The 50,373-nt window shown below is 51.6% G+C and carries 58 protein-coding genes, 5 tRNA genes and 1 pseudogene; 56 read left to right on the top strand and 8 right to left on the bottom strand.

Features of this window, described 5'->3' with window-relative positions; translation table 11 throughout:
• Positions 1–188, top strand: a 188-nt coding sequence (locus MO867_RS08185; RefSeq protein WP_252465845.1) for a hypothetical protein, incomplete at its 5' end; no start/stop codon positions are given.
• A gap of 609 nt (positions 189–797) precedes the next feature.
• On the opposite strand, the gene MO867_RS08180 is transcribed toward MO867_RS08185, so the two are convergent.
• The gene (locus tag MO867_RS08180) at positions 798–1,754 is read right to left on the bottom strand and encodes a hypothetical protein (protein ID WP_252465844.1); all 957 of its coding nucleotides are present in this window, start codon (positions 1,752–1,754) and stop codon (positions 798–800) included.
• A gap of 154 nt (positions 1,755–1,908) precedes the next feature.
• Here MO867_RS08180 and MO867_RS08175 point away from each other — a divergent pair, with 154 nt between their 5' ends.
• The 25 genes from MO867_RS08175 to tuf (MO867_RS08055) all read left to right on the top strand — a co-directional run bounded on the left by MO867_RS08175 (position 1,909) and on the right by tuf (MO867_RS08055) (position 28,022).
• A complete protein-coding gene (locus tag MO867_RS08175) occupies positions 1,909–3,357 on the top strand; it encodes an alpha/beta hydrolase (RefSeq protein WP_252465843.1) in 1,449 nt (482 codons plus the stop codon).
• Positions 3,354–4,097, top strand: a complete 744-nt coding sequence (locus tag MO867_RS08170) for an ABC transporter ATP-binding protein (RefSeq protein ID WP_252465842.1) — start codon at positions 3,354–3,356, stop codon at positions 4,095–4,097. Before MO867_RS08175 ends, MO867_RS08170 begins: the two co-directional genes overlap by 4 nt.
• Positions 4,094–5,284: an ABC transporter permease gene (locus MO867_RS08165; protein ID WP_252465841.1), complete on the top strand. Its 1,191-nt coding sequence runs from the start codon at positions 4,094–4,096 to the stop codon at positions 5,282–5,284. The genes MO867_RS08170 and MO867_RS08165 overlap by 4 nt, the downstream gene beginning before the upstream one ends.
• A 25-nt stretch (positions 5,285–5,309) precedes the next feature.
• A complete protein-coding gene (gene alr / locus MO867_RS08160) occupies positions 5,310–6,422 on the top strand; it encodes an alanine racemase (RefSeq protein ID WP_252465839.1) in 1,113 nt (370 codons plus the stop codon).
• A 5-nt stretch (positions 6,423–6,427) separates the two neighbouring features.
• Positions 6,428–7,429 carry a bifunctional biotin--[acetyl-CoA-carboxylase] ligase/biotin operon repressor BirA gene (gene birA / locus MO867_RS08155; RefSeq protein ID WP_309143300.1) on the top strand — a complete coding sequence of 334 codons (1,002 nt, stop codon included), beginning with the start codon at positions 6,428–6,430 and terminating at the stop codon, positions 7,427–7,429.
• Positions 7,426–8,163 (top strand): type III pantothenate kinase, encoded by a 738-nt coding sequence (locus tag MO867_RS08150; protein WP_252465837.1) that lies wholly within the window; start codon positions 7,426–7,428, stop codon positions 8,161–8,163. Before birA ends, MO867_RS08150 begins: the two co-directional genes overlap by 4 nt.
• A 14-nt stretch (positions 8,164–8,177) precedes the next feature.
• Positions 8,178–8,867 carry an SPOR domain-containing protein gene (locus tag MO867_RS08145; protein ID WP_252465836.1) on the top strand — a complete coding sequence of 230 codons (690 nt, stop codon included), beginning with the start codon at positions 8,178–8,180 and terminating at the stop codon, positions 8,865–8,867.
• A gap of 190 nt (positions 8,868–9,057) precedes the next feature.
• Positions 9,058–9,133: transfer RNA gene (locus MO867_RS08140), tRNA-Thr, on the top strand.
• A 109-nt stretch (positions 9,134–9,242) separates the two neighbouring features.
• Positions 9,243–9,326, top strand: a tRNA-Tyr gene (locus tag MO867_RS08135).
• Positions 9,327–9,386: 60 nt separating this feature from the next.
• Positions 9,387–9,460: transfer RNA gene (locus MO867_RS08130), tRNA-Gly, on the top strand.
• 69 nt (positions 9,461–9,529) lie between these two features.
• A tRNA-Thr gene (locus tag MO867_RS08125) sits at positions 9,530–9,604 on the top strand.
• A gap of 130 nt (positions 9,605–9,734) precedes the next feature.
• Positions 9,735–10,928: an elongation factor Tu gene (tuf, locus tag MO867_RS08120; protein WP_252465824.1), complete on the top strand. Its 1,194-nt coding sequence runs from the start codon at positions 9,735–9,737 to the stop codon at positions 10,926–10,928.
• 96 nt (positions 10,929–11,024) lie between these two features.
• Positions 11,025–11,100 (top strand) — tRNA-Trp (locus MO867_RS08115).
• A gap of 104 nt (positions 11,101–11,204) precedes the next feature.
• A complete protein-coding gene (secE, locus tag MO867_RS08110) occupies positions 11,205–11,576 on the top strand; it encodes a preprotein translocase subunit SecE (protein WP_252465835.1) in 372 nt (123 codons plus the stop codon).
• A gap of 10 nt (positions 11,577–11,586) precedes the next feature.
• Positions 11,587–12,120: a transcription termination/antitermination protein NusG gene (gene nusG, locus MO867_RS08105; RefSeq protein WP_252465834.1), complete on the top strand. Its 534-nt coding sequence runs from the start codon at positions 11,587–11,589 to the stop codon at positions 12,118–12,120.
• Positions 12,121–12,275: 155 nt separating this feature from the next.
• The gene (rplK, locus tag MO867_RS08100) at positions 12,276–12,707 is read left to right on the top strand and encodes a 50S ribosomal protein L11 (RefSeq protein ID WP_252465833.1); all 432 of its coding nucleotides are present in this window, start codon (positions 12,276–12,278) and stop codon (positions 12,705–12,707) included.
• Positions 12,708–13,403, top strand: coding sequence for a 50S ribosomal protein L1 (rplA, locus tag MO867_RS08095; protein ID WP_252465832.1), 696 nt, complete (start codon positions 12,708–12,710; stop codon positions 13,401–13,403).
• Between the two features lie 279 nt (positions 13,404–13,682).
• Positions 13,683–14,177, top strand: coding sequence for a 50S ribosomal protein L10 (gene rplJ, locus MO867_RS08090; RefSeq protein ID WP_252465831.1), 495 nt, complete (start codon positions 13,683–13,685; stop codon positions 14,175–14,177).
• A gap of 77 nt (positions 14,178–14,254) precedes the next feature.
• Positions 14,255–14,620, top strand: a complete 366-nt coding sequence (rplL, locus tag MO867_RS08085; protein ID WP_252465830.1) for a 50S ribosomal protein L7/L12 — start codon at positions 14,255–14,257, stop codon at positions 14,618–14,620.
• Between the two features lie 295 nt (positions 14,621–14,915).
• On the top strand, positions 14,916–18,989 hold the full coding sequence (gene rpoB / locus MO867_RS08080) for a DNA-directed RNA polymerase subunit beta (protein ID WP_252465829.1): 4,074 nt from the start codon (positions 14,916–14,918) through the stop codon (positions 18,987–18,989).
• Positions 18,990–19,121: 132 nt separating this feature from the next.
• Complete coding sequence (rpoC, locus tag MO867_RS08075; RefSeq protein ID WP_252465828.1) at positions 19,122–23,351, top strand: DNA-directed RNA polymerase subunit beta'; 4,230 nt, start codon at positions 19,122–19,124, stop codon at positions 23,349–23,351.
• 249 nt (positions 23,352–23,600) lie between these two features.
• A complete protein-coding gene (gene rpsL / locus MO867_RS08070) occupies positions 23,601–23,975 on the top strand; it encodes a 30S ribosomal protein S12 (protein WP_252465827.1) in 375 nt (124 codons plus the stop codon).
• 110 nt (positions 23,976–24,085) lie between these two features.
• Positions 24,086–24,556 carry a 30S ribosomal protein S7 gene (gene rpsG, locus MO867_RS08065; protein ID WP_252465826.1) on the top strand — a complete coding sequence of 157 codons (471 nt, stop codon included), beginning with the start codon at positions 24,086–24,088 and terminating at the stop codon, positions 24,554–24,556.
• Between the two features lie 90 nt (positions 24,557–24,646).
• Positions 24,647–26,752, top strand: a complete 2,106-nt coding sequence (gene fusA / locus MO867_RS08060) for an elongation factor G (protein ID WP_252465825.1) — start codon at positions 24,647–24,649, stop codon at positions 26,750–26,752.
• 76 nt (positions 26,753–26,828) lie between these two features.
• On the top strand, positions 26,829–28,022 hold the full coding sequence (gene tuf / locus MO867_RS08055) for an elongation factor Tu (protein WP_252465824.1): 1,194 nt from the start codon (positions 26,829–26,831) through the stop codon (positions 28,020–28,022).
• Positions 28,023–28,362: 340 nt separating this feature from the next.
• Here the strand turns inward: tuf (MO867_RS08055) and MO867_RS08050 are convergent.
• The 3 genes and pseudogenes from MO867_RS08050 to MO867_RS08040 all read right to left on the bottom strand — a co-directional run.
• A pseudogene (locus MO867_RS08050) lies at positions 28,363–28,650 on the bottom strand (VOC family protein); the annotation flags it as partial.
• A 288-nt stretch (positions 28,651–28,938) separates the two neighbouring features.
• Positions 28,939–29,334, bottom strand: a complete 396-nt coding sequence (locus tag MO867_RS08045) for a sigma factor (protein WP_252465822.1) — start codon at positions 29,332–29,334, stop codon at positions 28,939–28,941.
• A gap of 390 nt (positions 29,335–29,724) precedes the next feature.
• Positions 29,725–30,201: an aminoacyl-tRNA deacylase gene (locus MO867_RS08040; RefSeq protein ID WP_252465821.1), complete on the bottom strand. Its 477-nt coding sequence runs from the start codon at positions 30,199–30,201 to the stop codon at positions 29,725–29,727.
• A 175-nt stretch (positions 30,202–30,376) separates the two neighbouring features.
• Here MO867_RS08040 and rpsJ point away from each other — a divergent pair, with 175 nt between their 5' ends.
• The 30 genes from rpsJ to MO867_RS07890 all read left to right on the top strand — a co-directional run bounded on the left by rpsJ (position 30,377) and on the right by MO867_RS07890 (position 45,605).
• Positions 30,377–30,688: a 30S ribosomal protein S10 gene (rpsJ, locus tag MO867_RS08035; RefSeq protein ID WP_010133849.1), complete on the top strand. Its 312-nt coding sequence runs from the start codon at positions 30,377–30,379 to the stop codon at positions 30,686–30,688.
• Between the two features lie 109 nt (positions 30,689–30,797).
• Complete coding sequence (rplC, locus tag MO867_RS08030; protein WP_252465820.1) at positions 30,798–31,433, top strand: 50S ribosomal protein L3; 636 nt, start codon at positions 30,798–30,800, stop codon at positions 31,431–31,433.
• 18 nt (positions 31,434–31,451) lie between these two features.
• Entirely contained in the window at positions 31,452–32,066 is a 615-nt protein-coding gene (gene rplD, locus MO867_RS08025) for a 50S ribosomal protein L4 (RefSeq protein ID WP_252465819.1), read from the top strand.
• Positions 32,063–32,359, top strand: a complete 297-nt coding sequence (gene rplW, locus MO867_RS08020) for a 50S ribosomal protein L23 (protein WP_252465818.1) — start codon at positions 32,063–32,065, stop codon at positions 32,357–32,359. Before rplD ends, rplW begins: the two co-directional genes overlap by 4 nt.
• A gap of 14 nt (positions 32,360–32,373) precedes the next feature.
• Positions 32,374–33,198: a 50S ribosomal protein L2 gene (gene rplB / locus MO867_RS08015; RefSeq protein ID WP_252465816.1), complete on the top strand. Its 825-nt coding sequence runs from the start codon at positions 32,374–32,376 to the stop codon at positions 33,196–33,198.
• Between the two features lie 41 nt (positions 33,199–33,239).
• Positions 33,240–33,518 carry a 30S ribosomal protein S19 gene (rpsS, locus tag MO867_RS08010; protein ID WP_252465815.1) on the top strand — a complete coding sequence of 93 codons (279 nt, stop codon included), beginning with the start codon at positions 33,240–33,242 and terminating at the stop codon, positions 33,516–33,518.
• 15 nt (positions 33,519–33,533) lie between these two features.
• The gene (gene rplV, locus MO867_RS08005; RefSeq protein ID WP_143729423.1) at positions 33,534–33,866 is read left to right on the top strand and encodes a 50S ribosomal protein L22; all 333 of its coding nucleotides are present in this window, start codon (positions 33,534–33,536) and stop codon (positions 33,864–33,866) included.
• A 19-nt stretch (positions 33,867–33,885) separates the two neighbouring features.
• Positions 33,886–34,566 carry a 30S ribosomal protein S3 gene (gene rpsC, locus MO867_RS08000; RefSeq protein WP_252465814.1) on the top strand — a complete coding sequence of 227 codons (681 nt, stop codon included), beginning with the start codon at positions 33,886–33,888 and terminating at the stop codon, positions 34,564–34,566.
• Positions 34,567–34,577: 11 nt separating this feature from the next.
• On the top strand, positions 34,578–34,991 hold the full coding sequence (gene rplP / locus MO867_RS07995; protein WP_252465813.1) for a 50S ribosomal protein L16: 414 nt from the start codon (positions 34,578–34,580) through the stop codon (positions 34,989–34,991).
• Entirely contained in the window at positions 34,991–35,182 is a 192-nt protein-coding gene (gene rpmC / locus MO867_RS07990) for a 50S ribosomal protein L29 (protein ID WP_020411392.1), read from the top strand. The genes rplP and rpmC overlap by 1 nt, the downstream gene beginning before the upstream one ends.
• 2 nt (positions 35,183–35,184) lie before the next feature.
• Positions 35,185–35,448 carry a 30S ribosomal protein S17 gene (gene rpsQ / locus MO867_RS07985; protein ID WP_252465812.1) on the top strand — a complete coding sequence of 88 codons (264 nt, stop codon included), beginning with the start codon at positions 35,185–35,187 and terminating at the stop codon, positions 35,446–35,448.
• A 46-nt stretch (positions 35,449–35,494) separates the two neighbouring features.
• Positions 35,495–35,863: a 50S ribosomal protein L14 gene (rplN, locus tag MO867_RS07980; RefSeq protein WP_143729420.1), complete on the top strand. Its 369-nt coding sequence runs from the start codon at positions 35,495–35,497 to the stop codon at positions 35,861–35,863.
• A 20-nt stretch (positions 35,864–35,883) separates the two neighbouring features.
• Positions 35,884–36,195, top strand: coding sequence for a 50S ribosomal protein L24 (gene rplX, locus MO867_RS07975; protein WP_252465811.1), 312 nt, complete (start codon positions 35,884–35,886; stop codon positions 36,193–36,195).
• 30 nt (positions 36,196–36,225) lie between these two features.
• Positions 36,226–36,765 carry a 50S ribosomal protein L5 gene (rplE, locus tag MO867_RS07970; RefSeq protein ID WP_252465810.1) on the top strand — a complete coding sequence of 180 codons (540 nt, stop codon included), beginning with the start codon at positions 36,226–36,228 and terminating at the stop codon, positions 36,763–36,765.
• 9 nt (positions 36,766–36,774) lie between these two features.
• Positions 36,775–37,080: a 30S ribosomal protein S14 gene (gene rpsN / locus MO867_RS07965; protein WP_152451155.1), complete on the top strand. Its 306-nt coding sequence runs from the start codon at positions 36,775–36,777 to the stop codon at positions 37,078–37,080.
• A gap of 40 nt (positions 37,081–37,120) precedes the next feature.
• Positions 37,121–37,513, top strand: a complete 393-nt coding sequence (rpsH, locus tag MO867_RS07960; RefSeq protein ID WP_252465809.1) for a 30S ribosomal protein S8 — start codon at positions 37,121–37,123, stop codon at positions 37,511–37,513.
• A gap of 12 nt (positions 37,514–37,525) precedes the next feature.
• Entirely contained in the window at positions 37,526–38,059 is a 534-nt protein-coding gene (gene rplF, locus MO867_RS07955) for a 50S ribosomal protein L6 (protein WP_252465808.1), read from the top strand.
• Between the two features lie 13 nt (positions 38,060–38,072).
• Positions 38,073–38,423: a 50S ribosomal protein L18 gene (gene rplR, locus MO867_RS07950; protein WP_252465806.1), complete on the top strand. Its 351-nt coding sequence runs from the start codon at positions 38,073–38,075 to the stop codon at positions 38,421–38,423.
• 10 nt (positions 38,424–38,433) lie between these two features.
• Complete coding sequence (rpsE, locus tag MO867_RS07945; protein WP_252465804.1) at positions 38,434–38,940, top strand: 30S ribosomal protein S5; 507 nt, start codon at positions 38,434–38,436, stop codon at positions 38,938–38,940.
• Between the two features lie 38 nt (positions 38,941–38,978).
• Positions 38,979–39,164, top strand: coding sequence for a 50S ribosomal protein L30 (gene rpmD, locus MO867_RS07940; protein WP_252465802.1), 186 nt, complete (start codon positions 38,979–38,981; stop codon positions 39,162–39,164).
• Position 39,165: 1 nt separating this feature from the next.
• Positions 39,166–39,600, top strand: a complete 435-nt coding sequence (rplO, locus tag MO867_RS07935; protein ID WP_252465800.1) for a 50S ribosomal protein L15 — start codon at positions 39,166–39,168, stop codon at positions 39,598–39,600.
• Positions 39,601–39,611: 11 nt separating this feature from the next.
• On the top strand, positions 39,612–40,958 hold the full coding sequence (gene secY, locus MO867_RS07930) for a preprotein translocase subunit SecY (RefSeq protein ID WP_252465799.1): 1,347 nt from the start codon (positions 39,612–39,614) through the stop codon (positions 40,956–40,958).
• Between the two features lie 41 nt (positions 40,959–40,999).
• Entirely contained in the window at positions 41,000–41,116 is a 117-nt protein-coding gene (gene rpmJ, locus MO867_RS07925) for a 50S ribosomal protein L36 (protein WP_010133825.1), read from the top strand.
• 344 nt (positions 41,117–41,460) lie between these two features.
• Positions 41,461–41,817, top strand: a complete 357-nt coding sequence (rpsM, locus tag MO867_RS07920; RefSeq protein ID WP_252465797.1) for a 30S ribosomal protein S13 — start codon at positions 41,461–41,463, stop codon at positions 41,815–41,817.
• A gap of 86 nt (positions 41,818–41,903) precedes the next feature.
• Positions 41,904–42,293, top strand: coding sequence for a 30S ribosomal protein S11 (gene rpsK, locus MO867_RS07915; protein WP_143729411.1), 390 nt, complete (start codon positions 41,904–41,906; stop codon positions 42,291–42,293).
• A 15-nt stretch (positions 42,294–42,308) separates the two neighbouring features.
• Positions 42,309–42,929: a 30S ribosomal protein S4 gene (rpsD, locus tag MO867_RS07910; RefSeq protein WP_252465796.1), complete on the top strand. Its 621-nt coding sequence runs from the start codon at positions 42,309–42,311 to the stop codon at positions 42,927–42,929.
• A gap of 44 nt (positions 42,930–42,973) precedes the next feature.
• Positions 42,974–43,978 carry a DNA-directed RNA polymerase subunit alpha gene (locus MO867_RS07905; protein ID WP_252465795.1) on the top strand — a complete coding sequence of 335 codons (1,005 nt, stop codon included), beginning with the start codon at positions 42,974–42,976 and terminating at the stop codon, positions 43,976–43,978.
• Positions 43,979–44,101: 123 nt separating this feature from the next.
• Positions 44,102–44,488, top strand: coding sequence for a 50S ribosomal protein L17 (gene rplQ, locus MO867_RS07900; protein ID WP_252465794.1), 387 nt, complete (start codon positions 44,102–44,104; stop codon positions 44,486–44,488).
• Positions 44,489–44,561: 73 nt separating this feature from the next.
• Entirely contained in the window at positions 44,562–44,819 is a 258-nt protein-coding gene (locus tag MO867_RS07895; protein WP_252465793.1) for a DUF1315 family protein, read from the top strand.
• A gap of 150 nt (positions 44,820–44,969) precedes the next feature.
• Positions 44,970–45,605, top strand: coding sequence for a hypothetical protein (locus tag MO867_RS07890; protein WP_252465792.1), 636 nt, complete (start codon positions 44,970–44,972; stop codon positions 45,603–45,605).
• Between the two features lie 57 nt (positions 45,606–45,662).
• On the opposite strand, the gene MO867_RS07885 is transcribed toward MO867_RS07890, so the two are convergent.
• The 4 genes from MO867_RS07885 to pxpA form a co-directional block, all read right to left on the bottom strand.
• A complete protein-coding gene (locus MO867_RS07885) occupies positions 45,663–47,117 on the bottom strand; it encodes a pectin acetylesterase-family hydrolase (RefSeq protein ID WP_252465791.1) in 1,455 nt (484 codons plus the stop codon).
• Positions 47,118–47,493: 376 nt separating this feature from the next.
• Positions 47,494–48,471 (bottom strand): 5-oxoprolinase subunit C family protein, encoded by a 978-nt coding sequence (locus tag MO867_RS07880; RefSeq protein WP_256473885.1) that lies wholly within the window; start codon positions 48,469–48,471, stop codon positions 47,494–47,496.
• Positions 48,468–49,211, bottom strand: a complete 744-nt coding sequence (gene pxpB, locus MO867_RS07875) for a 5-oxoprolinase subunit PxpB (protein WP_252465789.1) — start codon at positions 49,209–49,211, stop codon at positions 48,468–48,470. Before pxpB ends, MO867_RS07880 begins: the two co-directional genes overlap by 4 nt.
• Positions 49,208–49,957 carry a 5-oxoprolinase subunit PxpA gene (gene pxpA, locus MO867_RS07870; RefSeq protein ID WP_252465788.1) on the bottom strand — a complete coding sequence of 250 codons (750 nt, stop codon included), beginning with the start codon at positions 49,955–49,957 and terminating at the stop codon, positions 49,208–49,210. The genes pxpB and pxpA overlap by 4 nt, the downstream gene beginning before the upstream one ends.
• Between the last annotated feature and the right edge of the window lie 416 nt (positions 49,958–50,373).

Genomic DNA, 50,373 nt, shown 5'->3' with positions numbered 1-50,373 from the left:
CCCAATCGGGTGGCCCTTTTTTTATGCCTGAAATAAATGTCGATGCGAAAAGAAACACAAATAATAAACACGTAATTGTTGTGTGCGAAATAAAAATAATAAAGTGGGAAAAATATAAAACAGGAAAAATAAACTCTAATTTGGAGTTTATTTTTAATGGCCTGAAGTCAAACGTTGCAAAAGATTAAATTAAAAACCTGCACAGGCCATCTAGGGTGTTTTTACTTGAGTAGTGATTAATTATCCCTATAAAAACAGTACTCAAAGCACCTCTCTTCTCATTTTTTTAAACATTCCTGGGCAAGTTAATCTCAAATAATCTAAAAAAAGAGACCGTAAAAGTAGCGATACCACTCCCGCCAAAAATTAAAATTACCCGATACAAATGCCGGTGAAATTTTAATCGTTATGCTAATAGGCTGTAATCACGGGGGCTCTAGCGGATTTAATAGAGTTATGCACAGCTCTATCCAGGCTTTCTGTTAATAAAGCGTCCTTGTGGAAATCGCTGCAAAAAGCGCTGCTTTTTTACCCGCCCATAGCAGAGCCATGGAGGATCAGGGCTAAAGGGGGATATCCCAGAGTTATGCACAGCTATATCCCGTGTTTCTGTTGGTAACCGGGCTGTAATAAAATGGAAATCAGTTATTAACAGGGTTGTGAGATTGAGACCTGTGGATTACTAGAGGTGATTGGTACGCCGGTATCTGCCAGAGAGAAGAGCGGGCGAGTGCTTGAAAATAAGTGGGAATAATAGAGGCAATAAAAAGCCCCACGATTGTGGGGCTTGGGGCGGGCTAAATGCTGAAGGCGTTATCGGGAACCAGATCAAAGCTCATCTCATTCAGGCTGAGGTCCTCTAAAGGGATTAGCTGGGCGGGGAGGGCAAAGCGGCGTGAGGTTGTGTTTTCTGACCAATCTAATACTTCAATATCTGCTGACTCCTCTTGCAGGTATTGGAGGAGCGCCCGAAGATCACTGGCGCTAGAGGCGATCAGAGTTTGGTACTCAAACATTCCCTGTAATTTCACGAAGCGATATTCACTTGTAGCATCCTCTATACGTAGCCATGCTTCGCCATTGGGCTTACTTTCTTCGCCGAGAATAACAGGGCCTTGATCATCATCGAATACAGAGGCAAGTCGATAATCTGGTGTGGGTAGTTCTGCGCCGACCCAAACCCAGCCGGAGAGGCTGATGCGATTTAATTGCCATTCACACAGCCATACCGTTTGGTCGTCGTCTATTCGAAACTCACGGTACTCCTTCTGGCTCAGATAGTTGTCAAAGCTCATTTCTGTATTGGGATTATCCTTACGGAAACTATGCAGTTGTTGCGTCATTTCGTAATTCACTTCCCAGTGTTTTCGCAATCGCCATTGCATCGGATATTGACCCCATTCCACGATATATTCTTCATGCTCGCGGATAGTTTCAACAACACGCCAAAAGGCGCCATCGATGAGGATACAGGTATCGCCGAGTTTACATCCGGGGGCAATAATGCTGCATTCCGGGGACGCTTGCGAAGCGCTGACCAAATGTTCGCTGCGCCCTTCAATCACATCATACCAGGGGAAGCCGTGGCGTAATGGCGGCGGAAATGCCAGTGGTGGTCGCCCCCCGAGTAATCGGCGAAAGAGTACCGATTTTTCAATTTCAAGATCGGAAAGTGTATAACCTTCCTGTTGGGTGATTTGGCCCCAGGCAAAGGCGGCTCGAATTAGGTGTTTTTCGCGGTCTGAAAAGCTCATGGATGCAATCATGGGCAGTAAATAGGAAACCATACCACTGTGCAGGGGAAGGCGCTAATGCAAATGCAATTATCTGTGATTTGGTTAGGGACGACACTTGTAAGGTGGTTCGATACACTGCTGGATTCAATATTGATGCAATAGGAGGTTAGTGGTGCTTTGGATTCGAGGGCTACTGATCATTACTTTGGGCTTTTGCGTTTGGGTTTCGCTGGCAGTGGCCAGCTCAGCTGAGTCTGATAATTTTGAGTCTTGTCATCTGGATGGTTGGGGTAGCTCCCTGTTATGCACAGACTTGCCCGTTGGTGAGGGGGATACTGCGGTGGATCTGGCTGTGATGATTGCCCCTGCAGTGAATGACATTGGTCGCGAGCCTATTTACCTTCTAGCTGGCGGGCCGGGGCAGGCAGCCAGTCACTTAACCCCGATTTTAAATGCGCTGCACAAGGTCAATCAGGATAGGGCAATTGTACTGGTAGATCGGCGAGGCTCCGGTTATTCCGGTGCATTTGACTGTGGCATAAATAGGGAAATAACTATGGACCTGGGCGTAGTGAGCGAACGCCTATCGGAGTGTTATTTAGAGAAAACCACTTTCGCAAACGCGCTGAACAGTCGCCAGGCTGTGGAAGATCTTGAAAAAGTCCGTATCCACCTGGGGCATGGAAAAATTGCTTTGTGGGGAGGATCTTGGGGAACCCGTACCGCCTTGCTATACCAACAATGGTATCCAGATAGCTTAAGTGTACTGATATTGGATGCTGTCGCGCCAATTGATACTAAAGTTTTCTTGACTGCGCGGGCTGCGGAAAATGCGCTTAGGAAGCTTGAGCTGGATTGTAGCGAAGATCCTATTTGTGCGGAACTTGGGAACTGGCGGGTTGAGCTAGATCAGCTCCTTGTGAGTTGGGATAAAAGTGGGGGCGCCAATTTTCCTGACCCCCGCTCGGGAGATCGCCTGAAAGTTGATATTCCTCGAAGCTTCCTGCAAAACCTTATTAGAACTGCACTTTATGCTCCAGAGACTGCGGCTCAGATACCATTTGCAGTTAGTCAGGCGGGGTCGGGCAATTATTTGCCTTTGTCGGGACTTGCTGGCTTGCTTTCTGATTCCGGTATGTCTGTGGGACTTACACTATCAGTGGCCTGCGCCGAGGAATTGAACCGAACCTCTAGTGAAGAGCTGGCGGCAGATAGTCGAGGTAGTTTTTTAGGAACTGCGTTTTTCGAATTTTTTGAGGAAGGGTGTAGAGTTTGGCCGGTTGCCCCTTTCTCTTACAAAAAACCCGAGCCCAGAAATCATCCGGTGCTATTAATTTCGGGAGAGGCTGACCCTATCACGCCATATTATTATGCCGATCAGAACCTTAATTACCTCTCAGGGGCGAAGCACCTGTTGGTACCCGGTGGGGGTCATATCAATACAATGCGTGGGTGTGTGCCCGAATTGATAAAGATTTTTCTTAATTCCCCATCTGAAGCTTTGGATACGGCTTGCCTTGACGATATTCAAAGACCGCCGTTTATGGTTGGATTTTTTGGCCCCGAAATTGATATACCAAAGACAAAAGAAAAGGTACGCGTACAGGAGGGTTCGTTGTGATAAGTGTTGAAGCTGTCAGCAAGCAATTTTCGGGAGAGCCCGTATTGAGACGTCTTAGTTTTTCGATACCAGATGGGCAGATTACCGCTTTACTTGGGGCGAATGGAGCGGGCAAGACGACTTGTCTACGGATTATCACGGGACTGGTAAAAGCGGATGCCGGTAGTGTCTATGTTAATAATTTGCATGTAAGTACACACCCCTTGGAAGCACGTCGTCAGTTGGGGGTTGTGGGAGACCGAGAGGGGCTGTATGAGCGCCTTACCGTGGCTGAGTATTTATCTTTTTTTGCCAGTGCGCAGGGGCTTTCCGGTAGTGAATTAACCTGGGCGCTAAATTCGGTTCGTGATGAATTGGAATTGGAGAGTTTATGGCACCGGCGAACAAAGGGCTTTTCACAAGGGGAGCGAATGAAGGTCTCCCTCGCCCGAGCTTTGGTTCACCGCCCAAAACATTTGATACTTGACGAGCCTACTCGTGGGCTGGATGTTCTTGCCGCTAGATTATTACGCAAAACCCTTTTGCGATTGCGCTCGGAGGGTGTGGCAATTTTATTTTCGAGTCACATTATGGCCGAGGTTTCCGAGCTTTCAGATAAAGTTTTAGTCATGGCTAATGGAGTTGTTGTGGCTAATGGAACACCTGAAGAGCTTTTACAGCGTACCGAATGTAAAAACCTGGAAGACAGTTTTGTGGCTTTGGCCTATGGGAGAAAGGCGGAACGGGAGGCAGTTGTATGAATTTCACAAGACGGATGTTCACGGCTCCAATGAGAGCGCTAATACGCAAAGAACTGCTGGAAGTTTGGCGTGATAGGCGGGCTCTAGGTTTGGCTCTTGCTTTTGCAATATTATTTCCTGGGTTGATTGCTGCAATGATTATGTTTGCACTGAAATCTCAGGGCGAAAAAACGTTCCGGGTCGCTCTAATTGGAGGTGAAAATGTGCCGGTGCTGGAGCAGCAGTTGAGTAAAGGGAGTTTTCAGCTGGACAGTCTGTCCGAGAGTGATCCCGCCTCACTCCTAAATAATAATTATGATGCGGTAGTGAAGATTGCTGATGGCTTTGCCGATGACTATCGCAATTTCCGCAGTCCTAAAGTGTATCTTTATGTGGATGGTTCCAATCGTTTTAGCGGAAGGGGTGCGACTCATGTGCAGAAAAATCTTGGAGAATTACAGCAGTTAATAGTTCAGCAGCGCTTGGTGGCTAGGGGGGTTGCAGTGCAATTAATGGCGCCCTGGCAAGTGCAAGTCAGGGACGTGAGTACCCCCTCTTCACGCAGCACTTGGATTTTTAGCAGCATACCTATGCTGCTAATTATGACGCTGTTTGTTGGCTGCTTGTCCTCATCGATCGATACCTCTGCAGGAGAGCGGGAGAGAATGAGTCTTGAGGTGCTGTTACAGCAGCCGGTTGAGGCTTGGCAGATCGTTCTGGGTAAGGTTATTGCTGTGTCCAGTATCAGTTGGTTTGCTTCGATTCTTGCACTTACTTCCTTGATGGTTGTATTTCCCTTTTTACCCTTGGCAGAGATGGGAATAAAGCATGCAACAACGGTCTGGGGAGCTGTAACCATAGCGCTTGCCCTGCTGCCTTTGGCGCTATTGATTGCAGTGCTACAAATATTACTGGCACTGCGGTCACAGTCATTTAAGGATGCGCAAACTCAGCTGAGTATTTTGCAGTTTTTACCGGTCACTTTATTGTTCATTCTGGATATGTCGGCGATTGAGTTAAAGGGGCCGCTTTGGCAGTTAGTCCCCTTGGTCGCCCAGCAGCAGTGGTTCAAAGTCCTGTTAGTTGGGGATTCAATATCTGTAGCATGGGTGATAGCTGGCTCTCTGGTCAGCCTTTTGTTGGTTGTTGGGTGTATATTAGGCGGTGCTCGGGCGTTGCAGCGAGAGAGCCTGCTTGGAGCCACTTAGCTATTGAACAGAGAGTTGTACTGGCATGAATGACTATCGCGAAGGGCTGTTGAGTATTAATTTGAAGTCCATTGCAGATAATTACCTCGACCTGGCCGATCGATTGGCTGTTGGTGCCCGTTGTGGCGCAGTGGTCAAAGCGGATGCCTATGGTCTGGGGATGGTTCAAGTGGTGCCAGCACTCTACGCTCAAGGGTGCCGTGATTTCTTTGTTGCGACCCAGTCAGAAGGCGAACGCCTGCGCAGCGATTTCGGTGATGAAGTAAATATTGTCATTCTTACCGGGGTACGTCCTGGGGCGGAACTTGAGTGTGCTCGTGCGGGCCTGATCCCGACGCTGTTTACGATTGAGCAATTTCGCAACTGGGTAAAAGTTTGTGAGCGGACTCAACTAGAAGCCCCCTGTGCGCTGAAAGTGGACTCCGGTATGACTCGTTTGGGGTTGGGCCCGGAAGAGTTTGAGCTGATATTGAAGGACCGCCCTCTTTTGGAGGCCGCTAATATAAGGATGCTACTCAGTCACCTCGCCTGTGCGGATGAACCTCAACACCCTCAAAATCAGATACAACTAAGTAACTTTAAAGCGGCGGGCGAGAAGCTACGTGGGCTATGCCCCGGCATCCTGTTAAGCCTTGCGAACTCATCGGGTATTTTCTTGGGTGAGGAGTATCACTTTGATATTGCCAGGCCCGGTTCTGCACTCTACGGAGTTAACCCGGTTTTTGGAGTGAAAAACCCAATGCGGCCGACAGTGACGCTGCAGTTACCAATCGTACAGAAGCGCCTTGTGAGTCAGCCCCAGTCGGTGGGTTACGGCGCTACCCAGGAAATCCCCGGTGGCAGCTGGCTGGCGGTAGCCCGCGGCGGGTATGCCGACGGCATAATGCGTGCCCAAGGCGGGCGCGGGCGGGGTTGGGCGCACGGTCGGCCCTTGCCAATGGTGGGGCGAGTATCAATGGACTCGACAACCTTTGATATTTCTGGTCTTGGCAAAGAGGAGCGCGAGTCGCTTCAGTCGATTGAAATCCTTAATGATGATCTCACCGTGGATGAAGTTGCGGGTTATGCGGGGACTATAGGCTATGAGGTACTGACGAGTCTCGGGCACCGCTATCATCGTCGCTATGTAAAAGGTTGACCAAGTTGCAAGACGTTATTGTAAAGACAGCCCTGGAACAGCTCCGCCCTGTGCTGGAACTGCTGGCTGACGGGGAAATCCACTCTGGAGAGTCTCTTGGGGTGGCACTTGGGGTGAGCCGGGCAGCCGTTTGGAAGCAACTCCAAAAGTTGGAGCAATATGGTTTAACGCTAGAGTCGATGAAAGGACGCGGTTATCGCCTGTTGGGTGGACTGGACCTTCTGTCAGCTGAGGCCATTCGCTCACAATTGGATGACAGCGCGCAGGGCCTGTTAAAAGAACTTCTTGTCTTCGATGAAGTCGGTTCTACCAACTCGTTGCTACTGGAGCAAATGGAGGAGGGAAGAGGGCATGCCGTGGCCGTACTGGCCGAACGCCAAAGTGCAGGCCGGGGCCGGCGTGGTCGCAACTGGATCAGCCCCTATGGCAGTAGTATTAGCCTCTCTGTCGGCTGGGAATTTAGTGGTGGAGTACAGGGTCTTGAGGGGCTAAGTCTTGCAGTGGGAGTTGCTGTAGCTGGGGCGCTTCAGCGCTTTTCTGTTCCGGGTGTTCGGCTCAAGTGGCCCAATGACATCTGGTGTCAGGGGCGTAAGCTAGCCGGAGTGTTGCTTGAATTGAAGGGCGATCTCACCGATCGCTGTTCTGTGGTAATCGGCATCGGACTAAATAGCGGTCTCTGTGCGAAGACCGCCGGTGAGATAGATCAGCCATGGGCAGATCTCCAGGAGGTTAGTCCGGGCGTTACCCGCAACGAGCTGGCTGCAGCAATACTCAGTGAACTTTTAGCGCTGCTGGCTAGCTATTCACAGCGGGGATTCGAATTTTATCGTGACGCCTGGTTAGCGCTGGATCAATTTTCCGGGCAGCCGGTTAGACTGCAGTCAGGCAGTTTGAGTTGGACTGGCACCGCTGCCGGAGTGGATGAAAGTGGGGCTTTAGTCCTGAATATGGAAGACGGGCAAAAGTCTTTCCATGGGGGGGAAATTTCCTTGCGGGGGGCAGTTTGATTTTAGAGCTAGATATAGGCAATACCCGCGGTAAGTGGCGTTTTCTTCGTGGCGCTGAAGTTCTGCTGCGGGGGGATATAGGGACTCCTCAATTGCGAGAGGGCGTGTTGCCGGATGAGTGGGCTGAGCTCAGCCCTCATCGAGTTCGAGTGGTTAATGTGGCTGGGCCCCAGATTGCTGAGATTTTGGTTGAGGCGGTGAAGGTGAGGTTTGCTCTGCAGGTCGAGTTCTCGTCGGTCCTGCCTGAATGTGCCGGAGTTGTTTGTGGTTACGATGATCCCAGGTCTCTGGGAGCTGATCGCTGGCTAGCGATGTTAGCGGCTTATCAAAAATCTGCACAGGCAGCATTAATTGTGGATTGTGGCAGTGCGGTGACGTTGGATTTGCTGGACAATGGTGGATGCCATATTGGGGGTTATATAGTCCCCGGGTTTGGGCTGATGAACCGCGCGTTAAGTGCTGATACCCATGCAGCCAAAAGTTGCGAAGACCTTACACTGACCAAGGTCTTGGGGGCAGGTCGTAACACCAATGAAGCGATAAATCGGGGACTCCTATTAATGGTAATGGGGGCGGTTGATCGCGCCATGCAAGAATTGCAGGCTTTTTCAGGTTCGCGGCCTCTTCTATGGCTAACGGGTGGAGATGCACGCTTGCTCTCTTCGGTTTATCAGCAGCAGCATCACCTGGCCCCTGATTTGGTGATGGATGGGCTGGCTCTCAGTAATCCATAAAGTTTTGCTTTGTTATGCGCTGGATCGCTCTTTCTTTAGTTACTCTGAATATTGGCATTTTTGCATGGTTTCTGTTGATTGCCCCAGGTTATCAAGCGGATATGGCTTCTGGCTCACTTTCCCTGGGTTTTGATGGCCACAAGATTGTCCTCTTGAGTGAGATCTCCCCCGAAGAGTTGCCGGCTGCAAAAAAAACAAGTGAGTCAGGTGGGGCGTCTTTTGGCGCTGGGCAGCTATGTACCCTGGTTGGGCCCTTTGCAGAGGAATACCAAGGTGAAAACATTTTGCAGCGGATGCAGTCGCTCCAAGTGAGGGCGGAGCTTCGCGAGATAGAGATGCAGGGCCAGATGCGCTACTGGGTTTACCTCTCCCCGTTGAGTTCAAGAAGAGAGGCCTATAACCGATTGCGTGAGCTACAGTCTCGGGGAATTGATAGTTATGTGATTCCGAAAGGCGCCCTGGAGAATGGAATTTCGTTCGGGATTTTCAGTGAGCGAGCGAGAGCTGAATCCCATACCGAGAGTTTGAAAGAGAAGGGTGTTGGCGCCCGGTTTAAGGAGGAGCCGCAAATGCGTAGCGAGCGTTGGATATTGATGCCGCCCGGTAGCGCAGAGCGTCTCGCCACAGAGTTTTGGCAGCAGTTGCAATTGGAGCATGCGGAATTGGTTAGGCGGCACAATCTCTGTTCAGAGGTCGCTGGCTAATCAGTCGGCCACTTTAGGGGCAAATCCTCTTTGTGCGAGAGGTTATGGCTTTTTTTCAGTAGGTTAAAATCGGCGACAAAAAAATTCGATTTATCTGCAAAAAGAGTATTGCTTGTCGGGATAACTTCCCCTAGAATCCCGCCTCCATTGACGAGACTGACTGCTTGGCCTCGTCAATGAATGGGATAGGGCTGGCGTAGCTCAGTTGGTAGAGCAGCTGACTTGTAATCAGCCGGTCGGGGGTTCGATTCCTCTCGCCAGCTCCATTTTTATCCCGGCGCTGTTTTACCTTGGGTTTTGCAGGTAAGTCTGTGAAATTAAAGGAAAAAATGTTGACAGCGCAGCGGAAGGTGTAGAAAATGCACCCCGCATTGAGCAGGGGTTCCCGAGTGGCCAAAGGGATCAGACTGTAAATCTGACGCGAAAGCTTCGGTGGTTCGAATCCACCCCCCTGCACCATTTTTTGCACCATAAGGTGTTGCCGGCGAAACAGGTAGTTTTGTCTGGAGGCTCCCGTAGGCGGGCATAGTTCAATGGTAGAACCTCAGCCTTCCAAGCTGATGATGCGGGTTCGATCCCCGCTGCCCGCTCCAATTTACGGGTTCGGCTTGAGGGCTCTCCATATCGGTATGTCTTTTGGTTGTCTTGATTGGTAAAGATTTGCTCATGTAGCTCAGGGGTAGAGCACACCCTTGGTAAGGGTGAGGTCGGCGGTTCAAATCCGCCCATGAGCTCCATTATTTAATAGCCGCGAGAGTGAAAGCTCTTGCGGTTGTTTGTGTCCGGGATCGGGGTTTTTCGGGTCGGATGCACATGTTCTGGATGTGGGTGGTGCCGTTGAAGGCTCACCTATAATAGGAGGCTGCAATGGCAAAAGAAAAATTTGAACGTTCCAAGCCCCACGTGAACGTGGGCACCATCGGTCACGTTGACCACGGTAAAACCACCCTGACAGCTGCTCTGACCCGCGTATGTGCGGAAGTTTGGGGCGGTGACGCTGTTGCTTTCGATGGTATTGATAATGCACCTGAAGAGCGTGAGCGCGGTATCACCATCGCCACTTCTCACGTTGAGTACGAGTCCCCGACTCGCCACTACGCGCACGTGGATTGCCCGGGTCACGCCGACTACGTTAAGAACATGATCACCGGTGCTGCTCAGATGGACGGCGCTATTCTGGTATGTTCCGCAGCTGACGGCCCCATGCCGCAGACTCGTGAGCACATCCTGCTGTCCCGTCAGGTTGGTGTACCTTACATCGTTGTATTCCTGAACAAAGCGGACATGGTAGACGACGAAGAGCTGCTCGAGCTGGTAGAGATGGAAGTTCGCGAACTTCTGGATCAATACGAGTTCCCGGGTGACGACACTCCGATCATCGTTGGTTCCGCTCTGATGGCCTTGAACGGCGAAGACGACAACGAAATGGGCACTACCGCTGTTAAGAAGCTGGTTGAGACCCTGGACGAGTACATCCCTGAGCCAGAGCGCGCGGTAGATCTGCCGTTCCTGATGCCGATCGAAGACGTATTCTCTATCTCTGGCCGTGGTACTGTAGTAACCGGTCGTGTAGAGCGCGGTATCATCAATACCGGCGACGAGATCGAAATCATCGGTATCAAAGAAACCACTACCACTACTTGTACTGGTGTAGAAATGTTCCGCAAGCTGCTCGACGAAGGTCGTGCGGGTGAGAACATCGGCGCACTGCTGCGTGGCACCAAGCGTGACGAAGTAGAGCGTGGTCAGGTACTGGCTAAGCCCGGTTCCATCACTCCGCACACCAAGTTTGAAGCGGAAGTGTATGTACTGTCCAAAGACGAAGGTGGTCGTCACACCCCGTTCTTTAAAGGCTACCGTCCTCAGTTCTACTTCCGTACCACTGATGTAACGGGTGCGTGTGAACTGCCAGAAGGTACCGAAATGGTAATGCCGGGCGACAACATTCAAATGGTTGTTACCCTGATTGCTCCAATCGCCATGGAAGATGGCCTGCGCTTCGCGATCCGCGAAGGCGGTCGTACCGTTGGTGCGGGCGTTGTTGCCAAGATCATCGAGTAAAATTTTGTCTTCGCGTCGCTGCTTTTATTGCGGCGCGTTAAATTGGAGGGTTCCTGTAGTCCTCTCATTTTGAGCATCTAGGTGTTCACTCTGTACAGGCCAGTAGTTCAATTGGTAGAGCACCGGTCTCCAAAACCGGGTGTTGGGGGTTCGAGTCCCTCCTGGCCTGCCATTTTAATCACTCCATTTGGGGTGAAGCAGAACCCTACTTGTCAGTGGGGCTTTTGTGTTTATGAGCGCTAAAAGATTATCTATAGTGCGCTAAGGGCTTCTTATATGAATGCTAAAACAGAAGCGAAAACCTTTCGTCTTGACGGTCTGAAGTGGTTGTTAATAGTTCTGCTGGTAGGCGGTGCTGTTGCAGGAAACTCTTATTACGCCGAATCATACCCTTTGTTTTACCGAGTGTTGGCAGTAACTGCCATCTGTCTGGTAGCTCTGGTTGTGGCAGTAAATACTGCAAAAGGCAATGCGCTATGGCAATTGTTGCGTGAAGCGCAAATTGAAGTCCGGCGCGTGGTTTGGCCGACTCGCCAAGAAGCAACCCAGACCACAGTGATTGTGGTGGTGTTTGTGTTGATTATGGCGCTTATCCTGTGGGCGCTTGATTCAGCATTGGGTTGGGCAGCTTCCAAATTTATCGGCTAAAGGTTGATACATGTCAAAGAATTGGTATGTGGTCCAGGCTTACTCGGGCTATGAGAAGCGTGTCGCCAGCTCTCTGAGAGAGCGTATTGAACTGAACGAAATGGATCACCTGTTTGGCGAAGTCCTGGTCCCCACTGAAGAAGTGGTGGAGATGCGTGCAGGGCAAAAGCGTAAGAGTGAGCGCAAGTTTTTCCCAGGCTATGTTCTGGTGGAAATGGAGCTGAATGACGATACTTGGCACTTGGTGAAGGAAACTCCCCGGGTGCTTGGTTTTATTGGTGGCAAGGCAGATAGACCGGCACCAATTACGGATCGCGAGGCACAAGCTATCCTCAATCGTATTGACGATTCTGCAGATAAGCCTAAACCCAAGACCCTGTTTGAACCTGGTGAAATGGTTCGAGTCATTGACGGTCCGTTTAATGATTTCAACGGTGTGGTTGAAGAAGTCAACTATGAGAAAAGTCGCCTGCGTGTGGCCGTGTTGATCTTCGGACGCTCCACTCCGGTCGAGCTGGAATTTAGTCAGGTAGAAAAGACCTAAGGCCAGTGCAAATTTTTTGCCCCCTTTCGCCGTGAGGCGGAAGGGGGTTTTCGCGTCCCCGGAAAATGAGACTTCATGCCGGGGTTCGGGGAGCTTGCCCTTAACTTTAGTGTTATTGCGGCCAGGCGTTAATACCCATCTAGAGGAGAGCTGTAATGGCTAAGAAAGTCGAAGCTTATATTAAGCTGCAAGTTAAGGCCGGTCAGGCCAATCCAAGTCCGCCCGTTGGTCCTGCACTGGGTCAGCACGGCGTAAACATCATGGAATTCTGTAAGGCGTTCAACGCCCAGACCCAGAGCCTCGAGCCGGGCCTGCCAGTGCCGGTTGTGATCTCTGTCTATGGTGATCGCTCCTTCACTTTCATCATGAAGTCTCCGCCTGCAGCAGTGCTGCTGCGCAAAGCTGCGAAGATCAAGAGCGGTTCCGGCCGTCCGAACACTGAGAAGGTGGGTAAAGTGACCCGCGCTCAGCTGGAAGAAATTGTAGAAATGAAGAAAGCAGACCTGACTGCATCCGACATGGACGCGGCCGTGCGCACTATCGCCGGTTCCGCTCGCAGTGCCGGTATTGAAGTGGAGGGTCTCTAAGTGGCTAAATTAAGTAAGCGTCAGCGCGCTATCGCTGAGAAAGTTGAAGTGGGTAAGGCCTACAGTATTGATGATGCTGTTGCCCTGCTGAAAGAGCTTTCCAAAGTTAAATTTGCAGAGACGGTAGACGCCTCTGTAAACCTGGGTATCGATCCCCGTAAATCCGACCAAGCTGTCCGCGGTGCAACTACTTTGCCGCACGGTACTGGTAAAGACGTTCGCGTAGCTGTTTTCACCCAGGGTGCAAACGCTGAGGCTGCTAAAGAAGCGGGCGCTGATCTGATTGGTATGGACGAGCTTGCCGCTGACGTAAAAGCCGGCAAGATGGACTTCGACGTAGTAATCGCCTCCCCGGATGCGATGCGCGTTGTGGGTCAGCTGGGTCAGATCCTCGGCCCGCGTGGCCTGATGCCAAACCCGAAGACCGGTACTGTCACTCCAGACGTTGCGACCGCAGTTAAAAATGCCAAAGCGGGTCAGGTGCGCTTCCGCGCTGACAAAGGCGGCATCATCCACGGTGGTATTGGCAAGGTAGGTTTCGACCTGAGCTCGCTGAAAGAAAACCTGGAAGCGCTGGTAGCAGACCTGAAGAAAGCTAAGCCGGCTTCAGCCAAGGGCGTATTCCTGAAGAAGATCACCCTGAGCACCACTATGGGTCCAGGTCTGGTTATCGACCAATCTTCTCTGGATATCTAATTAGGGCTATACAGCCCCGCGGGGGCTGTGTGCCGAAATGAACTTTGGGGTCCACCCTGTGCTTCCACAGACGGGTGGGCCGTCAAAGACCGTAGGTGCCCGGTACGTTGAGGTTTAACGTATTTGGCTTAATCCGAACTTCGGCCAGGTTGGCCTAAACGGGGTTCGAGCCTACGCAGACGGTGTGCCCAAACCAGTATTTTTACTGGATTTGAGCTTTAAACACCGGAACGGATCGGACGATTAAGTCCGGTTTTTTTCAAATCCAGGAGTGACACTATGGCTATTGGACTCGAAGACAAGAAAGCGATTGTCGCAGATGTCCAGCAAGCTGCTAAGGGCGCCCTGTCTGCGGTAGTTGCGGATTCCCGCGGCGTTACCGTGAATGACATGACGGCCCTGCGTAAAGAGGCTCGCGAGAACGGCGTTTGGTTAAAAGTCGTCCGCAATACTCTGGCGCGTCGCGCTCTGGCAGGAACCGATTACGAATGTCTGACCGACAAATTCGTAGGTCCCAGCATTGTTGCATTTTCCAACGAACATCCGGGTGCCGGTGCGCGCATCCTGAGCCAGTTCGCTAAGGGTAATGACAAGCTGGAACTGAAAGGTGCTGCCTTCGAAGGCGCGATCACCGACGTTGCATTGTTGGCAAGCCTGCCGACATACGACGAGGCGATCGCCAAGCTGATGAGCGTGTTGAAAGAAGCATCTGCTGGCAAGCTGGTCCGCACTATTGCGGCCGTTCGCGACCAAAAAGAGCAGGAAGCTGCGTAATTGATTCGCTGAGGCGAATTGCGGTTTCAAAACGAAATATGAGCAGCTACTGCTCAAACCAATTCAGGTAATGACTCATGTCTCTGACTAAAGAAGATATCATCAATGCTGTTGCCGAAATGTCCGTTAAGGATGTTGTTGAGCTGATCGAAGCAATGGAAGAGAAGTTCGGTGTAACTGCAGCAGCAGCAGTTATGGCTGGCCCGGCTGCCGCTGAAGCAGCAGAAGAGAAAGACTCTTTCGACGTAGTCCTGACTTCCATAGGCGACAAGAAAGTAAACGTGATCAAAGCTGTTCGCGGCATTACTGGCCTGGGCTTGAAAGAAGCCAAGGGTCTGGTTGACGGCACTCCGAGCCCGCTGAAAGAAGGCGTAAGCAAAGACGAAGCTGAAGCCGCTAAGAAAGAGCTGGAAGAAGCTGGCGCAACAGTAGAACTGAAGTAATTCAGTGTTGCGATTCCCGCTAGCAGTCGCGTAAAGCGACAGGTAGCGGTAAGGCTGGTGGACTTTTGTCCGCCGGCCTTTTTGCCGTTTGCGGTACTGAGGTTTCACCGGTGCCGGCGGAAGTAAGAAATCCGTGGCAACCTCATTAACCATAGCGCAGTTGCGCTACCCGAAAGCAAGCGGAGAGGTTTCTGAACAGCACAGGCCAACTGTGTTGCTCAGAGGCTTCTCGCCCGGAGGGACTCTCGACCGGAGTCCCACGAAGTCTTGTCACTGATCAAGCTGGGGAATTTGAATGGCTTACTCATATACTGAGAAAAAACGTATCCGCAAGGATTTTGGCAAACTGCCTAAGGTCATGGATGTGCCCTTCCTGCTTGCGATACAGCTGGATTCTTATCGCAATTTCACACAGGCCGACAAACGCCCCGACGATCGTGTGGACGTTGGCCTGCAGGCGGCGTTTAAATCTGTATTTCCGATTGTCAGCTATTCCGGCAATGCCGCCCTGGAGTATGTGAGCTATACGCTGGGTAAGCCTGCTTTTGATGTTAAGGAATGTACCCTTCGTGGCGTGACTTACGCATGCCCGCTACGTGTACGTGTGCGTCTGATTATTTACGATAAAGAATCTGCGAATAAGTCCATCAAGGACATTAAAGAGCAGGAAGTGTACATGGGCGAAATACCGCTCATGACTGACAACGGTACTTTTGTTATCAACGGTACCGAGCGTGTCATCGTATCCCAGCTGCACCGTTCCCCAGGTGTATTCTTTGATCACGACAAAGGTAAGACCCACTCCTCCGGTAAGTTGTTATACGCCGCTCGGGTTATCCCCTACCGTGGTTCCTGGCTGGACTTCGAGTTCGACCCTAAAGATCTGGTGTTTGTCCGTATTGACCGTCGCCGCAAACTGCCTGCAACTATCTTATTGCGCGCCCTGGGCTATTCCTCCCAGGAAATGCTGGAGATGTTCTTCGAACGCAGTAAATTCGAGATACAGGAAGATCATGTCAGCTTGGAGCTGATCCCCTCTCGCCTGCGTGGTGATGTAGCCTCCTTTGATATTAAAGATGGCCAGGGCAAAGTTATTGTCGAAGAAGGGCGTCGTATTACCCCGCGCCACATCCGTCAGCTGGAAAAAGCGGGCGTAGAGAAGCTGGAAGCGCCGCTGGAGTACTTGTTTGGCCGTGTTCTGGCGAACGATATTATCGATGAGTCTACCGGCGAAATCGCGATCGACTGTAACACCGAGATCACCGATGAGGTGATCGCCAAGCTGCGTGAATTGAACGTCAAGAATTTTGAGACTCTGTACACCAACGACCTGGATCGTGGTCCGTTTATTTCCGACACCCTGCGTGCAGACCCCTCTCGCACCGTGCTTGAGGCGCTGGTTGAAATCTACCGCATGATGCGCCCGGGCGAACCGCCTACCAAGGAGTCTGCAGAGTCTCTGTTTGAAAACTTGTTCTTCACCGACGAGCGCTACGATTTGTCTGCCGTCGGTCGTATGAAGTTCAACCGCCGCCTGGGGCGTGACGGTGAGACAGGTTCCGGTACCCTGAGCAAAGAAGATATCGTCGAAGTCCTGAAGACTTTGATCCATATCCGCAACGGCCAGGGCATGGTGGATGATATCGACCATCTGGGTAACCGTCGCGTCCGCTCCGTGGGTGAAATGGCTGAAAATCAGTTCCGCGTTGGTCTGGTGCGTGTAGAGCGCGCAGTAAAAGAACGTCTGTCCATGGCAGAATCCGAAGGCCTGATGCCGCAGGATCTGATTAATGCCAAGCCGGTGGCCGCCGCAGTGAAGGAATTTTTCGGTTCCTCGCAGCTGTCCCAGTTTATGGACCAGAACAACCCGTTGTCGGAAGTGACCCACAAACGCCGTGTTTCAGCTCTGGGCCCAGGCGGTTTGACACGTGAGCGTGCCGGTTTTGAGGTGCGGGACGTACACCCGACTCACTACGGCCGCGTATGTCCGATTGAGACTCCGGAAGGGCCGAACATTGGTCTGATCAACTCTCTGGCGACTTACGCCCGTGCCAACCACTACGGCTTCCTCGAGAGCGCCTACCGCAAAGTAGTTGACGGCAAAGTGACCGATGAAATCGAATACCTGTCCGCGATTAACGAAGCTAACTACGTAATCGCTCAGGCATCTGCTGCTGTGAATGAAAATGGCAACTTCAGCGATGATCTGATCAGTGTGCGTCACCACAACGAATTTACCTTGAAAGGGCCAGGCGAAATCCAGTACATGGATGTCTCTGCCAAGCAGGTGGTTTCTGTGGCTGCAGCGATGATCCCGTTCCTCGAGCACGATGACGCCAACCGCGCATTGATGGGATCCAACATGCAGCGTCAGGCGGTACCGACTCTGCGCGCTGAAAAGCCGCTGGTGGGCACTGGTATGGAGCGCACTGTGGCGCGCGACTCCGGCGTCTGTGTAGTTGCCAAGCGTGGCGGTATTATCGAGCGTGTTGATTCCAGCCGTGTCGTGGTACGTGTAGCTGATGCTGAAGTGGAAGCTGGCGACGCTGGTGTAGATATCTACAACCTGACCAAATATATCCGCTCCAACCAAAACACCTGTATCAACCAGCGTCCGATCGTAACGACTGGTGATCGTGTAGCCCGCGGAGACATTCTCGCCGATGGTCCCTCTGTAGACCTGGGGGAGTTGGCTCTGGGGCAGAATATGCGTATCGCATTTATGCCTTGGAATGGTTACAACTTTGAGGATTCCATCCTTATTAGTGAGCGGGTTGTACAAGAAGATCGCTTTACCACTATCCACATTCAGGAACTGACCTGTATTGCCCGTGACACCAAGCTGGGTAGTGAGGAAATTACCGCAGATATTCCCAATGTTGGCGAGTCCGCACTGAATAAGCTGGACGAGTCCGGCATCGTATATATCGGTGCGGAAGTGGGTGCCGGAGATATCTTGGTCGGCAAGGTAACTCCAAAGGGTGAGGCTCAGCTGACCCCGGAAGAGAAGCTGCTGCGTGCGATCTTTGGTGAGAAGGCGTCCGATGTTAAGGACACCTCTCTGCGTGCGCCCAGCGGTACTCGCGGTACAGTAATCGATGTGCAGGTATTTACCCGCGACGGCCTGCAGAAAGATCAGCGCTCTATCGATATCGAAAAGGCGCAGCTGGATGAGGTCCGCAAGGACCTGAATGAAGAATACCGTATCGTCGAAGGCGCTACTTTCGAGCGCCTGCAGTCTGCATTGCAAAACCAGAAAGCTGCGGGTGGTAAAGGTATCAGCAAGGGACAGGAACTCACTGCTGAAGTTCTTTCTGCTTTGCCGCGTGAAGACTGGTTCAAGCTTCGTATGGAAGACGAGAGCCTGAATGAGCAGCTCGAAAAAGCCGAAGCGCAGCTGAAAGAGCGCCGCAAGCTGCTCGACGAAGCCTTCGAAGACAAGAAGAAAAAACTGGAGTCTGGCGATGACCTAGCTCCGGGCGTGCTGAAAATCGTCAAGGTTTACCTGGCGATCAAGCGCCGTATCCAACCGGGTGACAAAATGGCCGGTCGCCACGGTAACAAGGGGGTTATCTCCGTGATCAAGCCCGTTGAGGATATGCCTTACGACAAAAATGGTGAGCCGGTTGATATCGTTCTGAACCCGTTGGGTGTTCCCTCGCGGATGAACGTCGGTCAGGTTCTGGAAATGCACTTGGGTATGGCTGCCAAAGGTCTCGGCGTAAAAGTCGACAAGATGATCAAGGAGCAACAGGAAGTCGCCAAGGTGCGCGGATTCCTGGAAGAGGTGTACAACTCCACCGGTGGTCGCAAAGAAGAGCTGGATACTTTCTCCGATAAGGAAGTGATGGCGATGGCACAAAACCTGCGTCGCGGTGTGCCTATGGCAACGCCGGTATTTGACGGTGCCGATGAAGGTGAGATCAAGCAGCTGCTGCGTTTGGCGGACATCCCAGATTCCGGCCAGATTACTCTGCGTGACGGCCGTACCGGTGATACTTTCGAGCGCCCGGTTACCGTTGGCTACATGTACATGCTGAAACTGAACCACTTGGTAGACGACAAGATGCACGCGCGTTCTACCGGTTCCTATAGCCTGGTTACCCAGCAGCCGCTGGGTGGTAAGGCACAGTTCGGTGGTCAGCGTTTCGGTGAGATGGAAGTGTGGGCGCTGGAAGCTTACGGCGCTGCTTACACTTTGCAGGAAATGCTCACGGTGAAATCCGATGACGTAGAGGGGCGTACCAAGATGTACAAAAACATCGTGGACTCCGATCACCGTATGGAGCCGGGCATGCCTGAATCCTTCAACGTACTGGTCAAGGAAATTCGCTCTCTCGGCATGAACTTCGAGCTAGAGCACGAGTAATTCCGACCCTGTACAGAAGCCTGTTGGCAGGTGAAATGAGATAAGTGCCAGCGCCCCTTTTAAAGGGGCAGCTGGCCCGCCCGGCGGCCAGTGTGAGCGCCGGGTTGACTACCCCCTAGTGGAGGAAAGGCCTTGAAAGATTTATTAAATCTGGTGAAGTCCCAGGAACAGCTCGAAGAATTTGATGCGATTCGTATCGGTCTGGCATCGCCGGACATGATTCGCTCCTGGTCCTACGGTGAAGTGAAAAAGCCGGAGACCATTAATTACCGTACATTCAAGCCTGAACGAGAAGGCCTGTTCTGTGCCAAGATCTTTGGCCCGGTGAAGGACTACGAGTGCCTGTGCGGTAAGTACAAGCGCATGAAACACCGCGGCATTATCTGTGAGAAATGTGGCGTTGAAGTGACCAAGGCCAAGGTTCGCCGCGAGCGCATGGGTCATATTGAACTGGCCAGCCCGGTTGCGCATATCTGGTTCCTGAAATCCCTACCGTCTCGTATCGGCCTGCTGCTGGACATGACGCTGCGTGATATTGAGCGCGTTTTGTACTTCGAATCCTACGTGGTTACCGAGCCGGGTATGACGACCTTGGAGCGCGGCCAGCTGCTTAATGATGAGCAGTACTTTGAAGCGATGGAAGAGTTCGCCGATGAGTTTGAGGCGAAGATGGGTGCGGAAGCGATCCAGGGGCTGATGAGTGACATCGAGCTACCTACGGAAATCCAGCGTCTGCGCGAAGAGATTCCGGCGACCAACTCCGAAACCAAGATCAAGAAACTGTCCAAGCGCCTGAAGCTGCTGGAAGCTTTCTACAAGTCCGGCAACAACCCGGAGTGGATGATCCTACAAGCTTTGCCGGTTCTGCCGCCCGACCTGCGTCCGCTGGTACCGCTGGATGGTGGCCGCTTTGCGACTTCCGATCTGAATGACCTTTACCGTCGTGTTATCAACCGTAACAACCGTCTGAAGCGCCTGCTTGAGTTGAATGCACCAGACATTATCGTGCGCAACGAAAAGCGTATGTTGCAGGAATCTGTGGACGCACTGCTGGATAACGGCCGTCGCGGACGAGCCATCACCGGCTCTAACAAGCGGCCGCTGAAGTCCTTGGCTGACATGATTAAAGGCAAGCAGGGCCGTTTCCGTCAGAACTTGCTGGGTAAGCGCGTGGACTACTCCGGTCGTTCCGTGATCGTGGTAGGCCCGACCCTGCGTTTGCACCAGTGCGGTTTGCCCAAGAAGATGGCCCTGGAGCTGTTCAAGCCGTTTATTTTCGGCAAGCTTGAGTCCCGTGGCCTGGCTACCACGATTAAAGCTGCCAAGAAAATGGTGGAGCGCGAAGAAGCCGTCGTATGGGATATCCTCGACGAAGTGATCCGCGAGCACCCGGTACTGCTTAACCGTGCACCGACTCTTCACCGTCTGGGTATTCAGGCGTTCGAACCGGTTTTGATTGAAGGTAAGGCGATTCAGCTGCACCCGTTGGTCTGTGCGGCTTATAACGCCGACTTCGACGGCGATCAGATGGCGGTACACGTACCCTTGACCATCGAAGCGCAGATGGAATCTCGGGCGCTGATGATGTCTACCAACAACATCTTGTCGCCCGCCAACGGCGAGCCGATCATCGTTCCGTCTCAGGACGTGGTGCTGGGCCTGTATTGGATGACCCGTGAGCGCGTTAACGATAAAGGTGAGGGCATGTCCTTCTCCGACATCAAAGAAGTGAGCCGTGCTTTCTACGCCAAGCAGGTGGGTCTGCAGGCGAAGATCAAGGTCCGTATTCGCGACGTGATCGTGGGTGAAGATGGTGAAAAGCACGAAACGACCTCCATCAAGGACACCACTGTTGGCCGTGCTCTGCTGTGGAACATTGTGCCGGAGGGCCTGCCGTTTGCGCACGTCAACCAGCCGATGAAAAAGAAGGCGATCTCTCGCGCACTGAACGAGTGTTATCGTAAGGTGGGCCTGAAGGCGACCGTTATCTTTGCTGACCAGTTGATGTATACCGGTTTCGATTTCTCCACCAAGTCCGGTTCCTCCATTGGTGTGAACGACTTCGAAATCCCGTCTGAGAAGGCCGAGCTGATCGAAGCCGCCGAAGTGGAAGTTAAAGAGATCGAAAGTCAGTTCGCCTCCGGCCTGGTAACCCAGGGCGAGAAGTACAATAAGGTCATCGACGTTTGGTCGCGCACCAATGACAAGGTGACCCAGGCGATGATGGCCGGTATCAAGAAAGAGAAGGTGATCGACCGCGAAGGTAAGGAGACCAAGCAGGATTCCTTCAACTCTGTATACATGTATGCTGACTCAGGCGCGCGGGGTTCAGAGGCTCAGATTCGTCAGCTCGCCGGTATGCGTGGCCTGATGGCTCGTCCAGATGGCTCCATTATTGAAAACGCCATTACCGCGAACTTCCGTGAAGGTCTGACGGTACAGCAGTACTTCATCTCGACCCACGGTGCTCGTAAAGGTCTGGCGGATACTGCACTGAAAACCGCTAACTCCGGTTACCTGACCCGCCGTCTGGTAGATGTTGCCCAGGACGTGGTCATTACCGAAGTAGACTGTGGCACTGACGATGGCCTGACCATGGCACCGGTCATTGAGGGTGGTGACGTAATTGAGTCTCTCGGTGACCGTATCCTCGGTCGTGTTGTAGCCCGTGACGTACTGAAACCGGGCAGTGATGAAATCGCTGTTTCCGCTGGCGCGATGATTGACGAGAAATGGGTTGAGCGTATCGAAGCCATGGGCATCGATGAGGTTCTGGTGCGTTCGCCGATCAGCTGTACCGCTGCGCACGGTATCTGTGCTCAGTGTTATGGTCGTGATCTGGCGCGCGGTCACCGTGCTAACTCAGGTGAGGCTGTGGGCGTTGTTGCTGCTCAGTCCATCGGTGAGCCGGGCACCCAGTTGACCATGCGGACCTTCCACATTGGTGGTGCGGCAAGTCGCGCCTCTGCAGCCGACAGTATCCAGATCAAGCAATCCGGTACTGTGCGTCTGCATAATGTAAAAACTGTGAAAACCGAAGTCGGTACCCTGGTAGCGGTCTCTCGCTCAGGTGAGTTGGCGATTGCCGATAATGCCGGTCGCGAGCGTGAGCGTTATAAGCTGCCTTATGGTGCAGTAATTAGCGTATACGAAGGCGCTGAAGTTGATGGTGGCAGGATCGTAGCCAAGTGGGATCCGCACACCCATCCGATCATCACTGAGGTTGCTGGTTGGGTGAAGCTGTCTGGTATGGAAGACGGACTTTCTATTCGCAAGCAGACTGACGATATCACCGGCCTGTCTTCTATTGAAGTTATCGACCCGGCTGAGCGCCCGGCTGCGGGTAAAGACCTGCGCCCAGCGGTAACTCTGGTTGATGAGAACGGCGAAGAGCTGACCCTGGCGAGCAGTAATGCACCTGCGCACTATGCGTTACCACCGCGGGCAATCCTCAGCCTGGCTGATGGCAACAAGGTGAACGTGGGCGATGTTATCGCGCGTATTCCGCAGGAATCCGGTGGTACCAAGGACATTACCGGTGGTCTGCCACGCGTTGCAGACTTGTTTGAAGCGCGTAAGCCGAAGGAGCCGTCCATCCTGGCGGAAATATCCGGTACCGTTTCCTTTGGTAAAGAGACTAAAGGCAAGGTTCGCCTGCAGATTACCCCGCGTGACGGCAAGCCGCTGGCTAATGGTAAGGATCACTACGAGGTTCTGATTCCGAAACACCGCCAGCTGACCGTGTTCGAAGGTGAAACGGTAGAGAAGGGGGAGGTGATCTCCGACGGCCCATCCAATCCGCACGATATTCTGCGCCTAAAAGGCGTGGAAGAGCTGGCTCGTTATATCACCAATGAAATCCAGGAAGTTTATCGTCTCCAGGGTGTTGGCATTAACGACAAGCACATCGAAACGATTGTGCGTCAGATGTTGCGCAAGGTGGAAATTACCGAGATGGGTGATTCCGGCTTCATTAAAGGTGACCAGGTCGAATACCAGCGTGTGATCGAGGAAAACGAGCAATTGCGAGCTGAGAACAAGCAGCCCGCTCAATTCGAACGCCTGCTGCTGGGTATTACCAAAGCCTCCCTGGCCACTGAGTCCTTCCTGTCTGCGGCTTCGTTCCAGGAGACTACTCGCGTCCTGACTGAAGCGGCGGTAACCGGCAAAGAGGATAAGCTGCGCGGCTTGAAGGAAAACGTCGTTGTGGGCCGTTTGATCCCGGCTGGTACCGGTCTGGCCTACCACGCGGAACGCAAGCGCAAGCGCAGTCTCCAGTTGGAAGAGAGCTTTGGTGAAGGTCCTTCTGCAGCAGAAGTGGAAGCTGCGTTGACCGAGGCACTTAAGTCTTCCGGTGAATAAAGCTTATTTCGCCTCTCCATTTGGTGGGGCGAAGTAGGTAAGGGCACCTCGGTGCCCGATTTGAAATTGGCAAACACCTTTGGTGTAAGTACTTACTTCCGTTGCCGATTGACTAAGCGGGCTTTCGCTTATAGAATGCGGCCCCCGCTTATGTGGGGTGTTCCGTCCGGCTTCTAAGCCGGCGCTACACACAGACGACAGTCCCTCATTGTTAAAGGTGAGGGCATTTTATTTTTGGAGTGATTTTTAATGGCAACGATCAACCAGTTGGTTCGTAAGCCGAGAAAACGCAAAGTTGAAAAAAGCGACGTTCCTGCTCTGCAGGCCAGTCCGCAGCGTCGCGGAGTTTGCACTCGTGTGTATACCACTACACCGAAGAAGCCGAACTCTGCACTGCGTAAGGTTTGCCGTGTGCGTCTAACCAGTGGTTACGAAGTAACTTCGTACATCGGTGGTGAAGGCCACAACTTGCAAGAGCACAGTGTGGTGCTGATTCGCGGCGGTCGAGTAAAAGACCTGCCGGGTGTGCGCTATCACACTGTACGCGGTGCACTTGACTGTGCCGGCGTAAACGATCGCAGGCAGGGCCGTTCTAAGTACGGCGCCAAGCGACCTAAAGGTTAATCACCTTTAACGATTTGCGTTTCGGTTTCCAACCGGAGTAAGGCTGAGCTCGCCGGATTGTAAGGTTTTACGGCGGCGTCTCAGAGTAACCCTGAAGAGAGGCAAGACCCATGCCGAGAAGACGAGTAGTCGCCAAGCGCGAAGTGCTGCCCGACCCCAAGTTCGGGAACGTCACCCTGGCCAAGTTCATGAACCATGTCATGATCAGCGGCAAGAAGTCAGTTGCTGAGAGTATCGTATACGGTGCCCTTGAAACTATTTCTGAAAAATTGAACAAAGACCCGATCGAAGTATTTGAAGAGTCTTTGGAAAATATCGCGCCTATGGTGGAAGTAAAGTCCCGCCGTGTTGGTGGTGCGACCTATCAGGTGCCTGTAGAAGTGCGCCCCTCGCGTCGTACGGCTCTGGCAATGCGTTGGTTAGTTGAGTTCTCCCGTAAGCGCGGCGAGAAGTCCATGGCCCAGCGTTTGGCCAACGAAATGATCGATGCAGCCCAGAACAAGGGTGGCGCGGTCAAGAAGCGTGAAGATGTACACCGTATGGCGGAAGCCAACAAGGCGTTCTCTCACTACCGCTTCTGAGTCTGATGAATACCAACATCGGAAATTAATACCGAAAGGCAGCACGGAAATTTCCAGGCTGCCTTTTGCCGTTATATCGAGGATACAACTGTGGCACGTAAAACGCCTATCGCACGTTACCGCAATATCGGTATCTGTGCCCACGTAGACGCCGGTAAAACCACCACTACCGAGCGCGTACTTTTCTACACTGGTTTGTCCCATAAAATTGGTGAGGTGCACGAGGGTGCAGCCACCATGGACTGGATGGAGCAGGAGCAAGAGCGCGGTATTACCATCACTTCTGCTGCAACCACCTGCTTCTGGTCTGGTATGCAGCAGCAGTTCGATCAGCACCGAGTCAACATCATCGACACCCCGGGGCACGTTGATTTCACTATTGAAGTAGAGCGGTCGCTACGCGTACTCGACGGTGCTGTAGTTGTGCTGTGTGGCTCCTCTGGTGTTCAGCCTCAGACTGAAACCGTATGGCGCCAGGCCAATAAGTACGAAGTACCGCGTATGGTATTCGTCAACAAGATGGATCGCGCCGGTGCTAACTACCGTGATGTTATCGCTCAGCTGAAAGACCGCTTGAACGCAAATGCCGTACCGCTGCAGATGACCATCGGCGCAGAGGACGAGTTCAAGGGTGTTGTCGATCTGGTAAAAATGAAGGCCATTCTGTGGAATGAAGCCGACCAGGGCATGACCTTCGACTACGCTGACATCCCTGCCGAGATGCAGGATGAGTGCGATGAAATGCGCGAGTACCTGGTAGAAGCAGCAGCAGAAGCCAGCGAAGAGCTGATGGAGAAGTACCTGGAAGAAGGCGAGCTGACCGAAGAAGAAATCAAGGCAGCGATCCGTCAGCGTACTCTGGCCAACGAAATTGTACCGGTTTTGGGCGGTTCTGCGTTCAAGAACAAAGGTGTGCAGGCGGTACTGGATGCGGTTATCGAATACCTGCCGGCACCGACTGAAGTTAAGGCGATCGAAGGTACTCTGGACGACGGTGAAACCGTTGAAACCCGTGAAGCTGACGATAATGCTCCTTTCTCCGCGCTAGCGTTCAAGATTGCTACCGACCCCTTCGTTGGTACTCTGACCTTCTTCCGTGTTTACTCCGGTACACTGGAAAGCGGCACTGCGGTGTACAACTCCGTAAAAATGAAGAAAGAACGCGTTGGTCGTATGGTGCAGATGCACTCCAACGACCGCCAGGAAATCAAAGAAGTACTGGCAGGTGATATCGCTGCGGCGATTGGTCTGAAAGACGTAACTACTGGTGACACCCTGTGTTCCGAGAGCAACAAGATTGTTCTGGAGCGTATGGAATTCCCTGAGCCGGTAATTTCTGTAGCCGTTGAGCCGAAGTCCAAGCCGGATCAGGAAAAAATGGGTATCGCTCTGGGCAAGCTGGCCCAGGAAGATCCATCTTTCCGTGTGAAGACCGATGAAGAAACCGGCCAGACCATTATTTCTGGTATGGGTGAGCTGCACCTCGACATCATTGTCGATCGTATGAGGCGTGAGTTCAGCGTCGAGGCGAACATTGGTAAGCCTCAGGTAGCCTACCGTGAGACCATTCGCAACACCTCTGACATCGAAGGCAAGTTTGTTCGTCAGTCTGGTGGTCGCGGTCAGTACGGCCACGTGTGGGTGAAGTTCGAGCCGGCCGAAGACGAGTCCCAAGAAGGCCTGGAATTTGTAAACGAGATTGTGGGTGGTTCTGTACCGAAGGAATATATTCCTGCAGTGCAGAAGGGTATCGAAGAGCAGATGAAGAATGGTGTTCTGGCAGGGTATCCGCTGCTGGGCCTGAAGGCGACTCTGTACGACGGTTCCTTCCATGATGTGGACTCCAATGAAATGGCGTTTAAAATCGCCGGCTCCATGGCAACCAAAAAGCTGTCCAGTCACGGCGGTGCGGTATTGCTTGAGCCTGTGATGAAAGTGGAAGTAGTCACTCCGGAAGTGAACATGGGCGACGTGGTTGGCGATCTCAACCGTCGTCGTGGCCTTATCCAAGGTATGAACGACAGTGCCATGGGTAAGGTTGTTGATGCGGAAGTACCCCTGGCAGAGATGTTCGGTTATGCAACCGACCTGCGCTCTGCTACTCAGGGCCGTGCTACCTACACCATGGAGTTCCTGAAGTACGCCGAGGCGCCTAAAAACGTTGCTGATGACATCATCGCAAAGAACAAGGGCTAATTAACTTTTATTCAAAAGGACTCCGCCAAGAGAGGCGGGGTTCCTTTGGCCAATTTTTAGCTAGAGGACATCTAAGATGGCAAAAGAAAAATTTGAACGTTCCAAGCCCCACGTGAACGTGGGCACCATCGGTCACGTTGACCACGGTAAAACCACCCTGACAGCTGCTCTGACCCGCGTATGTGCGGAAGTTTGGGGCGGTGACGCTGTTGCTTTCGATGGTATTGATAATGCACCTGAAGAGCGTGAGCGCGGTATCACCATCGCCACTTCTCACGTTGAGTACGAGTCCCCGACTCGCCACTACGCGCACGTGGATTGCCCGGGTCACGCCGACTACGTTAAGAACATGATCACCGGTGCTGCTCAGATGGACGGCGCTATTCTGGTATGTTCCGCAGCTGACGGCCCCATGCCGCAGACTCGTGAGCACATCCTGCTGTCCCGTCAGGTTGGTGTACCTTACATCGTTGTATTCCTGAACAAAGCGGACATGGTAGACGACGAAGAGCTGCTCGAGCTGGTAGAGATGGAAGTTCGCGAACTTCTGGATCAATACGAGTTCCCGGGTGACGACACTCCGATCATCGTTGGTTCCGCTCTGATGGCCTTGAACGGCGAAGACGACAACGAAATGGGCACTACCGCTGTTAAGAAGCTGGTTGAGACCCTGGACGAGTACATCCCTGAGCCAGAGCGCGCGGTAGATCTGCCGTTCCTGATGCCGATCGAAGACGTATTCTCTATCTCTGGCCGTGGTACTGTAGTAACCGGTCGTGTAGAGCGCGGTATCATCAATACCGGCGACGAGATCGAAATCATCGGTATCAAAGAAACCACTACCACTACTTGTACTGGTGTAGAAATGTTCCGCAAGCTGCTCGACGAAGGTCGTGCGGGTGAGAACATCGGCGCACTGCTGCGTGGCACCAAGCGTGACGAAGTAGAGCGTGGTCAGGTACTGGCTAAGCCCGGTTCCATCACTCCGCACACCAAGTTTGAAGCGGAAGTGTATGTACTGTCCAAAGACGAAGGTGGTCGTCACACCCCGTTCTTTAAAGGCTACCGTCCTCAGTTCTACTTCCGTACCACTGATGTAACGGGTGCGTGTGAACTGCCAGAAGGTACCGAAATGGTAATGCCGGGCGACAACATTCAAATGGTTGTTACCCTGATTGCTCCAATCGCCATGGAAGATGGCCTGCGCTTCGCGATCCGCGAAGGCGGTCGTACCGTTGGTGCGGGCGTTGTTGCCAAGATCATCGAGTAATATACTCCTGATCTGAAAAAGCCGTAGCGGACGCGCTGCGGTTTTTTTTTGCCTTTTTTTAGTTTTTTTTGCTGCTTGGCCTTACAGGTTTTGTGAAAATCTACCTGCTGAGATTGGGTGCTAAGCCTCCCCTTAATTCTTGCCTGCTTGTGGTTTCCTACGTGAGGTTCTGTATTTTCCTATTCAACTGAATACCTTTGCTCGTCAGCGCCTAGCGGTACAGTTCGCCTTTGTTTGATACGGGGATCTGATTCCAGTTCGGATGGATGGAGTGGAGGTGAACCTTGATCCTCGGCCCACCTCTATTAAAACTGGTTTGAGGGGTGATAACTCTGGTCCTTTAGTTTGGTGGCTGGTAAAGGCTTAGTATGTGCCCATCCGGATCTACAAATTCTGCCGTTAAGCCGCCGTCTGGGGCGTGTTGCACTGGGGCAATGATCTCTACATTACGGGCGGCCAGATGTTCGACCATCCGGTGAATATCGCTGTCCCCTGTTGAAAAAACGATGATCGGGGTGCGTCCTGGTTTTTCCTCACCTTTAAAAAAGATCAATAGTGAATCGCCGATGTGGGCTAGCAGGTGACTGCTGTCCCCTTCATCATCGCTGGCAGCTACCCTGCTAGTTGTGAGTCCAAGAGTCTTTTAATAAAATCTCCGTGTGTTGTCTAGATCCTGAACAAAAAATACCACTGCTCCGATATGTGAGTCTTGCAGCATGGAAAATCTCCGATTTGTGCTTGTTTGGGGGGGCTACATCCATTTTATGGATACCTTCCAGTTGCCGCTATGCAGTGTTTTGTGAGCAGTGCTAATCAGTTTTTCGCCGAAGCTTGCGCGCGACTGTGTCCCATCAGCTGGCTCCGATATAGGCAATGCTAACCGGATAAATCTATTTCGCTGCTGAAAGGCTGATTACTAAAAGATTGCTATCTGGGTCAGTGATACCAAATCGAAAGTCCGGGAGGTGCGCGGGGCCGTGTGCCAGAGCGGCACGGCGCGGGGAGAGTTTGCGCGCTCCACTTGGGCGGCGTAGGCCGCAGTAAGGCTGGTGGGGTCAATCTTGGCGCTGGTATGCGGTGATGCAAGCTTTTTACGTAGGCCGCTTAGGCGTTGACGCAGGCCGGTATCGGATAGGTTGAGGACCTTGCGCATTTCGCTCCTGGTGAGGCCGTTTAGAGCCGGTGATAAGACCAGTCGTTGTGCTTCTGTTGCGGCCAGAAGGCCATCCTGAAGCAAGTCCTCCGCCTGTTGGGGGCGCTCGTAAAGCCGGGTGCAAATGCGCAGCCATTTTTGGTATTGGTCGACACTCATTCGATCGGCCCTTAGCCCAACTGTTGGTGGAGCGGTGGTGTTTTATTATCGTCCGTAATTCCCAGCTCATCATGCTAGGGCAATTACTCCTTGCCTGGTACAGGTGCGGACGCACCAACGCCGCTGTTAGTCCGAGATATAGGATTGATGATTATCTTTATTTGAGGGAAGGGTCGTTTTTAAGGGTACGTTTTGGGTTCAGTCGGCCAGAAGAGGGCTCGGTCCTGACTGCGCTGTCAAGTATTTGATCAGATGTGTGGGTGGTCTGCTGGTGCCCAACAGAAGAATGGTGCGCAGGTAAGTGGCACCATTCATTGCTGTTTCAGGCCCCGTAAGCGACCGCTCTAATGTTGTCTCCGGTTGGCTATATTCACTTTTAACCTAATAAATTTACGGCCAGTCCCTGCTGAGATCGCAGTGGCGACTGCCGGCGAACAGCTTGGTGAACTGAGGGCCGTTCATTTCCACCAGTTCCTCGTGATTTCCAGCTTCAAAATAAATGGTTTTGCAGTGCCCGAGACCGTTGTCGAGGAGGGTTGTAATCCCGTAGGCTTGGCCAAGGGCGGGCAGGGCGCCCAATTCGCAATCCGGGAAAATTGCTCCGAGCTCGGTTTCTGAGACCATCTGGAGCGAGTTGCGGCCAGTTTCCGTGTGCAGTGCTCGCATATCAAGGCTGCTACTGGCCGATATAACCACCATTACGTAGCCTTCGATGTCCTGCAGCAAAATTGCCTTTGCTACCTGATCTTCCCGTATGTGGGCTGCGTGTGCGCTTTCGCGACTAGTGCGTGTATGTGGGTGTTGTATCAAGTGGTAGTCGACCGACTGGTCATTCAGGTACTGACTCAGTGTTGCGGCGATAGTCATTGCAATTACCTCGTTCCACTTCGGGTATTCAATTGTAGTTTCCTTAGATTGAAATTTGCGCAGGCTGTACAGTTGACAGCCTGCTGCGCTGACCGTAGAATTCGCGCTCCTTTTCGCCCGCCCTCGGGGTTGCGAGAAAGGACGTTCTTTAGTTCATAAGTTGGAGTTTGATTCCATGCAGGGTCAACGTATCCGAATTCGCCTGAAGGCTTTTGATCACAAACTGATCGATGCGTCTACTCAGGAGATCGTAGAGACGGCTAAGCGCACAGGCGCCCAAGTACGCGGTCCTATCCCGCTGCCGACTCGCAAAGAGAAGTACACCGTACTGATTTCTCCGCACGTCAACAAAGACGCTCGCGACCAGTACGAAATTCGTACTCACAAGCGTTTGCTGGACATCGTTGAGCCTACCGAAAAAACCGTCGACGCGCTGATGAAGCTCGATCTGGCGGCCGGTGTTGAGGTCCAAATTAGTCTCGGCTAACACTTTTACTAACTACCGAATCCCGAACGAAAAAGGTTTGGGTGGTGTAACGCTCTGAAATTGGGCGGCCGCAGTGGGTTAAAGCCCCGTGCACTGAGAGGTTAATAAGATGACTATAGGTATTGTCGGCCGCAAAAGCGGCATGACTCGCATCTTCACCGAAGATGGCGTGTCCATTCCGGTAACCGTTGTTGAGGTTGCTCCGAATCGCGTCACCCAGGTGAAAACTCAGGAAACTGATGGCTATACCGCTGTTCAAGTAGCAGTAGGTAACCGTAAGGCTTCCCGTGTCTCCAAGCCCGAAGCGGGCCACTTCGCCAAAGCCAATGTAGAGGCTGGCACCAATCTTTTCGAACTGCGTACAGATAGTTCTGAAGAGACTTTCGAAATCGGTTCTGAAATCACTGTTTCCAGTTTTGAAGCTGGCCAGAAGATCGACGTAACCGGCACTTCCAAAGGTAAAGGTTTTCAGGGCGGCATTAAGCGCTGGAATTTCAGTATGCAGGACGCAACCCACGGTAACTCCCTGTCTCACCGCGCACCCGGTTCTATCGGTCAGTGTCAGACTCCTGGCCGCGTATGGAAAGGCAAGAAGATGGCTGGACATATGGGTGCTGAGCGCGTAACCGTGCAAAACCTGGAAGTTGTTCGTGTCGACGCAGAGCGTAACCTGTTGCTGGTTAAAGGTGCCGTACCCGGCGCTCCCGGTGGTAGTGTGATCGTTCGCCCGGCAGTTAAAGCCTAAGTCTGAGGGAAAATAGATATGGAACTGAATATCGCTACTCCCGAAGGCGCTAAAGGCACAGTAGCTGTCTCTGAAGTGACCTTCGGACGTGAGTTCAACCAAGATCTGGTACACCAGGCAGTCGTGGCCTATATGGCCGGCGCTCGCCAGGGTACCAAGGCGCAGAAGAATCGTTCCGACGTTTCCGGTGGTGGTAAAAAGCCCTGGCGCCAAAAAGGTACTGGCCGCGCTCGAGCCGGTACTATTCGCAGCCCGCTGTGGCGCTCTGGTGGTGTAACATTTGCCGCTGACCCGCGCGATCACAGCGTTAAGCTGAACAAGAAAATGTACCGCGCCGCGCTGCGTTGCATTCTGTCTGAGCTGGCTCGTCAGGAACGCCTGGTAGTGGTTGAGTCCTTCAATGTGGACGCTCCCAAGACCAAGCAATTGGTAAGCAAGCTGGCTCAGTTTGACTTGTCCGACGCGCTGATCGTGACTGAAGAGGTTAGTGAAAACCTCTACCTTGCCTCACGCAACTTGCACAAGATCGATGTCCGCGATGTACAGGCAATCGATCCCGTAAGCCTGATTCGCTTTGATAAGGTCGTGGTTACCGTTTCTGCGCTCAAGAAAATTGAAGAGGTGCTGGGATGAACCAAGAGCGACTCTACAAAGTACTGCTGGGCCCGGTAATTTCCGAAAAAGCTGCTGGGCTAGCCGATAGTGCCAACCAGGTAGTTTTTAAGGTGTCCGCCGATGCTGAAAAAGCTGAGATCAAGGCTGCGGTAGAGAAACTGTTTAACGTTTCCGTTGAGCAAGTTCGCACCGTGAACGTGAAGGGCAAAACCAAGCGTACTCGCAATGGCATGGGCCGTCGCAGTGATTGGAAAAAAGCCTACGTTCGTCTGGCTGAAGGCAGCGACATCAACTTTGAAGCTGCTGAGTAAAGGGGACTGTTACAATGGCAATTGTAAAAACAAAACCGACCTCCGCCGGCCGTCGTCACCTTGTTAAGGTTGTTAACACCGACCTGCATAAAGGTGCTCCTTACGCTCCTCTGTTGGAGAGTAAAAGCAAAAGCGGTGGCCGTAACAACAATGGTCGTATCACTACCCGTCATATCGGTGGTGGTCACAAGCAGCACTATCGCGTAGTCGATTTCAAGCGTAACAAAGACGGTATTCCGGCTAAAGTTGAGCGCTTGGAATACGATCCGAACCGCAGCGCACACATCGCTCTGGTGTGTTACGCAGACGGTGAGCGTCGTTACATCCTCGCACCGAAAGGCCTTAAGGCGGGCGCCACCATTCAGTCCGGCGATGCCGCACCGATTGTTGTGGGTAACACTCTGCCTCTGCGCAACGTTCCGGTGGGTTCTGTAATTCACGCGATTGAGCTGAAACCAGGCAAAGGTGCTCAGCTGGCCCGTTCTGCTGGTGCCTCTGTGCAGCTGGTAGCGCGTGAAGGTCAGTATGCGACTATTCGTCTGCGTTCCGGCGAAATGCGCAAAGTACTCGCTGAGTGCCGCGCAACCCTGGGTGAAGTGAGCAACTCCGAGCACAGCCTGCGCAAGCTAGGTAAAGCTGGTGCTGCCCGCTGGCGTGGTGTTCGCCCTACCGTTCGCGGTGTGGCGATGAACCCGGTGGATCACCCGCATGGTGGTGGTGAAGGCCGTACCTCTGGTGGCCGTCACCCGGTTACTCCGTGGGGCGTTCCGACTAAGGGTAAGAAAACGCGCAAGAACAAGCGCACCGATAAGATGATTGTACGTCGTCGCGGCAAGTAAGCCGCGCGATGTCTGTCTGAGCAGCTAGAGAGGAATCGACAGTGCCACGCTCATTAAAGAAAGGTCCCTTTATTGACCTGCATTTGGTCAAAAAGGTGGAGGCGGCGATTGAAGCCAATGATCGTCGACCGATTAAAACCTGGTCCCGCCGTTCCATGATTATGCCGGAAATGGTTGGACTAACGATTGCCGTTCACAACGGTCGTCAACATGTGCCCGTTATGGTTAGCGAAGAAATGGTTGGCCACAAGCTGGGCGAGTTCGCTGCTACCCGCACTTACCGCGGTCATACTGCGGACAAGAAAGCGAAGAAGCGCTAAGCCGAGGTTATAAAGATGGAAGTAGCAGCAAAATTACGCGGCGCACGTCTATCGGCGCAAAAGGCGCGACTGGTAGCTGATCAGGTTCGCGGTAAAGGCGTTGAAGAAGCCCTGGATATACTGGCATTCAGTACTAAAAAGGGTGCAGCGATCGTCAAGAAGGTACTGGAGTCGGCGATTGCTAATGCCGAACATAACGAAGGTGCTGACGTTGACGAACTAAAGGTTTCTACAGTTTTTGTGGACGAAGGTATGACTATGAAGCGCATTAAACCGCGTGCGAAAGGTCGTGCTGATCGCATTCTTAAGCGTACTTGTCACATCACTGTGAAAGTGGCCGAGAAATAAGAGAGCAGGCGAGAAAACCATGGGACAAAAAGTACATCCTACCGGCATTCGTCTGGGTATCGTTAAAAAGCATACTTCTGTTTGGTATGCCGGCAGCGACGAGTACGCAGACAAGCTGTACACGGATCTGAAAGTTCGCGAATTTATTCGCAAAAAACTGGCCCACGCTTCTGTGAGCCGTATCGAAATCGAACGTCCGGCGAATACTGCACGTGTGACTATTCACACTGCACGTCCAGGCATCGTGATCGGTAAAAAAGGTGAGGACGTAGAACGTCTGCGCAAAGAAGTTAGCGCGCAGATGGGCGTACCTGTGCACATCGATATCGAAGAAGTGCGCAAGCCTGATGTGGACGCCGCTCTGGTTGGCCAGAACGTTGCCCAACAGCTGGAACGTCGTGTTATGTTCCGTCGCGCTATGAAGCGTGCCGTACAAAACGCTATGCGTCAGGGCGCCCAAGGTATCAAGATTCAAGTGAGTGGTCGTCTCGGCGGTGCGGAAATCGCACGTACCGAGTGGTATCGCGAAGGCCGTGTGCCCCTGCACACCCTACGTGCCAACATCGACTACGCCAATGTTGAAGCGAAGACTACTTACGGCATTATCGGTATCAAAGTTTGGATCTTTAAAGGCGAAGTCATCGGTGACGAAGTGCCCGATGAGAAGCCGGCGAAGAGCCGCAAGAAAGCTGCTAAATAGGGGGTACGCAGATGCTACAACCAAAGCGTACAAAATTCCGCAAGGTACAGAAGGGGCGCAACCGCGGTCTTTCTCAGCGCGGCTCTAAAGTGAGCTTTGGCGAGTTTGGCCTAAAGGCTATCGGTCGTGGACGCATTACTGCGCGTCAGATCGAAGCAGCTCGTCGCGCAATGACTCGTCACATTAAACGTGGCGGTAAAATCTGGATTCGTGTGTTTCCGGACAAGCCAATTACCAATAAACCCCTGGAAGTTCGTATGGGTAAAGGTAAAGGTGGCGTTGAGTACTGGGTAGCTCAGATTCAGCCGGGTAAAGTCCTCTATGAGATGGAGGGTGTAACCGAAGAGCTGGCTCGTGAGGCTTTCGCACTTGCTGCGGCCAAGCTACCTGTAAAGACAACTTTCGTTAAGCGTTCGGTGATGTAATGAAGACTGCAGATCTACGCGAAAAGTCAGTTGAAGAGCTGAACCAGGAACTGCTGAACCAGCTCGAAGCGCAATTTAAGCTTCGTATGCAAAAATCCACCGGTCAACTGGCTCAGACTCATCTGCTGAAGCAGACTCGTCGCGACATTGCTCGCATAAAGACTGTGTTGACCGAGAAGGCAGGTAATTAATCATGGCTGAAGCAAAACTGAAGCGTACTCTGACCGGTAAGGTTGTGAGTGACAAGATGGATAAAACCATCACCGTTTTGATCGAGCGCCGTGTTAAGCACCCGATCTACGGCAAAATTGTAAACAAGTCCACAAAGCTTAAGGCTCATGATGAGAACAATGATTGCAGCATCGGTGATGTTGTAATCATCGAGGAATCTCGTCCGCTGTCCAAGAGCAAATCCTGGGCCTTACAGAAAATTGTAGAGCGTGCGGCGAAGGTATAACCCCTAGCGCATTGACTGCCGAATTGAAAGGTTTCGGAGAGAGACAATGATTCAAGCGGAATCTTACTTAGAAGTAGCTGACAACAGTGGGGCTCGCCGCGTCATGTGCATCAAGGTGCTGGGCGGCTCCCATCGTCGTTATGCCGGCGTGGGCGACATTATCAAGGTAACCGTTAAGGAAGCCATTCCCCGCGGTAAAGTGAAGAAGGGTCAGGTAATGAATGCTGTCGTGGTGCGCACCAGAAAAGGTGTGCGTCGCGCGGACGGTTCCCTGATTAAATTTGACGATAACGCAGCGGTATTGCTGAACCAGCAACTGGCGCCGGTTGGCACCCGTATTTTTGGTCCGGTGACTCGCGAACTGCGCGGTGAGAAGTTCATGAAGATCATCTCCCTCGCTCCCGAAGTTATCTAGGCCTTGAGCGGAGAATAGTTATGCGCAAGATCAAGCGTGACGACGAAGTGATCGTTATCGCCGGTCGCGACAAGGGCAAGCGTGGTTCAGTACGTAAAGTACTGAACGACGGCCGCCTGATTGTTGCCGGCATACAGATGATCAAGAAGCACCAAAAGCCAAACCCCCAAATGGGCGTTGCTGGCGGCATCGTTGAAAAAGAAGCGGCAATCCAAGCTTCCAACGTTGCCATCTTCAACCCCGGTACCCAGAAGGCTGACCGGGTAGGCTTTAAAGTACTGGAAGACGGCACTAAGATTCGCGTCTTCAAATCCAGCGGCGAAGCCGTTTAAGGCTTTAGCGCAAGAGCAGGTTGGTAGATCATGGCAAAGCTTAAAGAGCTCTACACTAAGGACCTCGCGACCAAGCTTAAGGACGAGCTGGGTCTCGAGAATGTGATGGCAGTGCCGCGCATCACCAAGATCACCATCAACATGGGTGTTGGTGAAGCGACTGGTGATAAGAAGGTGCTGGAGCACGCTGTCAGTGACATGACAGCAATTTCTGGTCAAAAACCCATCGTTACTAATGCTCGCAAATCTATTGCGGGCTTTAAGATTCGCGACGGCTGGCCGATCGGTTGCAAGGTAACTCTGCGCGGTGAGCGCATGTATGAGTTTCTGGAGCGTCTGATCGATATCGCGATTCCGCGTATCCGCGACTTCCGAGGCATTAGCCCGAAGCAGTTCGACGGCCGCGGTAACTTCTCTATGGGTGTGACCGAGCAAATTATCTTCCCCGAAGTTGACTACGACAAAGTAGACAAGATTCGCGGTCTGGATATTTGTATTACAACCACAGCTGCAAACGACGACGAAGGTCGTGCGCTGCTGAAAGCGTTCAACTTCCCGTTTAAGGGTTAAGAGGATTCCATGGCGAAGAAATCCATGATTGCGCGTGAAAACAAGCGCGCTCGAACCGCAGCTAAGTACGCCGAGAAGCGTCAAGAGCTGAAGGCGATCATCGCCAGTGCCACTGCTTCCGAAGAGGAACAGTGGGAGGCTCAACTCAAGCTGCAGAAAATGCCGCGCGATGCAAGCCCGGTACGTCAGCAACGTCGCTGTCGTATCACTGGTCGCCCCCACGCTGTCTATCGCAAGTTCGGCTTGTGCCGTAACAAGCTTCGCGAAGCCGCAATGCGTGGTGATGTTCCTGGCCTGGTGAAGTCCAGCTGGTAATTATCAGCCGGTTTAAGGCAGATTTGAGGAGTCTCATAAAATGAGTATGCAAGATCCGTTGGCAGATATGCTGACTCGCATCCGCAACGCCCTGGCTCGCGGAAAGGCGGAAGTCACACTGCCATCATCCAAAGTGAAGGTAGCGGTAGCCAAAGTCCTGAAAGACGAAGGTTATGTTACCGATTTAAATGTAAGTGAAGGCAGCAAGCCTGAACTGACCATTGCGCTGAAATATTTTCAGGGCAAGCCGGTTATCGCTGAGCTGGACCGTGTTTCTCGTCCTGGCCTGCGCTCTTACACTGGTAAGAAAGCTCTGCCAACCGTACGTGGCGGTCTGGGCATCGCGATCGTTTCCACCTCCAAAGGTGTGATGACGGATCGTGCTGCACGTCAGGCCGGTGTCGGTGGCGAAGTGCTCTGCACCGTATTCTAAGCGGGGGTTACAATGTCTCGAGTAGCAAATAGTCCGATAGTTATCCCCGCAGGTGTTACCGTTGACCTGAACGGTCAAGACATCGCTGTTAAAGGCGGTAGTGGTAACCTGGATATGGTTGTTCACAGTGATGTGGAAGTAAGCCAGGCCGAAAGCCAGCTGACTTTCTCTACACGTAATAACTCCAAGCAGGCCAGAGCACTCGCGGGAACTACCCGTGCGCTGGTCAATAACATGGTGATAGGCGTAAGCAAGGGCTTCGAGAAGAAGCTTCAGTTGCTGGGTGTTGGTTATCGTGCGAAAGCAACCGGTAAAGCGGTTAACCTAACCCTGGGCTTCTCCCATCCGATCGATTATCAGTTGCCGGAAGGCGTGACTGCGGAAACGCCATCCCAGACTGAAATCGTACTGAAAAGCAGCAATAAACAGCTGCTGGGCCAAGTGGCCGCTGAGATCCGTGCGTTCCGTCCGCCGGAGCCCTACAAAGGTAAGGGTGTCCGATATGCTGATGAGCGCGTGTATCGTAAAGAGGCCAAGAAGAAGTAAATAGGGCATAGATATGAACGTTAAGAAAGCATCTCGCTTGCGTCGTGCACGTCGTGCCCGCGCCAAGATCCGTGAGCTGGGCGCCGTTCGCTTAACCGTGAACCGCACCCCGCGCCACATATATGCACAGATCCTGTCTGCCGAAGGCAATGCGGTACTGGCTTCCGCCTCTACCCTCGACAAGGACCTGCGCTCAGATAAAACCGGTAACGCTGACGCTGCTACCGCGGTTGGCAAACTGATCGCTGAGCGTGCCAAGGCCGCCGGTGTTGAAGAAGTTGCCTTTGATCGCAGTGGTTTCAAGTACCATGGCCGTGTTAAGGCTCTGGCTGAAGCTGCCCGCGAAGCCGGTTTGAAATTCTAAGGGTTGAGTTATGGCTAGAGAGAAAGACAAAAGCAACGACGAAGGCCTGCAGGAAAAGCTGGTCCAGGTCAACCGCGTTGCCAAGACTGTAAAAGGTGGTCGTATCTTCGCCTTTACTGCACTGACTGTTGTTGGTGATGGCAATGGCCGTGTCGGTTTCGGTCGTGGCAAGGCGCGTGAAGTGCCAGTTGCGATTCAGAAAGCGATGGAAGCTGCGCGCCGCAATATGATCCAGGTAGACCTGAATGGTGATACCATCCAGTACGCTATCAATGGTCGTCACGGCGGTTCCAAGATTTACATGCAGCCCGCTTCCCAGGGTACCGGCGTAATTGCCGGCGGTGCAATGCGCTCCGTACTGGAAATGGCTGGTGTGCACAACGTATTGGCTAAGTGCTACGGCTCCACCAACCCGGTGAACGTAGTTCGCGCAACTTTCAAAGCTCTGGAGCAAATGCAGAGCCCGGAAGATGTAGCGGCCAAGCGCGGTAAATCTGTCGAAGAGATTCTGGGCTAATCACAGCCCAGATTTAAGGTTATTGGTGGGTTAAGACCATGGCTATGAAGACCATTAAAGTGACCCAGACCAAAAGCACCAACGGACGCCTGAAAAGCCATCAGGCGAGCGTTGCCGGTCTGGGCCTACGCCGCATCGGCCACACAGTGGAAGTGGAAGATACTCCTTCCGTCCGTGGCATGATCAATAAAGTGAACTACCTGGTTAAGGTTGAGGGGGAATAACATGCGTTTGAACGACTTGTCTCCCGCACAGGGCCATAAGCACAGCGCGAAACGCGTTGGTCGCGGTATTGGTAGCGGATTGGGTAAGACCGGTGGCCGCGGCCACAAAGGTCAAAAAGCGCGTTCTGGCGGCAGTGTCCGTCCAGGCTTCGAAGGCGGTCAGATGCCTTTGCAGAAGCGTCTACCTAAGTACGGTTTCACCGCTCGTGTTTCTCGCTTTACCGCAGAAGTACGTCTGGCTGAGCTGGCGAAGGTAGAAAATGAGGTAATCGATTTGGCAGCGCTGAAGAATGCCGATATTATCGGCAACCACATTAAGCGCGCCAAAGTATTCCTCTCCGGAGAGCTGAGCAAAGCTGTTACCGTGAAAGGTCTGGGAATTACCAAAGGCGCAAAGGCAGCGATCGAAGCTGCTGGCGGTAAAATAGAAGATTAATCGAGGCGCCAATGGCACGACCAGGATCCGGTGGAAATCCCCTGGGCAACAGCAAGGGATTGGGCGAGCTCTGGGCTCGCCTTCGTTTTCTGTTTCTAGCGATTCTTGTTTATCGTCTGGGGACACATATTCCGGTGCCCGGCATTGATCCGGAAAAGCTGTCAAACCTGTTTAATCAGAACCAGGGAACCATCCTTGGCCTGTTTAACATGTTCTCAGGCGGCGCCCTGGAAAGGATGAGCATTTTGGCGCTGGGCATCATGCCCTACATCTCCGCGTCCATCATCATGCAGTTGATGAGCGCGGTGACTCCCTCTCTGGAAGCATTGAAGAAGGAGGGTGAGGCTGGAAGGCGCAAGATTAACCAGTACACCCGTTACCTGACGGTAATGCTGGCACTGATTCAGGGTGTCGGTATGACTTTCGGGCTGGCGGGGCAGGGTCTGGCTTACTCATCTGAGCCTGCATTTGGTTTTTACTTTGTGGCGGTGACGTCACTGGTGACTGGTGCTGTATTTATGATGTGGCTCGGTGAGCAGATCACTGAGCGCGGTGTTGGCAACGGCATTTCGATGCTGATTTTTGCTGGTATCGTTGCCGGATTACCCGGTGCCGTCGGCCAGGCATTTGAGCAGGCAAGACAGGGTGAGCTGCACATACTCATGCTGTTGATGATTGGCGTTGTAGCGCTTGCCGTCGTCTTCTTTGTGGTTGTGATGGAACGCGGCCAACGCCGTATTACTATCAACCACGCCAGGCGTCAGGCGGGACGTTATTCTGCAGCTCCGGCTGCACAGGCGAGCCATTTGCCGCTGAAGGTGAATATGGCGGGTGTAATCCCGGTAATTTTCGCCAGCAGCATCTTGCTATTCCCGGCCACACTGGCGCAGTGGTTTGGTGAGGGCGGGGAAGGTCTCGGTGCAGAAATACTGAAATGGATGGCGTTACAGCTCGGACCAGGGCAGCCACTGAACATTATTCTGTTTGCACTGTTGATTGGTTTCTTCTGCTTCTTCTACACGGCGTTGATGTTTAACCCGAATGAAGTTGCGGATAACCTGAAAAAGTCTGGTGCATATGTTCCAGGCATTCGTCCCGGAGAGCAGACGGCTCGCTATATCGATAGCGTTCTGACTCGCCTCACGCTGGTGGGTGCTGTGTATATCGCACTGGTATCCCTGCTGCCGCAGTTCCTGGTGGTTGGGTTTAACGTTCCCTTCTATCTGGGGGGTACCTCACTGCTGATCGTTGTAGTAGTAGTGATGGACTTTATGGCGCAGGTACAATCGCATCTGCTGTCACACCAGTACGAGGGTATGATGAAAAAAGCGAACCTGCAAAGCTACGGTCGTCGCTAGTGCGTCACCTGCTCGCAGATTGATTGAATTGAGGTAAGGTCATGAAAGTACGCGCTTCTGTAAAAAAGATCTGCCGTAACTGCAAAATCGTACGTCGCAAAGGTGTTCTGCGGGTAATCTGCAGCGCCGAGCCGCGTCACAAGCAGCGTCAAGGCTAAGAAAAGGGGCCAGCCCCTTGCAGAGTGCGCCCTTGGGCGTCTCTGTAAAAGCTGGAAGTATTCGTTATTTGATGCAGTCCCGTAGCAGATAACAATGCCTCAAATGTTTTTGAGGTGGGAAGTCGGTAAAATGCTGGCTTCCAAAAGGGGGCGTTGACTGTCGTTATCATCCGTTTCGGGGGACCGATGCGGAGGTTGGCTATTGCAAATTAGTGTCTGAAAAGCTATTCTTGCGCGCCTTTTTGGTGGCGCCGTCGGTTTTTTAGTCGCTGTCAGCGCCGAAATCAAAGTTGAGTCACATACTTAATATAAAGCAGTGATTCCAATACGTGGAGTACGCCTCTATGGCACGTATTGCTGGTGTCAATGTACCAGACCATAAGCACGCCGTAATCTCCCTGACCCACATTTATGGGGTTGGTCGAACTACGGCTCAGTCAATTTTGGCAGCGATTGGTATCGCTGAATCCACCAAAATCCGCGACCTGTCTGAAGAGCAGATTGAAACCATCCGCGGTGAAGTTGCAAAACTCACTGTAGAGGGCGACCTGCGCCGTGAAGTATCCATGAACATCAAGCGTTTGATGGACTTGGGTTGCTATCGCGGTCTGCGTCACCGTCGCAGCTTGCCGCTGCGTGGTCAGCGCACTAAGACCAATGCTCGTACCCGTAAGGGTCCGCGCAAGCCGATTCGCAAGTAAGCCTCTAAGGCGCGAATTCGCGGTTCAATAAGCCCCTCTCTTTGTTAAAGACTGGGGGGATTTGATACAGGATTTAGGATACTGGTATGGCTAAGCCAAAAACTACTGTTCGCAAAAAGGTCAAAAAGACCGTTGTTGACGGTATTGCCCACATCCACGCATCGTTCAACAATACGATCGTGACGATCACTGATCGCCAGGGTAATACCCTTAGCTGGGCCACCGCAGGTGGATCTGGCTTCCGTGGCTCACGTAAGAGCACCCCGTTTGCAGCCCAGGTTGCCGCTGAGCGCGCAGGAACTGCAGCTCAGGACTACGGCCTGAAAAACCTCGACGTAGAAGTTAAGGGCCCCGGCCCCGGTCGCGAATCTGCTGTTCGCGCACTGAACAACTGCGGCTACAAGATCACCAACATCACCGACGTGACGCCAATTCCGCATAATGGATGTCGTCCACCCAAGAAACGTCGCGTGTAAGAGGGGGCTGATAAAATGGCACGTTATATTGGACCAAAATGTAAACTTTCCCGTCGGGAAGGTACCGATCTGCAGCTGAAAAGTGGTGTTCGTCCACACGACTCCAAATGTCGCGCAGAATCCAAGCCTGGTCAGCATGGCTCTGGTCGTGGTCGCTTGTCCGACTACGGCATCCAGTTGCGCGAAAAGCAAAAGGTTCGTCGTATCTACGGCGTACTGGAAAAGCAGTTCCGTAACTACTATAAGGAAGCGGCGCGTCTGAAAGGCGCCACTGGTGAGAACCTGTTGCAGCTTCTGGAAAAACGCCTCGACAATGTTGTTTACCGTATGGGCTTCGGCTCAACTCGCTCTGAAGCCCGTCAATTGGTTTCTCACAAGGCGATTTTGGTAAACGGTACTTCAGTCAACATTCCTTCCTTCCAAGTGAATGAAGGTGATGTGATTTCTGTGCGTGAAAAAGCTAAAAAGCAGCTGCGTGTTCAGAATTCCGTTTCCCTCGCTGCCCAGCGTGGCGATGTCGAGTGGGTAGACATAAACGCGAGTAAACTGGAAGGCACTTTCAAGCGCATTCCGGATCGTGTAGATCTACCAGCAGAGATCAACGAAAACCTTATCGTGGAACTGTACTCCAAGTAACAATTAGTTCACTTTAAGGAATGCAACTGTAAACAGGTATGGCTATGCAGACTGCTGTCAACGAGTTTTTGACACCGCGTCGTATTGACGTCACCGAGTACAATCCGAATCACGCTAAAGTGGTTTTGGAGCCCCTGGAGCGTGGCTTTGGCCACACTCTCGGCAATGCGCTGCGTCGCATCCTGCTGTCCTCCATGCCGGGCTGCGCCGTCATCGAAGTCGAAATCGACGGTGTCGAGCACGAATACAGCGCGATTGAAGGTGTGCAGGAAGATGTTATTGAAATCCTGCTCAACCTGAAAGAAATCGCCGTTGTTATGCACGGCAAGGATCTGGCGGTATTGAGCCTGAGCAAAAAAGGCCCAGGTGCAGTGACTGCTGGAGATATCCAGGTAGATCACGATATTGAGATCGTGAATCCTGAGCATGTGATCGCCAATATTACTGGTGATGTAGAGCTCAATTTGCGTCTCACTATCGCACGTGGTCGCGGCTACCAACCGGCTGACGCTCGTCGTGACGAGGAAGAGGAAAGCCGTGCGATTGGCCGTCTGCAACTGGACGCTTCATATAGCCCGGTTCGTCGTGTGTCCTACAGCGTGGAAAGCGCGCGGGTAGAACAGCGTACCGATCTGGACAAGCTAGTCCTGGATCTGGAGACCAATGGTACTCTGGATCCAGAAGAGGCTATTCGCCGTGCAGCCACTATTCTGCAGCAGCAACTTGCGGTATTTGTGGATCTGGAAGGTGAAAAAGATGCTCAACCGAAGGCCGAAGAGCCCGAGGTTGATCCAGTACTGCTGCGACCTGTGGACGACCTGGAGTTGACTGTACGTTCGGCCAACTGTCTGAAAGCGGAAAACATCTACTATATCGGTGACCTAATTCAGCGCACTGAAGTAGAGCTGCTGAAGACCCCGAATCTTGGTAAGAAGTCTCTGACTGAAATCAAGGATGTGTTGGCTTCCCGTGGACTCTCTCTGGGTATGCGTCTTGAAAATTGGCCACCGGCCAGTCTCAAAGGCGACAGCAAATTAAGCCCCCTGTAAGCATTTGGTAGTCACGGTGTAACCGTGACTAGTCGAAAGAACCCGAGCGGTGCCACAGCTTAGCGCGACACCGCTCCAGAACGACCTGCTGTGACAGCAACTTTGGTCGTAAGGAATTGAGTCATGCGTCATCGCTATAGTGGCCGTAAATTCAGCCGCACGAGCGCTCACCGCAAGGCCATGTTCAAGAACATGAGCGCCTCTTTGGTGGAGCACGAACTGATCAAAACCACACTGGCCAAAGCCAAGGAGCTGCGTCGCGTCGCCGAGCCGCTGATTACCCTGGCTAAGAAAGACAGTGTTGCCAATCGCCGACTGGTTTTCGCCCGTATTCGTGATAAGGATGCAGTGCGTAAGTTGTTCGACGAACTGGGTCCCCGTTACGAAGCACGTCCAGGCGGTTATATCCGTATTCTGAAATGTGGCTTCCGTGCTGGTGATAAAGCGCCGATGGCCTACGTTGAACTGGTGGATCGTCCTCAAGTAGAAGACGAAGCCGCACAAGCGTAAGCTGTACTAGCCATAGTGCTACGGAAGGCCGGTCTTAGACCGGCCTTTTTTGTGCCTGAATGAGAATTTTCGTATGTCTTTTGAGCAATTATTAAAAAGCTTGAACTCAGAAATTGTTGGGAGTTTAAAGCGGGCTATAGAGCTTGGAAAATGGCCTAACGGTATTGCGCTAACCGGAGAGCAGCGAAGCCTCTGTGCCGAGGCTGTGGCCAACTGGGAGTCTGTACATCTTTCGAGAGAAAAGCAGGTTGGTTATGTTGAACCCAAAACCAAGAAAGACCCTTGTGTGGGGAGAAAAGATGATGAGCAAGTCGTGAGCTGGGTCCGCTAGGCTCGGGTAGCTGGCATCGAGAAGAGGAGAAATATATTGGCAGGAAACTCAACAAATGAGGCTTCCTTTTCATTCATCCCTTGCCGATTCTCTGCTTAGATAGTTACCGATGGACAAATATAAAATTTCTAAGGTGCTCGGTAACTAATTATGAGAAAACTGATTTTGCTTGCCGGAGCAGTAACGCTCGCCGTTGTTGGAGTTGATCACTACGATATTGATGTTCGCTCAGGGGTGACGAAAGTGCGCCAGCTGATTGAGCCTCTGGAGGGCGATAGTGAATTGGTCAAAAATATTTCCAATCGTATCCCTTGGTCCCAACTTGAAAATACCGAGGTCAAAGAGTTATTAGATCACCCTCGTGTAAAAGCTTACTTGGATCAGGAAAATATTAAACGGGCTCTCAAAGACTATTTTTCGGGTCTGGGTGAGCTTTCTAGTGAAGAGGCATGGGAGGCTATAGAGGAAGTAGAAAGAGAAGCGCGCGTTACCGGCTACGAAGCGCTTTCTTTGAAGTTGGCTTGGCTGGAAAAAAACAGTGTGAGTCAGGGTGAGTTTAAGCTGCGGGCTGAAGAGCTGTTTAATGTTTATCGCAGTCAAGCTCAGTCAGTCATTGATGACTACGATCCCCACATTGAGGTTCCGGGTTTTTCGACCTATAAAGAGCTGGAGCAGTCTATTGTTGAGGAAGTACAGCAAATGACTTCTTTTCCAGGTGGCATGAGTAGGCACGAATATCTGCGTAAACGCCTGCAAGATGCCAGAGAAACGGTGTACGGCAGCTAGACGTAATGCGGCGCTGTCATTGTTTCAATAACAGCGCCGTCCTCTTGTTACCAGCGGTTACATAAACAACCCAATCAGATCATAAAATAGATTGCTATTGTTCTCGTAGTCAGAAACTTCATCAGTCTCGTAAGCACGAATCATTCCCCCGCCATTGTGATTTATTATATTGTCTAGAAAGTCTTTGAGTTCCAGTCCGTGCTCAGCAATTTCCCCATAGTTTAAGTCGATAATGGTGGTGCAGTGACTCTCATTCAGGTTGCGGAACATCGGGAAGTAGTAGCCCCAATTACTGGTCTGATCCAACAGAGGAATCAGGTTTTCATGAGTATCTGTCTGCCAGCGCTGTCGCAACTTGGCCAAGCGCGATTCCGCATCGGGGTCATTATAAATATCTTCGTAAAAGCGTTCGTAGGAATAGGATGAGAAATTCCCGTCGGCCAGGAAGTGGGTGATACCCAGGCGGTCGGTTGGGAATTTTTCTGACAAGGCGCTGTAAATAGAGGCTAGCTGGTTAGCGTCAAACCCTGGAGTAATGCGTTTCAGCATAGTAATAGGGTTTTCCGCGTTGGGGTCTCCATCGGGCGTGTAAGTAGTCCATGAACTTAATACTTCTTTGTGCAGTGGCAGCGAAGGATATTGAGAGCTGTCATTATTATCCAGTGGCGCTTTGTACAGAGGGCCTGAATCATCGATTAGGTATCCATGATCGACATTCATGTCCTCGCGGATTTTTGAATAATTTAACAGTGCGCCGACGCTTCCCGCGCTGCATCCAGCGGTCAGTAATTGTTTTGGTTTTTGTAAATTATTTTTAACCCAGGAAGTTACCGATTGTACATTGCGTAAACCATTGTGATGCCATATTAAATCGGAGTTTTGACCGCTCTCGTCTTCATAAATCTCAGTTTTATCACCAACGTAAATGTCCCCGGTACAGTAGGGCACATAGACCATGTTCCACTCACCCGTTTTATACTGGTTGTAAGGGTGGTGAGTGTAGATTAGAGGCGAAACTCCCGCAGTGGTGAGATTTTCGAAATTTGAGAAGTCCAGAAGATGCACATTACTGAGATAGTCATCAGGTATGCCATTTGGATTTCGTGCTCCACGAGTGCCTGCCTGCCCAGAGCAGCTCTCATAATCCCAGCAGGCACCTCCGCCCTCAAAGTAGAAAATCGTATTGCTGGTGTCGGGTACTCGATGAACAAAGAACTTATAGGGGGAGCCGTTGCCGCACATGGCTCCAGTATTGGCAGGCACGTCTACTTTCTGCCAAGTATTGAAATCGGCCGGGTCAAAGTCGTCGTTAAAATTTGGGTCATCCAGAGTAAGGGGGTACATCCCCTGAGCCTGCTCTGGTGTTACGGGTTCATTGGCATTGGGTGGGTCGAATAGATGCTTTAGAGTTGTCCAGAAATTATAATCACCCGGCTCGGCGTGAGCATAAGAGGTGATAAAAAGTGAACCGACAAAAATTGACGATATGAAACCACGGAGAATTTTTATCATTATTAATCCCCTTGAAGTAGTTGGTATTTTCTCTTCGGCCTAGACGAATTGATCCCAAGGTTCATACCTGGATCCCAAAAGATCCTCCCTAAAGAATCATTTTGTACGTTAGTCCAAATCGCTGTTTGGGTAAAACCCACAGAGATTAGTTAATATTGATCGAGTGGTCTAGCAGGATATCAAGAAAAACTAGCCAGTCACGCAAAAACGTCCATGGATGATGGTCTTGGCCAAAAATATTTAAATTGCGTCTAGATTTATAGGCATTGGTAAGTTGTTAATAGTATTGGCGGCATGAAAAACAACAAAAATAAATCAAGATGTTTTATATTTAAGTATTTTTCATCAAGTAAATTAATTGGTGGGTTTTAGTAGCTTAAAGTATTAAAAATTCTTTTTCATGTTTGCCAAGACTTAATTGTAACTGGTGCAGAAGCTCTCGTTTTTTCTTCAATATACTCTTTGCTTCCCCTAAGTTAATTTTCTGGAATCTAATTTTGTCACTGGGTTTTAATTGCCCTAAGCGATGCAGCTCGGCTTTTATGACATGACCGATTCGAGGATAGCCGCCTATGGTTTGTCCTTCGATAAATGAGATGATGGGCTTTTCATCGGGTGGTACCTGTATGCTTCCAGGGTAGAGGCCAGAAGATATCATCGGTACCTTTTTGGCCTCATATTCTTTTTCTTGCTGGTGTTTCAAGCCTGATAGGCGAATACCCATGCGATTACTTTGGGGAGAGACTTCGAAAGTGGTTTTATAAAATTGAGCAGTCAATGTTTCTGGAAATAAATCACTCTCCGAGCCTGGCACTATCCTTATTTGAGATTGGTTGGTATAGATGAGGTGAAAGTTTTTATTGAGGGCTAACTCTCTTACTGGGCGAATATTTATTAGGTCAATAGTGTCACCTGTGCGGATAGCATCGTCGTTGAGACCTCCAAATTTACTAACGATATGGGTTCCCGCACTGCCCAAAATCTGCGGTATTTCTATTTTCGCGGGAAAGGCGATATAGGTTCTTGCGCCGCTGATCACTCGACCGATATCCAGAATGTCGCCAGACTTGATCTTTACCGTTTTGTAATTCTCGATAGGACTGTCGTTTAACATTGTTGTAAATTGGGCGCCGGCGATTGCGATGGTGATATCACATTGAAATTCAATACGGGGGCCTAACAAGGTAGCTTCTAAGACCGGGTTGTTGGGGGAGTTATCCAGTAGTAAATTGGCTATTTTCATTGATAGTGGATCGGCGGCCCCCCCCCAGGGTATCCCCCAATCCATCATACCTGGGCGCCCCTGATCCTGAATGCTGGTCTGTAAGCCTGCTCGAACAAATCGAATGCTCATGGGGTAATCGCTCTGGGAGTACTATTGCTGGCCACTTGCGCTAGCGTAGTAAATTGTTGGCGAGTAATCGGGAAGAACTCAACCTCATCAAGAGGGTCCGCAATAAAGGGCGAGCTATTGGATGCTTGGAAAAGCTTGAGCGGAGTTTGCCCGATTATTTGCCAGCCTCCAGGTGTAGCTTGTGGGTAGATACCGGTCTGGCGGCCGCCAATGCCGACAGCGCCTGCGGGAATTTGGGTGCGGGGAGTGTCTTTTCGCGGGCAGTATAATTTGGGGTCAAGTCCGCCCAAGTATAGGAATCCGGGCGTAAACCCTAACATATGGACTAAATAGTGGTTAGCTGTATGTCGGCGGACAATTTCCGGGATAGATAAATTTGTGTAGTCACTTAAAAATTCTATATCAGGAGAATACCTTTCTTCGTAGCATACAGGGATACGGATGAGCTTTGATTTGTGTTTAGTGTTTAATGGGTTTTTTAAAACGATATCAATGTTTTGGCTGAGGATGCTGTGTAGCATCTTGTGCGAACAGTGTGTGGGGTCAAAAATAATGGTCAAACATTGATAGGCTGGAATAATGTCAATAATTCCGCTTAACTTTAGTTGCAGTATTTTTTCTCTAATCCTGATAATTATACTGCTTAGTTCTTTGCTGGGGCTGTCCGAGAATCGGATATCTAAAGCGCAATCCCCATTGTTGGTGATTGCAGGAAGATTTTTATGAGGGTAAAGTGTCACCGATCTATGCTCAGGCCATTGGCCATAAAATAATGAGTTAGCTGCTCGGCGAGAGCAGGTGCCTGAGGGCTGTCACCATGCAGGCAAATAGTGTCTACATTAAACTGTAGTTTTCCTCCATAATAATCTTTAAACGGCAGGTTTTTTGCTAGGCAGGTGGCTTGATTTAGGCATTTGGCCGTGTCAGTAATAAGAGCTTTGGGAAGTGAGCGGGGTGCCAGCTGGCTCTCATTGAGATATTGCCTGTCCATAAAGCCTTCCCGTATGAATACTCGGCCTTGCCCGGACGCAGCAGTTTCCATGGCGCCGTTTGCGAGGCCCAGGATTTTAAGTGATGGGTACTCTCCAGCAAAAAGAGTGGTAATGTTTTCGGCAAGCTGAATGTTTGCCTCAGCGTCATTATAGAGAGCGCCGTGTAGTTTAATATGATCCAGTTCTGTTTCAAGCTGGCGGGCTATACTCGTTAATTGGCTTATCTGTTCGCAGAGGGATTCGAGTAATCTTTCTGGTGATATAGCTATTGATTCTCGTCCAAAATTATCTCGATCGGGGTAGCTGGGGTGGGCACCAATCTTCAAGTTGGCATGAAGTGCATTTTCAATAGATCTCTCCATTATTTCGGGAGTGCCGGCGTGACCGCTACAGGCTATATTACAGCGAGAGATAAACGACATAATTTGGGCATCTCTGCCACAGCTTGATAAATCAGTGCCTTCGCCTAGGTCACAGTTGATATCTATATGCACCGTGATTTTCTCTTTGAATTAATATGGAGCATTCAGGAATGCTGAAGATGCTATTTTTATTTTTATTGTATAAGCATGATTTGACTTTAGACGAGATTTGAACTCCATACGACCCGTAGCTGCCGCCTAAAGGTGAGCAAAAGCACGCTTTAGCTTCAATGTCATTTCGCAGTGTATTGAGCTTCTCCCACAATGGGGCATTTGCGACTGTTTTTTGTAACGTTAAGAGTTTTAGTGGGAGCTGAGAGGGAATGATAGCTTGCTCCAATATTACTTTATTTAAACTGCTTTGTGCGGCGAGAGTATTTTAACCCGATTATTCAAATCCCCAAATAGCTTGGTATACTTTTCTTTCTTCTTTAACAATACTTCGGACAGTTTTAGGGGGCGAAATAGGTAGGAACCACGGCCAGATA

This window comes from Microbulbifer okhotskensis (assembly GCF_023895975.1).
GTDB lineage: Bacteria > Pseudomonadota > Gammaproteobacteria > Pseudomonadales > Cellvibrionaceae > Microbulbifer > Microbulbifer okhotskensis.
This window is presented reverse-complemented; position numbering and strand designations above follow the sequence as displayed.

What these genes read in the sequence shown, in the direction of transcription:
- rplB (WP_252465816.1), top strand. Translation starts at nt 32,374, where the DNA reads ATGGCAATTGTAAAAACAAAACCGACCTCCGCCGGCCGTCGTCACCTT.
- rpsG (WP_252465826.1), top strand. Translation starts at nt 24,086, where the DNA reads ATGCCGAGAAGACGAGTAGTCGCCAAGCGCGAAGTGCTGCCCGACCCC.
- MO867_RS08045 (WP_252465822.1), bottom strand. Translation starts at nt 29,334, where the DNA reads ATGAGTGTCGACCAATACCAAAAATGGCTGCGCATTTGCACCCGGCTT.
- rplF (WP_252465808.1), top strand. Translation starts at nt 37,526, where the DNA reads ATGTCTCGAGTAGCAAATAGTCCGATAGTTATCCCCGCAGGTGTTACC.
- secY (WP_252465799.1), top strand. Translation starts at nt 39,612, where the DNA reads ATGGCACGACCAGGATCCGGTGGAAATCCCCTGGGCAACAGCAAGGGA.
- rplK (WP_252465833.1), top strand. Translation starts at nt 12,276, where the DNA reads ATGGCTAAGAAAGTCGAAGCTTATATTAAGCTGCAAGTTAAGGCCGGT.
- rplJ (WP_252465831.1), top strand. Translation starts at nt 13,683, where the DNA reads ATGGCTATTGGACTCGAAGACAAGAAAGCGATTGTCGCAGATGTCCAG.
- rplX (WP_252465811.1), top strand. Translation starts at nt 35,884, where the DNA reads ATGCGCAAGATCAAGCGTGACGACGAAGTGATCGTTATCGCCGGTCGC.
- rplV (WP_143729423.1), top strand. Translation starts at nt 33,534, where the DNA reads ATGGAAGTAGCAGCAAAATTACGCGGCGCACGTCTATCGGCGCAAAAG.
- MO867_RS08145 (WP_252465836.1), top strand. Translation starts at nt 8,178, where the DNA reads ATGCGCTGGATCGCTCTTTCTTTAGTTACTCTGAATATTGGCATTTTT.
- tuf (WP_252465824.1), top strand. Translation starts at nt 9,735, where the DNA reads ATGGCAAAAGAAAAATTTGAACGTTCCAAGCCCCACGTGAACGTGGGC.
- rpmJ (WP_010133825.1), top strand. Translation starts at nt 41,000, where the DNA reads ATGAAAGTACGCGCTTCTGTAAAAAAGATCTGCCGTAACTGCAAAATC.
- rpoB (WP_252465829.1), top strand. Translation starts at nt 14,916, where the DNA reads ATGGCTTACTCATATACTGAGAAAAAACGTATCCGCAAGGATTTTGGC.
- MO867_RS07905 (WP_252465795.1), top strand. Translation starts at nt 42,974, where the DNA reads ATGCAGACTGCTGTCAACGAGTTTTTGACACCGCGTCGTATTGACGTC.
- rpmD (WP_252465802.1), top strand. Translation starts at nt 38,979, where the DNA reads ATGGCTATGAAGACCATTAAAGTGACCCAGACCAAAAGCACCAACGGA.
- rplC (WP_252465820.1), top strand. Translation starts at nt 30,798, where the DNA reads ATGACTATAGGTATTGTCGGCCGCAAAAGCGGCATGACTCGCATCTTC.
- rpsN (WP_152451155.1), top strand. Translation starts at nt 36,775, where the DNA reads ATGGCGAAGAAATCCATGATTGCGCGTGAAAACAAGCGCGCTCGAACC.
- rpsK (WP_143729411.1), top strand. Translation starts at nt 41,904, where the DNA reads ATGGCTAAGCCAAAAACTACTGTTCGCAAAAAGGTCAAAAAGACCGTT.
- MO867_RS07880 (WP_256473885.1), bottom strand. Translation starts at nt 48,471, where the DNA reads ATGAGCATTCGATTTGTTCGAGCAGGCTTACAGACCAGCATTCAGGAT.
- rplQ (WP_252465794.1), top strand. Translation starts at nt 44,102, where the DNA reads ATGCGTCATCGCTATAGTGGCCGTAAATTCAGCCGCACGAGCGCTCAC.
- alr (WP_252465839.1), top strand. Translation starts at nt 5,310, where the DNA reads ATGAATGACTATCGCGAAGGGCTGTTGAGTATTAATTTGAAGTCCATT.
- rpsQ (WP_252465812.1), top strand. Translation starts at nt 35,185, where the DNA reads ATGGCTGAAGCAAAACTGAAGCGTACTCTGACCGGTAAGGTTGTGAGT.
- rpsL (WP_252465827.1), top strand. Translation starts at nt 23,601, where the DNA reads ATGGCAACGATCAACCAGTTGGTTCGTAAGCCGAGAAAACGCAAAGTT.
- rpsC (WP_252465814.1), top strand. Translation starts at nt 33,886, where the DNA reads ATGGGACAAAAAGTACATCCTACCGGCATTCGTCTGGGTATCGTTAAA.
- tuf (WP_252465824.1), top strand. Translation starts at nt 26,829, where the DNA reads ATGGCAAAAGAAAAATTTGAACGTTCCAAGCCCCACGTGAACGTGGGC.
- MO867_RS07890 (WP_252465792.1), top strand. Translation starts at nt 44,970, where the DNA reads ATGAGAAAACTGATTTTGCTTGCCGGAGCAGTAACGCTCGCCGTTGTT.
- MO867_RS08165 (WP_252465841.1), top strand. Translation starts at nt 4,094, where the DNA reads ATGAATTTCACAAGACGGATGTTCACGGCTCCAATGAGAGCGCTAATA.
- MO867_RS08180 (WP_252465844.1), bottom strand. Translation starts at nt 1,754, where the DNA reads ATGAGCTTTTCAGACCGCGAAAAACACCTAATTCGAGCCGCCTTTGCC.
- rpmC (WP_020411392.1), top strand. Translation starts at nt 34,991, where the DNA reads ATGAAGACTGCAGATCTACGCGAAAAGTCAGTTGAAGAGCTGAACCAG.
- rplN (WP_143729420.1), top strand. Translation starts at nt 35,495, where the DNA reads ATGATTCAAGCGGAATCTTACTTAGAAGTAGCTGACAACAGTGGGGCT.
- MO867_RS07885 (WP_252465791.1), bottom strand. Translation starts at nt 47,117, where the DNA reads ATGATAAAAATTCTCCGTGGTTTCATATCGTCAATTTTTGTCGGTTCA.
- rpsJ (WP_010133849.1), top strand. Translation starts at nt 30,377, where the DNA reads ATGCAGGGTCAACGTATCCGAATTCGCCTGAAGGCTTTTGATCACAAA.
- rpsD (WP_252465796.1), top strand. Translation starts at nt 42,309, where the DNA reads ATGGCACGTTATATTGGACCAAAATGTAAACTTTCCCGTCGGGAAGGT.
- rplW (WP_252465818.1), top strand. Translation starts at nt 32,063, where the DNA reads ATGAACCAAGAGCGACTCTACAAAGTACTGCTGGGCCCGGTAATTTCC.
- rpsH (WP_252465809.1), top strand. Translation starts at nt 37,121, where the DNA reads ATGAGTATGCAAGATCCGTTGGCAGATATGCTGACTCGCATCCGCAAC.
- secE (WP_252465835.1), top strand. Translation starts at nt 11,205, where the DNA reads ATGAATGCTAAAACAGAAGCGAAAACCTTTCGTCTTGACGGTCTGAAG.
- MO867_RS08040 (WP_252465821.1), bottom strand. Translation starts at nt 30,201, where the DNA reads ATGACTATCGCCGCAACACTGAGTCAGTACCTGAATGACCAGTCGGTC.
- MO867_RS07895 (WP_252465793.1), top strand. Translation starts at nt 44,562, where the DNA reads ATGTCTTTTGAGCAATTATTAAAAAGCTTGAACTCAGAAATTGTTGGG.
- rplE (WP_252465810.1), top strand. Translation starts at nt 36,226, where the DNA reads ATGGCAAAGCTTAAAGAGCTCTACACTAAGGACCTCGCGACCAAGCTT.
- rpsE (WP_252465804.1), top strand. Translation starts at nt 38,434, where the DNA reads ATGGCTAGAGAGAAAGACAAAAGCAACGACGAAGGCCTGCAGGAAAAG.
- rplL (WP_252465830.1), top strand. Translation starts at nt 14,255, where the DNA reads ATGTCTCTGACTAAAGAAGATATCATCAATGCTGTTGCCGAAATGTCC.
- nusG (WP_252465834.1), top strand. Translation starts at nt 11,587, where the DNA reads ATGTCAAAGAATTGGTATGTGGTCCAGGCTTACTCGGGCTATGAGAAG.
- rplO (WP_252465800.1), top strand. Translation starts at nt 39,166, where the DNA reads ATGCGTTTGAACGACTTGTCTCCCGCACAGGGCCATAAGCACAGCGCG.
- rplD (WP_252465819.1), top strand. Translation starts at nt 31,452, where the DNA reads ATGGAACTGAATATCGCTACTCCCGAAGGCGCTAAAGGCACAGTAGCT.
- rplP (WP_252465813.1), top strand. Translation starts at nt 34,578, where the DNA reads ATGCTACAACCAAAGCGTACAAAATTCCGCAAGGTACAGAAGGGGCGC.
- rpsM (WP_252465797.1), top strand. Translation starts at nt 41,461, where the DNA reads ATGGCACGTATTGCTGGTGTCAATGTACCAGACCATAAGCACGCCGTA.
- rplR (WP_252465806.1), top strand. Translation starts at nt 38,073, where the DNA reads ATGAACGTTAAGAAAGCATCTCGCTTGCGTCGTGCACGTCGTGCCCGC.